Annotated in this window: 62 protein-coding genes, 3 pseudogenes and 1 riboswitch (2 of these 66 cut by a window edge); of the genes and pseudogenes, 17 read left to right on the top strand and 48 right to left on the bottom strand. The window is 40.5% G+C overall.

Going from position 1 to position 57,065, the window contains the following annotated elements:
* Nucleotides 1–721: the 5' portion of an azaleucine resistance protein AzlC gene (azlC, locus tag J7J00_RS01600; RefSeq protein ID WP_214786886.1), read on the bottom strand. Its footprint begins 35 nt before the window's first position; only the first 721 of its 756 coding nucleotides appear in the window; its start codon is at nt 719–721; its stop codon lies off the left edge, out of view.
* 177 nt (nt 722–898) lie between these two features.
* Between azlC and J7J00_RS01595 the strand changes: the two genes are divergently transcribed.
* Both J7J00_RS01595 and J7J00_RS01590 read left to right on the top strand, forming a co-directional pair.
* The gene (locus tag J7J00_RS01595) at nt 899–2,287 is read left to right on the top strand and encodes an aminotransferase-like domain-containing protein (protein ID WP_214786884.1); all 1,389 of its coding nucleotides are present in this window, start codon (nt 899–901) and stop codon (nt 2,285–2,287) included.
* A 31-nt stretch (nt 2,288–2,318) separates the two neighbouring features.
* Complete coding sequence (locus J7J00_RS01590; RefSeq protein WP_214786933.1) at nt 2,319–2,492, top strand: hypothetical protein; 174 nt, start codon at nt 2,319–2,321, stop codon at nt 2,490–2,492.
* On the opposite strand, the gene J7J00_RS01585 is transcribed toward J7J00_RS01590, so the two are convergent.
* The 4 genes and pseudogenes from J7J00_RS01585 to J7J00_RS01570 form a co-directional block, all read right to left on the bottom strand.
* Nucleotides 2,468–3,154 (bottom strand): MBL fold metallo-hydrolase, encoded by a 687-nt coding sequence (locus J7J00_RS01585; RefSeq protein ID WP_214786882.1) that lies wholly within the window; start codon nt 3,152–3,154, stop codon nt 2,468–2,470. The two genes, J7J00_RS01590 and J7J00_RS01585, sit on opposite strands and share 25 nt — an antisense overlap.
* Before the next feature lie 111 nt (nt 3,155–3,265).
* On the bottom strand, nt 3,266–3,496 hold the full coding sequence (locus J7J00_RS01580) for a DUF3953 domain-containing protein (RefSeq protein ID WP_286201128.1): 231 nt from the start codon (nt 3,494–3,496) through the stop codon (nt 3,266–3,268).
* Between the two features lie 172 nt (nt 3,497–3,668).
* Complete coding sequence (locus J7J00_RS01575) at nt 3,669–4,166, bottom strand: hypothetical protein (RefSeq protein ID WP_214786880.1); 498 nt, start codon at nt 4,164–4,166, stop codon at nt 3,669–3,671.
* Nucleotides 4,167–4,417: 251 nt separating this feature from the next.
* Nucleotides 4,418–4,996 (bottom strand): annotated as a pseudogene (locus tag J7J00_RS01570) (TetR/AcrR family transcriptional regulator).
* A gap of 193 nt (nt 4,997–5,189) precedes the next feature.
* Here J7J00_RS01570 and J7J00_RS01565 point away from each other — a divergent pair.
* Nucleotides 5,190–6,359: an MFS transporter gene (locus tag J7J00_RS01565; protein WP_214786878.1), complete on the top strand. Its 1,170-nt coding sequence runs from the start codon at nt 5,190–5,192 to the stop codon at nt 6,357–6,359.
* A gap of 214 nt (nt 6,360–6,573) precedes the next feature.
* Nucleotides 6,574–7,977: an NCS1 family transporter gene (locus J7J00_RS01560; protein ID WP_286201127.1), complete on the top strand. Its 1,404-nt coding sequence runs from the start codon at nt 6,574–6,576 to the stop codon at nt 7,975–7,977.
* Nucleotides 7,978–8,030: 53 nt separating this feature from the next.
* On the opposite strand, the gene J7J00_RS01555 is transcribed toward J7J00_RS01560, so the two are convergent.
* Nucleotides 8,031–8,480: an NUDIX hydrolase gene (locus J7J00_RS01555; protein ID WP_214786874.1), complete on the bottom strand. Its 450-nt coding sequence runs from the start codon at nt 8,478–8,480 to the stop codon at nt 8,031–8,033.
* A 153-nt stretch (nt 8,481–8,633) separates the two neighbouring features.
* Here J7J00_RS01555 and J7J00_RS01550 point away from each other — a divergent pair, with 153 nt between their 5' ends.
* A complete protein-coding gene (locus J7J00_RS01550; RefSeq protein WP_214786872.1) occupies nt 8,634–8,870 on the top strand; it encodes a hypothetical protein in 237 nt (78 codons plus the stop codon).
* A gap of 142 nt (nt 8,871–9,012) precedes the next feature.
* Here the strand turns inward: J7J00_RS01550 and J7J00_RS01545 are convergent, their stop codons facing one another.
* From J7J00_RS01545 to J7J00_RS01535, 3 genes are all read right to left on the bottom strand, one after another.
* The gene (locus J7J00_RS01545; protein WP_214786870.1) at nt 9,013–12,180 is read right to left on the bottom strand and encodes a bifunctional cytochrome P450/NADPH--P450 reductase; all 3,168 of its coding nucleotides are present in this window, start codon (nt 12,178–12,180) and stop codon (nt 9,013–9,015) included.
* Nucleotides 12,181–12,252: 72 nt separating this feature from the next.
* Nucleotides 12,253–12,828: a TetR/AcrR family transcriptional regulator gene (locus J7J00_RS01540; protein WP_214786868.1), complete on the bottom strand. Its 576-nt coding sequence runs from the start codon at nt 12,826–12,828 to the stop codon at nt 12,253–12,255.
* A 275-nt stretch (nt 12,829–13,103) separates the two neighbouring features.
* Nucleotides 13,104–13,424 carry a MazG nucleotide pyrophosphohydrolase domain-containing protein gene (locus J7J00_RS01535; RefSeq protein WP_214786866.1) on the bottom strand — a complete coding sequence of 107 codons (321 nt, stop codon included), beginning with the start codon at nt 13,422–13,424 and terminating at the stop codon, nt 13,104–13,106.
* A gap of 104 nt (nt 13,425–13,528) precedes the next feature.
* On the opposite strand from J7J00_RS01535, the gene J7J00_RS01530 reads away from it, so the two are divergent.
* The gene (locus J7J00_RS01530; protein WP_214786864.1) at nt 13,529–14,110 is read left to right on the top strand and encodes an LOG family protein; all 582 of its coding nucleotides are present in this window, start codon (nt 13,529–13,531) and stop codon (nt 14,108–14,110) included.
* A 71-nt stretch (nt 14,111–14,181) separates the two neighbouring features.
* Here J7J00_RS01530 and J7J00_RS01525 read toward each other — a convergent pair whose 3' ends face one another.
* The 3 genes from J7J00_RS01525 to J7J00_RS01515 form a co-directional block, all read right to left on the bottom strand.
* The gene (locus J7J00_RS01525) at nt 14,182–14,598 is read right to left on the bottom strand and encodes an NUDIX hydrolase (RefSeq protein ID WP_286201126.1); all 417 of its coding nucleotides are present in this window, start codon (nt 14,596–14,598) and stop codon (nt 14,182–14,184) included.
* Between the two features lie 33 nt (nt 14,599–14,631).
* Nucleotides 14,632–15,057 (bottom strand): 3-hydroxyacyl-ACP dehydratase FabZ, encoded by a 426-nt coding sequence (gene fabZ, locus J7J00_RS01520; protein ID WP_214786924.1) that lies wholly within the window; start codon nt 15,055–15,057, stop codon nt 14,632–14,634.
* 139 nt (nt 15,058–15,196) lie between these two features.
* Nucleotides 15,197–15,811 (bottom strand): undecaprenyl-diphosphatase, encoded by a 615-nt coding sequence (locus J7J00_RS01515; RefSeq protein ID WP_214786862.1) that lies wholly within the window; start codon nt 15,809–15,811, stop codon nt 15,197–15,199.
* A gap of 202 nt (nt 15,812–16,013) precedes the next feature.
* On the opposite strand from J7J00_RS01515, the gene J7J00_RS01510 reads away from it, so the two are divergent.
* Complete coding sequence (locus J7J00_RS01510; protein ID WP_309487119.1) at nt 16,014–16,637, top strand: dienelactone hydrolase family protein; 624 nt, start codon at nt 16,014–16,016, stop codon at nt 16,635–16,637.
* Nucleotides 16,638–16,651: 14 nt separating this feature from the next.
* Here the strand turns inward: J7J00_RS01510 and J7J00_RS01505 are convergent, their stop codons facing one another.
* The 11 genes and pseudogenes from J7J00_RS01505 to J7J00_RS01460 all read right to left on the bottom strand — a co-directional run bounded on the left by J7J00_RS01505 (nt 16,652) and on the right by J7J00_RS01460 (nt 25,520).
* Nucleotides 16,652–16,846, bottom strand: a complete 195-nt coding sequence (locus J7J00_RS01505) for a Fur-regulated basic protein FbpA (RefSeq protein ID WP_098372067.1) — start codon at nt 16,844–16,846, stop codon at nt 16,652–16,654.
* Between the two features lie 25 nt (nt 16,847–16,871).
* Nucleotides 16,872–17,081, bottom strand: coding sequence for a Fur-regulated basic protein FbpA (locus J7J00_RS01500; protein ID WP_214786860.1), 210 nt, complete (start codon nt 17,079–17,081; stop codon nt 16,872–16,874).
* A gap of 208 nt (nt 17,082–17,289) precedes the next feature.
* Nucleotides 17,290–18,486, bottom strand: a complete 1,197-nt coding sequence (locus J7J00_RS01495; protein WP_214786858.1) for a M20 family metallopeptidase — start codon at nt 18,484–18,486, stop codon at nt 17,290–17,292.
* An 81-nt stretch (nt 18,487–18,567) separates the two neighbouring features.
* Nucleotides 18,568–19,440, bottom strand: coding sequence for a MetQ/NlpA family ABC transporter substrate-binding protein (locus J7J00_RS01490; protein ID WP_214786856.1), 873 nt, complete (start codon nt 19,438–19,440; stop codon nt 18,568–18,570).
* 21 nt (nt 19,441–19,461) lie between these two features.
* Nucleotides 19,462–20,112 (bottom strand): methionine ABC transporter permease, encoded by a 651-nt coding sequence (locus J7J00_RS01485; protein WP_053537357.1) that lies wholly within the window; start codon nt 20,110–20,112, stop codon nt 19,462–19,464.
* A gap of 13 nt (nt 20,113–20,125) precedes the next feature.
* Nucleotides 20,126–20,509, bottom strand: coding sequence for an NIL domain-containing protein (locus tag J7J00_RS28795; RefSeq protein WP_396020466.1), 384 nt, complete (start codon nt 20,507–20,509; stop codon nt 20,126–20,128).
* A 116-nt stretch (nt 20,510–20,625) separates the two neighbouring features.
* Nucleotides 20,626–21,148 (bottom strand): annotated as a pseudogene (locus tag J7J00_RS28790) (methionine ABC transporter ATP-binding protein); the annotation flags it as partial.
* 278 nt (nt 21,149–21,426) lie between these two features.
* A riboswitch (SAM riboswitch) is annotated at nt 21,427–21,538 on the bottom strand.
* Nucleotides 21,539–21,774: 236 nt separating this feature from the next.
* Nucleotides 21,775–22,146 (bottom strand): GNAT family N-acetyltransferase, encoded by a 372-nt coding sequence (locus J7J00_RS01475; protein WP_214786852.1) that lies wholly within the window; start codon nt 22,144–22,146, stop codon nt 21,775–21,777.
* Between the two features lie 100 nt (nt 22,147–22,246).
* The gene (locus tag J7J00_RS01470) at nt 22,247–22,615 is read right to left on the bottom strand and encodes a nuclear transport factor 2 family protein (RefSeq protein WP_214786850.1); all 369 of its coding nucleotides are present in this window, start codon (nt 22,613–22,615) and stop codon (nt 22,247–22,249) included.
* 411 nt (nt 22,616–23,026) lie between these two features.
* Entirely contained in the window at nt 23,027–24,337 is a 1,311-nt protein-coding gene (locus J7J00_RS01465; protein WP_214786848.1) for an amidohydrolase family protein, read from the bottom strand.
* Between the two features lie 205 nt (nt 24,338–24,542).
* A complete protein-coding gene (locus J7J00_RS01460) occupies nt 24,543–25,520 on the bottom strand; it encodes a zinc-dependent alcohol dehydrogenase family protein (protein ID WP_214786846.1) in 978 nt (325 codons plus the stop codon).
* 214 nt (nt 25,521–25,734) lie between these two features.
* On the opposite strand from J7J00_RS01460, the gene J7J00_RS01455 reads away from it, so the two are divergent.
* Nucleotides 25,735–26,073 (top strand): YmaF family protein, encoded by a 339-nt coding sequence (locus J7J00_RS01455; RefSeq protein ID WP_214786844.1) that lies wholly within the window; start codon nt 25,735–25,737, stop codon nt 26,071–26,073.
* Nucleotides 26,074–26,153: 80 nt separating this feature from the next.
* Here J7J00_RS01455 and J7J00_RS01450 read toward each other — a convergent pair whose 3' ends face one another.
* The 4 genes from J7J00_RS01450 to J7J00_RS01435 form a co-directional block, all read right to left on the bottom strand.
* Nucleotides 26,154–26,945, bottom strand: a complete 792-nt coding sequence (locus J7J00_RS01450) for an ABC transporter ATP-binding protein (protein ID WP_214786842.1) — start codon at nt 26,943–26,945, stop codon at nt 26,154–26,156.
* A gap of 15 nt (nt 26,946–26,960) precedes the next feature.
* A complete protein-coding gene (locus J7J00_RS01445; protein ID WP_214786840.1) occupies nt 26,961–27,974 on the bottom strand; it encodes a FecCD family ABC transporter permease in 1,014 nt (337 codons plus the stop codon).
* Nucleotides 27,971–28,975: a FecCD family ABC transporter permease gene (locus J7J00_RS01440; RefSeq protein ID WP_214786838.1), complete on the bottom strand. Its 1,005-nt coding sequence runs from the start codon at nt 28,973–28,975 to the stop codon at nt 27,971–27,973. The genes J7J00_RS01445 and J7J00_RS01440 overlap by 4 nt, the downstream gene beginning before the upstream one ends.
* Before the next feature lie 84 nt (nt 28,976–29,059).
* Nucleotides 29,060–30,028 carry an ABC transporter substrate-binding protein gene (locus tag J7J00_RS01435; RefSeq protein WP_214786837.1) on the bottom strand — a complete coding sequence of 323 codons (969 nt, stop codon included), beginning with the start codon at nt 30,026–30,028 and terminating at the stop codon, nt 29,060–29,062.
* A gap of 583 nt (nt 30,029–30,611) precedes the next feature.
* On the opposite strand from J7J00_RS01435, the gene J7J00_RS01430 reads away from it, so the two are divergent.
* Nucleotides 30,612–30,821 carry a hypothetical protein gene (locus tag J7J00_RS01430; RefSeq protein WP_214786835.1) on the top strand — a complete coding sequence of 70 codons (210 nt, stop codon included), beginning with the start codon at nt 30,612–30,614 and terminating at the stop codon, nt 30,819–30,821.
* A 198-nt stretch (nt 30,822–31,019) separates the two neighbouring features.
* Here the strand turns inward: J7J00_RS01430 and J7J00_RS01425 are convergent, their stop codons facing one another.
* The 7 genes and pseudogenes from J7J00_RS01425 to J7J00_RS01395 form a co-directional block, all read right to left on the bottom strand.
* Entirely contained in the window at nt 31,020–31,865 is an 846-nt protein-coding gene (locus J7J00_RS01425) for an HAD family hydrolase (RefSeq protein ID WP_214786833.1), read from the bottom strand.
* A gap of 124 nt (nt 31,866–31,989) precedes the next feature.
* A complete protein-coding gene (locus J7J00_RS01420; RefSeq protein ID WP_214786831.1) occupies nt 31,990–33,258 on the bottom strand; it encodes a PTS ascorbate transporter subunit IIC in 1,269 nt (422 codons plus the stop codon).
* Between the two features lie 31 nt (nt 33,259–33,289).
* On the bottom strand, nt 33,290–33,556 hold the full coding sequence (locus J7J00_RS01415) for a PTS sugar transporter subunit IIB (RefSeq protein WP_076372257.1): 267 nt from the start codon (nt 33,554–33,556) through the stop codon (nt 33,290–33,292).
* A 17-nt stretch (nt 33,557–33,573) separates the two neighbouring features.
* Complete coding sequence (locus J7J00_RS01410; protein WP_063594735.1) at nt 33,574–33,840, bottom strand: PTS sugar transporter subunit IIB; 267 nt, start codon at nt 33,838–33,840, stop codon at nt 33,574–33,576.
* Entirely contained in the window at nt 33,837–35,903 is a 2,067-nt protein-coding gene (locus J7J00_RS01405; RefSeq protein ID WP_214786829.1) for a BglG family transcription antiterminator, read from the bottom strand. The genes J7J00_RS01410 and J7J00_RS01405 overlap by 4 nt, the downstream gene beginning before the upstream one ends.
* 771 nt (nt 35,904–36,674) lie before the next feature.
* Nucleotides 36,675–37,312 (bottom strand): annotated as a pseudogene (gene ycaC, locus J7J00_RS01400) (isochorismate family cysteine hydrolase YcaC).
* 177 nt (nt 37,313–37,489) lie between these two features.
* Nucleotides 37,490–38,050, bottom strand: a complete 561-nt coding sequence (locus tag J7J00_RS01395; protein ID WP_214786827.1) for an NADPH-dependent FMN reductase — start codon at nt 38,048–38,050, stop codon at nt 37,490–37,492.
* Nucleotides 38,051–38,278: 228 nt separating this feature from the next.
* Between J7J00_RS01395 and J7J00_RS01390 the strand changes: the two genes are divergently transcribed.
* Nucleotides 38,279–39,370 (top strand): low temperature requirement protein A, encoded by a 1,092-nt coding sequence (locus tag J7J00_RS01390; protein ID WP_214786825.1) that lies wholly within the window; start codon nt 38,279–38,281, stop codon nt 39,368–39,370.
* Between the two features lie 133 nt (nt 39,371–39,503).
* A complete protein-coding gene (locus tag J7J00_RS01385) occupies nt 39,504–39,947 on the top strand; it encodes a MarR family winged helix-turn-helix transcriptional regulator (RefSeq protein WP_214786823.1) in 444 nt (147 codons plus the stop codon).
* A 44-nt stretch (nt 39,948–39,991) separates the two neighbouring features.
* On the opposite strand, the gene J7J00_RS01380 is transcribed toward J7J00_RS01385, so the two are convergent.
* Nucleotides 39,992–41,347 carry a DHA2 family efflux MFS transporter permease subunit gene (locus tag J7J00_RS01380; RefSeq protein WP_214786920.1) on the bottom strand — a complete coding sequence of 452 codons (1,356 nt, stop codon included), beginning with the start codon at nt 41,345–41,347 and terminating at the stop codon, nt 39,992–39,994.
* Nucleotides 41,348–41,383: 36 nt separating this feature from the next.
* Complete coding sequence (locus J7J00_RS01375) at nt 41,384–41,944, bottom strand: TetR/AcrR family transcriptional regulator (RefSeq protein ID WP_214786821.1); 561 nt, start codon at nt 41,942–41,944, stop codon at nt 41,384–41,386.
* Between the two features lie 202 nt (nt 41,945–42,146).
* On the opposite strand from J7J00_RS01375, the gene J7J00_RS01370 reads away from it, so the two are divergent.
* Both J7J00_RS01370 and J7J00_RS01365 read left to right on the top strand, forming a co-directional pair.
* Nucleotides 42,147–42,482, top strand: coding sequence for a hypothetical protein (locus J7J00_RS01370; protein WP_214786819.1), 336 nt, complete (start codon nt 42,147–42,149; stop codon nt 42,480–42,482).
* The gene (locus J7J00_RS01365) at nt 42,469–43,119 is read left to right on the top strand and encodes an O-methyltransferase (RefSeq protein ID WP_214786817.1); all 651 of its coding nucleotides are present in this window, start codon (nt 42,469–42,471) and stop codon (nt 43,117–43,119) included. Before J7J00_RS01370 ends, J7J00_RS01365 begins: the two co-directional genes overlap by 14 nt.
* 352 nt (nt 43,120–43,471) lie before the next feature.
* On the opposite strand, the gene J7J00_RS01360 is transcribed toward J7J00_RS01365, so the two are convergent.
* The 4 genes from J7J00_RS01360 to J7J00_RS01345 form a co-directional block, all read right to left on the bottom strand.
* Complete coding sequence (locus J7J00_RS01360; protein WP_192206472.1) at nt 43,472–43,627, bottom strand: DUF1540 domain-containing protein; 156 nt, start codon at nt 43,625–43,627, stop codon at nt 43,472–43,474.
* 161 nt (nt 43,628–43,788) lie between these two features.
* Complete coding sequence (cstA, locus tag J7J00_RS01355; RefSeq protein WP_214786814.1) at nt 43,789–45,582, bottom strand: carbon starvation protein CstA; 1,794 nt, start codon at nt 45,580–45,582, stop codon at nt 43,789–43,791.
* 141 nt (nt 45,583–45,723) lie between these two features.
* Complete coding sequence (locus tag J7J00_RS01350; RefSeq protein WP_141994110.1) at nt 45,724–46,470, bottom strand: LytTR family transcriptional regulator DNA-binding domain-containing protein; 747 nt, start codon at nt 46,468–46,470, stop codon at nt 45,724–45,726.
* The gene (locus J7J00_RS01345; RefSeq protein ID WP_214786812.1) at nt 46,442–48,226 is read right to left on the bottom strand and encodes a sensor histidine kinase; all 1,785 of its coding nucleotides are present in this window, start codon (nt 48,224–48,226) and stop codon (nt 46,442–46,444) included. The genes J7J00_RS01350 and J7J00_RS01345 overlap by 29 nt, the downstream gene beginning before the upstream one ends.
* Before the next feature lie 797 nt (nt 48,227–49,023).
* Here J7J00_RS01345 and J7J00_RS01340 point away from each other — a divergent pair.
* Nucleotides 49,024–49,344, top strand: a complete 321-nt coding sequence (locus tag J7J00_RS01340) for a YbjQ family protein (protein WP_098373447.1) — start codon at nt 49,024–49,026, stop codon at nt 49,342–49,344.
* On the top strand, nt 49,344–49,571 hold the full coding sequence (locus tag J7J00_RS01335) for a hypothetical protein (protein WP_214786810.1): 228 nt from the start codon (nt 49,344–49,346) through the stop codon (nt 49,569–49,571). The genes J7J00_RS01340 and J7J00_RS01335 overlap by 1 nt, the downstream gene beginning before the upstream one ends.
* 216 nt (nt 49,572–49,787) lie before the next feature.
* On the opposite strand, the gene J7J00_RS01330 is transcribed toward J7J00_RS01335, so the two are convergent.
* From J7J00_RS01330 to J7J00_RS01310, 5 genes are all read right to left on the bottom strand, one after another.
* Nucleotides 49,788–50,249, bottom strand: coding sequence for a carboxymuconolactone decarboxylase family protein (locus tag J7J00_RS01330; RefSeq protein WP_214786808.1), 462 nt, complete (start codon nt 50,247–50,249; stop codon nt 49,788–49,790).
* 108 nt (nt 50,250–50,357) lie between these two features.
* Nucleotides 50,358–51,224 (bottom strand): RNA polymerase sigma-70 factor, encoded by an 867-nt coding sequence (locus tag J7J00_RS01325; RefSeq protein ID WP_214786806.1) that lies wholly within the window; start codon nt 51,222–51,224, stop codon nt 50,358–50,360.
* Nucleotides 51,225–51,398: 174 nt separating this feature from the next.
* Nucleotides 51,399–52,109: a hypothetical protein gene (locus J7J00_RS01320; protein ID WP_214786804.1), complete on the bottom strand. Its 711-nt coding sequence runs from the start codon at nt 52,107–52,109 to the stop codon at nt 51,399–51,401.
* 466 nt (nt 52,110–52,575) lie between these two features.
* On the bottom strand, nt 52,576–52,752 hold the full coding sequence (locus J7J00_RS01315; RefSeq protein WP_214786801.1) for a hypothetical protein: 177 nt from the start codon (nt 52,750–52,752) through the stop codon (nt 52,576–52,578).
* 527 nt (nt 52,753–53,279) lie between these two features.
* A complete protein-coding gene (locus J7J00_RS01310; protein WP_214786799.1) occupies nt 53,280–54,176 on the bottom strand; it encodes a LysR family transcriptional regulator in 897 nt (298 codons plus the stop codon).
* A gap of 134 nt (nt 54,177–54,310) precedes the next feature.
* On the opposite strand from J7J00_RS01310, the gene J7J00_RS01305 reads away from it, so the two are divergent.
* Nucleotides 54,311–55,276, top strand: a complete 966-nt coding sequence (locus tag J7J00_RS01305; protein ID WP_214786797.1) for a DMT family transporter — start codon at nt 54,311–54,313, stop codon at nt 55,274–55,276.
* Between the two features lie 33 nt (nt 55,277–55,309).
* The gene (locus tag J7J00_RS01300; protein ID WP_214786795.1) at nt 55,310–55,453 is read left to right on the top strand and encodes a YrzO family protein; all 144 of its coding nucleotides are present in this window, start codon (nt 55,310–55,312) and stop codon (nt 55,451–55,453) included.
* Here the strand turns inward: J7J00_RS01300 and J7J00_RS01295 are convergent.
* From J7J00_RS01295 to J7J00_RS01285, 3 genes are all read right to left on the bottom strand, one after another.
* Nucleotides 55,446–55,643: a hypothetical protein gene (locus J7J00_RS01295; RefSeq protein ID WP_214786793.1), complete on the bottom strand. Its 198-nt coding sequence runs from the start codon at nt 55,641–55,643 to the stop codon at nt 55,446–55,448. The two genes, J7J00_RS01300 and J7J00_RS01295, sit on opposite strands and share 8 nt — an antisense overlap.
* Nucleotides 55,644–55,718: 75 nt before the next feature.
* On the bottom strand, nt 55,719–56,351 hold the full coding sequence (locus tag J7J00_RS01290; protein ID WP_214786791.1) for a class I SAM-dependent methyltransferase: 633 nt from the start codon (nt 56,349–56,351) through the stop codon (nt 55,719–55,721).
* Between the two features lie 293 nt (nt 56,352–56,644).
* Nucleotides 56,645–57,065 carry the 3' end of an NAD(P)/FAD-dependent oxidoreductase gene (locus J7J00_RS01285; RefSeq protein WP_214786789.1) on the bottom strand. Its footprint extends 485 nt past the window's final position, so the window shows 421 of its 906 coding nt (coding positions 486–906); its start codon lies off the right edge, out of view — the gene reads right to left on this strand; its stop codon occupies nt 56,645–56,647.

Below are 57,065 nucleotides of genomic sequence, written 5' to 3'. Positions count from 1 at the left end.
TTCTAAGTAAGGTGAGTACCCCCAAAATTGAAAACATGGCAGGGATGATGAAATGGCTTCCGCCAAAAATAATAAGACAGACCGCTGACAGCCCAAGCCCCGCGAGAGCACTATGATGGTTTTTCTCTTTCATCCACTGTTCAATGAAAATGACTACAAAGAGAGCCGTCATAACAAAATCGAGTCCTTCTGTGTTGAATTTGACAAGGGAGCCAAAAATGCCGCCAATCGCGGATCCTATCACCCAATAGGAATGATTGAGCAGTGTCACGAAGAACATGAACCAGCCCTTGTCTACATTCTTCGGAACATCAACGGTACAATTGATGGAAAAAGACTCATCGCAAAGCCCAAAAATCAGATACAGCTTTTTCTTCCCGGTCCCCCTGTACTTATCCAGCATGGAAATGCCATAAAACAAATGCCGTGCATTCACCATTAAAGTTAGAAAAAGGGCGTTAATCGGATTGAATGCGACAAGCAATAAATTGGCTGCAATAAACTCCATTGATCCTGCAAATATTGTTAGACTCATCAATATCGGGTAAATCGCATTGAAACCTAATGAATTCATAAAGATTCCATAAGCGATGCCTAAAAATAAAAAGCCTGCAAAAATGGGCATTGTATACGGAAAGGCTGCACGAAATGCAGTTAGCATTTGAGTTCTTTTTTTCATATATTTCACATCCTGATGGCTAAATTTATTTAAACTTAACATACAAAATCCGTACAAAAAACAAGTTAATTGTATGGATTACAATTAAAATAAAATACCCCCATTTCATCAAAATGGGGGTTCTGATAGATAATTCTTTTATAAATCATCCCGTATCATTATTAGAATTCCATACAAAAAATGATATGATTGTATGGAATAAGATCGTAGAGGTGAAGTATGCCAGTAAATTCATTTGATAATTATCCAATGTCCTGGAAACCTGATAAGAAAGCATTAAAGCGTCCTTTTTATAAATCTCTTGCATCATTACTTGAACAAGATATAACAAATGGTTTTTTAGCACCTGGAACAAAGTTGCCTCCGCAACGAGAATTGGCAGATTTTCTTGATTTAAACTTCACCACCATTACCCGTTCCTACAAAATATGCGAGGTAAAGGGATTAATATATGCGGTTACGGGAAGCGGAACCTTTGTGGCTCCCAACGCCACTCGTTCTATAACCATTTCCGCGGATAAAACGGCAAACAGCATTGATCTTGGTTTTGTGGCATCTTTTGAGCAAACCAATGATATTGTATCAGAAACTATTCAAAAAACTGTGAACAAAAGTTATTTGGAGCAGCTGCTGAATTACAACGATCCGACTGGCATTCCACATCAAAAAACAGCAGCCCTAAACTGGATGGAATCTTTCGGCATTCACGCGGATCAAGAGCATATGGCAATCGTTTCCGGTGCCCAAAATGCATTGGCAGTTGCCTTGGCTGCATTGTTTGAGCCTGGTAATAGAATTGCGACCGACTTATACACCTATTCAAACTTCATCGAGTTGGCAAAGATGTTCCATATTAAGTTAGTGCCCATTCCCGGAGACCAGTTCGGAATGCTGCCAGACGAACTTGAAAAGCAGTGTTGTCAAATAAATATTAACGGCATTTTTCTGATGCCCTCTTGCAACAATCCAACCACAATCATGATGTCAGATATTCGAAAGCAAGAAATAGCGGCGGTCATCCGTAAGCATCGTTTAATTTTGATTGAGGATGATATTCATGCATTTCTGACGGCAGGCATTATCTCCGATTACCGGCAGCCTATGTACCACTTGCTTCCAGAACAGTGCGTGTATATTTGCGGCACCTCTAAGTCTATATGTTCTGGGTTAAGGGTTGCCTATATGGTCTATGGGGATGCTTTGCGCGATAAAATTTCCCAGGCCATTTTCAACATAAATGTAAAGACCTCTTCATTTGATGCAGAGGTTATCACAGAGCTTATCCTATCAGGAAAGGCTCATGAAATTGTTTCTCAAAAGAAACAGCTTGCCCAGAATGCAAATGATATTTATTCGGAATATTTTCCTTTAAGAACGGATGTTGGACATCCTCTCAGTCTTTATCGTTGGCTTCCCATTCGAGGACATAACGACGCGTTACAGCTGGAAACGGATCTGAAAAGGCGCGGCATTCGAGTTTTTCATTCCAATCGTTTCCAAAGCGGGCAGACCACCCCTTATATACATTTACGTATTGCACTATCGTCTACCAACTCATTTGATGAGTTAAGAATAGGATTAGACATATTAAAACAGTATCTCAACTGAAAAAAATCGGAAAATCGAATCTTTTAAAAAAATGTTCCAGTTGATTGGAACGGAAGGTACGAGACTCCTGCTTAGAAAAGTGCGTCCAAGGGAGACCCACAGGCGCAAAGAGCGCCGAGGAGTCTCCCGGACCGCCCGCGGAAAGCGAGTGCCTGAAGTGGAAATCAAATTTTATAACCGTCATGAAGTGAATGTTCCACCATGATAACAATAGTAATTTTCAGCTTTAAGATCTTTAATCTCTCTTAAAGACTGTTCTGCTTCCTCGACATTTAAACAAAATGTCGGATTAGCAATGCCCAATTCATGATTCTCTTTAACAGCTGCATCACCTGTTATTACACTTTTTAAACTTGGAAAATATAATGAAATATGCCCTGAGGTATGACCTGGTGTTGCTACTACTCTACATTCGTTATCTAAAATCAAATCACCATCATGTACCTTTTCATCAATTGAAACATGCTTCAATTTCTTTAATTGTTGTATAAACCATTTACCGAATTCGATTTCTTGATTTGGCATATTTTCTAGCATTCCTTCGGCTTGAACCAATCTCTCTGACTTCATTTCGCCACTAATAAATTTCGATTCTACTTCACTAGCTATTATGTTAATCAAAGGATACTTTTCCTTGAAATCAAATAAGGAACCTATATGATCAATATCATAATGAGTAATGATTATATTCTTTAAATTCTTCAATTCATAACCATTCTTTAAAATTTCATATTCAATTAAAGGTAAAAAGTTAGGATACCCTGTATCGACCAAAGTCAGTTCATTCTTCCATATAATCAAGCTAGGATTAATGTAATTTTTTTGCCCATTAAATTCAAATTCAATTGGCAGTTCTATTATCTTCATTTCCTCATCCAACCTCCCGTTTGTTATTAACAAAATCTACCTTTACCTGTCCCTTTAATTGCGTAACAAAAAGGGTGATGCAACGACTTAGTTATTGAAGTAAAGAACCTGTTAGTTCAAAAAGAAACCCTGTATGGAAACAAAGAAAAGAAATAATGAGACAACAACGCACCCAAAAAATCCTCCTTTTCTATCTTTTTGAAGTTCGACCAATCCTGTTACTAACATAAGTGCACCCAAGAACAACATAGAATACGGCATCAAATCAAAATTTCCTGTAATTAGTTGATAGACTGATACCGCAAGAACAATCATTGCTAAGATGAGTTTAACTATTTTCAAGAATATTTCCCCTTAAGTACTATTTTTTATTTAATCATACCATTTGACACCTTTTCATTTGTGTGGAAAATGGAAATTCCTTGATTGACCAACCCACTTTTCTGCAATAAAAAGCCGATTGGCTTTTTAATAAAACCAATCGGCTGTAAGGGCTTTTAATTTAATTGAATGTTTACGCATTTACTGCTTTACTGGCCTGGCTTTCATGTAATTTTTTCATTGCAAATCTTGCTATCGGCTGTGCGATCAAAGCTTCAACCCAAAATGCGATGAAAAAGTTACGCGGCCAATCATAAAAGAACGTTTGAATCGGTTCCAAACTAATTTCTCCCATGCCAATCCAAGATCCGATAACCGTCAGTAAAATGGACAGGATGGTTACGCTGAATAATATCGTGAATAACACTCTAGCATTAAAACCGTCCGTAGGTTCAATAAACTTTTGTACGAGTTTATTAACAAGTGGATTTACAACAAGTGTTACCAATAAAACGACACAAATCCACACAAATGGAATTACTTGTAACGTTTCAAAATACACTTCTTTACTGAATCCGAATTTAAATCCCATAATAAGCGGTGCGATAATGTTGACTGAAAGTATTGATATAATCGCCAAGAATAATACAAAGTCTTTTCCATTTCGCGGTAATCTTGTTTCTTCGTGCATATGATCATCTCCACCAAAAATATTTCAGATGGCAGACGTATCGTGAGACATATATTTTTGGCCAATAAAAACCGACCAATATCTCTACACACTGATATAACAATTTTAGCACCTTTTTTTAATGAAATTCAAGGCTTAATTTTACCCATCCTGCCCCGCATTTTTCCCGAAAGAAACTGCCGCAGCAACCTTTCATATTGAACCTTTTAATGTAAGAATCCTTCAGGTTTGTTAAAGCATCTCCCTATGTTTTATTCTGTCTCTTCTTCACTAAATTGAGGTAGTTTTTCAATTGAATCTAGCAGTATCCCCACTTGTTCTTCCATGATATGAGGTGGATAAGGCATTTCATTCTTGAACCACCACTCCACTGCCCCAACGTATGCTGTTCCAAAGAATTGAAGAATAACATCTTCGCTTAAACCGCGTTATTTCCCTTCTGCTATATTCCATCCATTTTTGATATCTTCGATGACAAACTCAAGTAACCGGCTCCGGAAGAAAGGGACTCCTTTACTGGCTATCAAAGCCGAAAAAAATGAATAATTACTTTCAAAGTATTCGAACCAGCTCGCACCTCCATCCAAAGAATCCGTTTCAGGTGTCGATTCGCAGATTTCCCTCAGTTCGTTAATATGTTCTTCAATGAGCTTATCAAGCAGATCGAATTTATCCAAGTAATGAAGATAGATCGTTCTTCGATTAACATTTGCCCTGTCAGCAATATCCTGTATCGTAATGCTATCAAATTTTTTTTCAGACATCAGTTCAGTAAAAGCTTTTTTTATTGCTTCTTGAGATTTGAGTATTCTTCTGTCAACCGTAGACATTGTGGAATCAACCATCCTTTAAAAAAATTAAATACACAATTTCAATTGATTTGTGCACTAATACACGAATCATGTTGATTTAGTGATTGTTGAAAAACTATTTCTGTTTATAATTTTACACAGATGTGGCTTAATACATCAATGCGAATTGTTAATGGCCATCTAAAACTTAAAAGGAAGATAGGTGTAAAAAATGTCTAAACAAAATAATTTGTTTATTTTCATATTGACCATAGGTGTTTTCGGCATCTTAACAACAGAAATGGGGGTTGTTGGGATATTACCTTTAATTGCTGATCACTTTCATGTCAGCATATCCAAAGCAGGGTTGCTAGTGAGTCTCTTTGCACTTGCTGTTGCAATATCCGGTCCAACTATGCCGTTATTGTTTTCGGGTATAAACCGCAAGAAGGTAATGTTACTTGCACTAGGTATTTTCGTTCTGGGTAACATTGTCTCCATATTTGCATCAAACTTTACCATTTTACTAATTGCTCGTGTAGTTCCAGCCTTTTTCCATCCAATTTATTGTTCATTGGCTTTGACGGTGGCAGCTAGCTCAGTTACCAAGGAAGAAGCGCCAAAGGCTGTTTCTAAAATAATGTTGGGGGTGAATGCTGGTATGATACTTGGTGTACCAATCACCAATTATATTGCTAGTGAATCTTCTTTAGAAATTGCGATGTTATCCTTCGCTATCATTAATGCTATGGCATTCCTGGCTACATTGCTATTTGTACCCTCGATACCTGTTAAGGAAAGACTTCCTTATGGAGCTCAATTAAGCGTATTAAAAAAGCCAATTACTTGGTTAGCTATTGCCACTGTCGTATTTATAGGTTCAGCAACATCTGGTGTTAATAGTTACATTGCAGAGTATCTTGAAACCATTACGAATATATCAGGGAAAACGTTAAGTTTGGTGTTATTATTATTTGGCTTGGCAAGTCTGATTGGTAATCTTGCAGGAGGAAAGTTACTTACTAAAAATGCCACGAAAACTGTCAAATCTTTTCCAAGCGTACTAGGGATCGTTTATTTATTGTCATTCCTAACGGGGAAGTCGACTGGATCTATGATGGTAACTATTGTGTTATGGGGAGTATTATTTGCTGTAGGAGGTATCATTAGTCAATATTGGATTACATCTGCAGCTCCAGAAGCACCTGATTTCGCTAATGGCTTGTTTCTATCAGGAGGTAACTTAGGGATAACAATCGGGACTGCGGTAGGTGGATTATTTATATCGGGAATGGGCACACAATACATCTTACTAGGGGGATTACTATTCTTGATATTAAGTTTAGCATCTATTTTACTGAGTAACTACATGTATAGTTCAAAAAAACAACTTTCTAGTTAGGAATTAATAATCCTACAATAAATAACGCGGAGAGAGATAAATATATCCCTCTCCTTTTTGTTATTCCTTTAGTTAAAAAGCACAAAATAATATCTGAAATTTCACACTTCTTCTAATGATTCTTAAATATGAAACCTGTATACTTTTCTCATGTTAGTTTTTATTACATCACTAGGCATATCATCTAACACTACGAATGGGAGTTGAGTGTAAATTGTCTACATATCTAGAAAGTCAAGCTTTAGAAGAGTCGGAGCTCCACAATAATGCAGATTTGGATGAGTCTCTGAAGCCGAGGTCAAAAGAAGATAGGACGGTTGGCCCGATATCCTATACATTCATGTGGATTGGAGACGGCGTCAATTTAGGGAATATGACACTGGGGGCCAGCTTGGTCGTAGCGGGAACCGCAACGTTGAACATCGTTCAGACATTTGCTGCAGCTGCCATTGCCATCGCCATCATTTCCGTGATTTTTGCTTTAAATGATAGGATTGGATACAGGACGGGCATTCCCTATGTGGTTCAGCTCAGAATGTCCTTCGGGATGAAAGGCTCCATCATATCATCACTTTTGCGCGGAATTCCGGCCATCATTTGGTACGGTTTTCAAAGTTGGATCGGCGGTACCGCTTTAAATGAAATCGTGAAGGTCATTACGGGTGGTGCTGTTGATAATGCCGTCATTTGCTTTGTCGCGATTCAATTGGTGCAAATTGTACTTTCGCTGTATGGCTTCCATGCCATCAAATGGGTGGAAATGCTTGCATCCATCGTTATCATGCTAGCGCTAGTCTATGTATTTGGCATTCTGCTTACATCACATAGCGAGGTCATCGCGGAAAAATGGGTGCACGCTGAAGGCTCATGGGGCTTGCCGTTCTTTGCTTTCATCATGATGTTTTTAGGAAATTATGCGGCTATCTTTTTAAGCGCAGGGGACTATTCAAGAGAGCTTAAGTCTGGCATAAGTGATGCAAAACGAGGTTTTTTGTACTTTTCGCCCATTTCACTGGCATACGGCTTTGTACTGACAATCGGTGTAATGCTCGCGTCCGCTACCGGCATTTCCAATCCCGTTAAGGCGTTTGCCATTGTGGTGGATAATCCTTATATCACAGTAGGCGTTTCGGCATTTATCGTAATAGGTGCAATTGCGGTAAATATGGTTGCCAATATTATTCCGCCAACATATGTCATTACTTTGCTTACAAAGTTGAAATATAAGGTTGCCGTTATCATAACCGGAATTCTTGCTTTTTGCTCATTCCCTTGGGTGCTTGTACAGGATTCTTCGGCGAAGGGCCTTGGATTGTTCATCCTGATTTATTCCGCATTTTTAGGTCCGATCGTTTCGATTTTATTAGTCGAATATTATATATTAAGAAAGCAAAAAATGAATGTCGCCGATTTGTACAGAGAAGACGGGCCATTTGCAGGATATAATCCATGCGCGCTGCTCGCCATGCTTATCGGCGCCGGCGCTGCCTTTATAAAAGTCGAGCTGGCCTGGATCATCGGTGTTGTCGTGGCAGGCATTGCCTACATTATCCTGATGAAGTTTGCCTTCAAGGGTTCAAGATTCAAAAAGGGGACGATCTTCGAGAATGAGCTTTAACCTATTGAGAGGGATACTGGGTAGGCAGTATCCCTTTTTAAGTAAGGCTGGTTTCATGAAATATATGTCTGGCCATTTTTGTAAGTGAATGCATGGTTTCCTTCTTTTTTCAATAATACCGGCAAATACTGCGCGACCATCTCAGCAATTCCGAGATTAAGCGGATGAAGTATCCAATCAATGGATTTCCAATCAAGAATGCCTTCCCGCGTCTTTTTCGGTGTTTCATATATTAAATCCTCATCCGCCATATACAAATATACATATATTCCATCCAGTTCACCTTCTGGAGTTTCCCAGGTTACCGTTCCTTTAGAAAAAAAGGTCCCTACCTCTATGCCCGTTTCCTCAAATACCTCACGCTGTGCACCTATATCAGGTGTTTCACCCTTCTCGATTTTGCCCCCCACCCCGTTCCAAACACCCATAATAGGAGCTTTCTCCCGGTTAAGCATGAGAAGTTCATTATTCTTTTTTACAAAACAAACCGTATACTTAAACATTATTCAAAGTGACCCCTTTATCATCAATTAACCACATGGCCGTGTACTGTTTCCCCGTGAGTTTCCCACTATATTTCGGTCTAGGAAAGATCTTAACCAAACATTCTAATACAATTTGTCCATAAAAAAACATTAGCTTTTTCAATATTAACAATGAATAAAGAATCCGTAAACGCTCTCCGCCAATGTATGAATGCACTCCCCATTAGTTCCAATTCTTCTATTTTTCGCGCATTTACTCTTGAATTCGAGCGATATATACCTGTGTTTGCGCTGTTTACTCGTGAATTTACGCTGTTTACTCGTGAGCTTTGCTGTTTTACTCGTGAGTTTTGCTGTTTTACTCGTGAATTTGCGCTGTTTACTCGTGAATTCGCACTTTACTCGTGAATTTCCGCTATTTACTCGTGAGTTTTGCTGTTTTACTCGTGAATTTACGCTTTTTACTCGTGAGTTTTGCTGTTTTACTCGTTTTTTATCATTGCCGCATAAAGAAAGCAGCGATTCCCTTAAGAATCGCTGCACCTCCTATTTATGCTCCTGCCCAAACATCTTTCGCATATCTACCATTTTCCTCTAATTGTTGCAGCCATATTGTAGCTTCCTCTTTGGATGTTTGATAGAAATGCATGTAGCTTTCGATCAGTGTTCGTTCAACATCGGGAGCCATTTTGCTTCCGTCTCCGCAGATGTATAGGTGTCCTCCTTCTTTTAATAAAGGAAGGATGTCATGGGCGTTTTCCGCTAATCTGTTCTGGACATATGTTTTTTCTTGACCGGGACATCTTGAGTAAGCGGTGTGCAGTGTTACAAGGCCTTCTTGTTCGGCTTGCACGAGTTCTTCTTGATAGAGGAAATCGTGTTCTGGATTACGGCATCCAAAGTAAAGGTGAGAAGCCCCTAAAGTTTCACCTTTTTCTTTCAAAACGCGACGTGCCTGGATGAATCCCCTGAATGGTGCAATTCCTGTTCCAGGGCCAATCATGATGATTGGTTTTTCTGTTTTCTCTGGAAGTTGGAAATTGGATTGCGGCGTATTGATAAAGCAGGCTATTTTGTCTCCTTGGAAGCGTTCTGCCAAATAATTCGATGCAATTCCTTTGTATTCCCAGTTTCCGCTCAAAGCTTCTCCACGGACGACGCTGACGGTGATGCTTGCTTCTCCTTCGTTGTGGAGTGGTGAGCTTGAGATAGAATAGTATCTTGCTTTTAAAGGTGGCAGTAAAGCCAGGAAACGTTCAAATGGGATTTCACATGCAAGATACTTTTCAATAAGGTCAAGCATGGTTATGCGCTTGTTCAGGATTTCTTGTTTATAGGTACTGTCCAAAAGAAGATCTTCAAGTTCTTTTACATGCGGAGGACATACCGTATGAGTGGCAAGCTCCCGAATTTGAGACCGAGTGGCGGGTTCTTGGAACTCCACATAGTTTGATAGTAACTCTTCTAGTTTTACCGGTTTTCCTGTAGGAAGATGGGCAGCTTTTCCGAAATCCCCAGTCAAATTTACGTAATCTTGACCGTTTAGGTTAAATCGACTGAGCACTCGCTCGACAAGTTCCGATGGATTTTGCGGAAGTACCCCGAGATGATCGCCTTCCTGATAGTGTATTCCCTCTGGCAGAGTTAATTCTATATGCCGTGTACTTCTTCCGCTATCTACATGTTGTAATTCAAAATTCCTTTTTACAATGGAAGTAAAAGCATGATGGGTGCGGGCAAGTGGTGTGCCGCTCACATCACTTACGAAGTTCATCGTAATCGAGCTGACTACCCGATCATTCCCATTCACTTCAATGTTCAGGGTTTCGGCAAGATTCGGCCAAAGGGCTTCTGTCCATTTCTCGTAATCCCCTTCAAAGTCATCGCTTGCATCTCCATAGCCTGTTTCTGACAGCCGAACTGCTCCTTTTTGTTCCAGCCGCTCATCAATGAAGATTGGAATGCGTTGGTACGTATTGGCCCAATTGCGGTCCCCGCAGCCGAAGATCGCATAGTGAACACCATCCAATGTGTTACCCTTACTTTCCTTCAGCCATGAAACGAAGTCACCTGCATTATCCGGGGGATTTCCATTATAAGATGCCGAGACTATAAGAACAGATCCTTCTTTAGGAAGCCGATCGGTGTAATCATTTAAAGGGGCAACCTCGGCATTGAAGCCTTGTCGCTTCCCTGTTTCGGCAAGGTCACGAGCAACCCCTTCCGCTGTTCCCATATTTGATCCAAACAGGATGAGTAATGGTGTCCCATGTGCTGATTCGATTGGAGATACCGTGACTCCTTTGTCCGCTGACTTTGATTCTGGAGAAGCAGCGGTAAATGACATCGTCGGCTTCCTCGGTGAAACGCGCATGGTCAATCCGTCCGGTTTGAGAGTCAAAGTTTCTTTAACATCCAATTGATATTCTTCATGATCAATCAAGTCAAAGTGCTGTAAAACCATGCCGAGCACCAGTGTCGCTTCATGAAGGGCAAACTGTTGTCCGATACAGGCGCGCTGCCCGTTTCCAAACGGTTTATAAGCATGATAAGGGATGGAATCCAAATCCTCGAACCGCTCAGGAATGAACGATTCACCGTCATCACCCCAAACAGATGGATCACGGTGAAGCTCGGGAATAATCAGCGAGAACACATCACCTTTCTTCACATTATATTTTCCACCCAGCATGGTATCTTTTTTCGCATAAACGGAAAACGCCGGAGCTGTCGGCCACAGACGAAGCGTTTCATTCAGCACCATCCGGACATATTTCAGCTTTTTCACTTGTTTGTAATCAGGAACATCATCACCCAGCACTTCATCGACTTCCTGCTGCGCTTTTTTTAACTTGTCTCTGTTATTCATGAGAAAATAGATGGCGAACGATAGGAGACCGCTCGTCGTTTCATGCCCAGCGATTAAAAAAGTAATGATTTGAAAACGAATATTTTCATCATCCAGTGATACGCCCGTTTCAGGATCGACTCCTTTCAACATATGGGAAAGAAGATCATCTTCTCCCTGATCTCCATTTTGTTTTCGGTCAGCAATCAATTCATCCACTAGAGAGAACATATATTGAATGTCTTCCTTGAATTGTTTTTTAGATTTGATCATCAGTTTATCTTGGATGCCAAGCCGCTGCGTTTGGCTCATCGCTTCATCCAACGCACGCACCATACTGGTGACAAAAGGATGGGTGGTCTCCCGATAAAAACTGTTAAAACGGTAATTGAACCCGCAGAGTCCGATCGTATCCAACGTCAATCGTGTCATATCTTCAGGAACATCTATCTCATCAGCCGGATTCAGGCGGGCCCATTTTTGAATAAGTTGGGTAGCAAGATCCACCATTTTGGCATGATATCCCTTCATTGCTTGCTGGCTAAAGCTGGGCAGCAGGATGTTATGGGCCTTTTTCCAATTCGGCTCCGTCGTTTCACTTGTGAAAAGGCCATCTCCTCCGAATGCTCTCACTTTTTGTAGGGCTGGACCGACTTTCTTATCAAACCTTGTTTCATCACAAATTTCTTTTGCGAGGGCAGCACTTGATACGAATGTAGTGATTCGACCCGGAAATTGAAACTGAAAAATCGGCCCAAGTTCTCGTGCCAGCTTCATGTAAGACTGAAGCGGCTTATCCTTATCAATGATAGGCAGGCTGCCTAGGGGGCCATATGTCTTTGGCTGTGGAAACTGAGTTGTGTTTTCCATTTTATTAGCACCTCTTTACAATAGTTTAGAATGCGGAATGAACGTTCATTCCGTTTGATTGTTAAAAATTTTTCAATCGTGCAATCGGACTGCATCCCAAAAGCTTTCTTCCACATCTGCCAAAAGTTTTGGTTCAGGTTCTAACTCCCCGATGCGAACAAGTCGCTCAAGCTCAAGAAAGGCTCCATAAATGATGGCAATCAAAGCTGAAGAAGGAAGCTCCTTTATTTCTTTTTTCTCTTTTCCTGACTCAAAGAAATTTTTGAATATATCCAATAGCCTTTGAAAGCTAGCATGACTATCTTCATTTAAAAAATGGGCCCCACTATGTAATTTAATAAAATAAAGTGCTTGGTCCTGCTCGGTTGTAAAGTGAACCATTGATTTAAAAATATGGTGAAACTGATTGCGAATTGAATCATCATGAGGAAATCCACTCTTGACCGTTTCAGTGAAAATATCCAAGTACTCTTGAAAAATCTTGTTGCCCAGCACTTCCTTATTCTCGAAATAACGATAAATGGTACCCGCTCCAACTCCTGCCGATGTAGCAATCATCGGGATCGTTGTCGCATCATATCCCCGTTCTGCGAATAGCACTAAAGCGCTAGATACTATACTGTCTCGTTTATTTACTGCAGTGATCATAATGATTCACCCCTTTTTTCACAAGATGCGGAATGAATGTTCATTCCATTTAGTGTAAGTGTATACCCAATAAAATCTCATCTCAATCGCGCATACTACCCATATTTTGTGAATTATTTGTTAACGGAGGGGGATAAAAGTCTGTAATTATTTCTTTTTGAGGAATTAAATGGGTACTACAAACTATCATTTGCCCATAAAAAAAAGCTGATAGTCACAGCTCTTCAAGTTAAAAACAGGATGATTTTCATGTTAATCAATTAAATCAAAGGAATTTATGCATGATAATAACGTTCAGATAGTTTCTTTTTATGGGCATTGAACACTTCTTCTAATGGGATATTGTACTTGTTCGCAATCACAATCAAGTTTCCTAGCACATCTCCCAATTCTTCGGTTAACTCCTGTTTGTTTTCTTCATACGAACCAATAACCTCATCAGGTCTATCCCTGCCAATTTCAAGGGAGCGAATGGCTCGTGCCACCTCGCCAGTTTCTTCTGCCAAAAAGCCGATGCGAATGAAAATGTCCAATTCTGACCATCCTCGTGCTTCATAATAATCTTTTACCCATTGTTGAAATTCAGTGACGTTCATATTCATCCACCTTTCAGTTAGATAATTCAAGTTTAACAAATCTTCCTGAATTTTGTATGATAAGAAGGGAAGATTACTAAATACTAAATGGGAGATGTGATATTTTGAAAAGTCTAGCTGTATTTTGTGGATCAAGCAAAGGTGCATCTGCTGTCTATGTAGATGAGGCTAAAAAACTGGGTGCGGAACTGGCAAAACGTAATATTACCCTTGTCTATGGGGGCTCAAGTGTAGGAATCATGGGTGCAGTTGCAGATTCCGTTCTGGAAGCAGGCGGAAATGTAATAGGAGTTTTGCCAGATTTTCTAGAAAAAAAAGAAATAGCACATAAGAACTTAACCGAACTGATCGTCGTGGAATCCATGCATGAAAGAAAAGCAAAAATGGCTGAGCTTGCAGATGGGTTCATTGCCTTGCCAGGCGGGCCAGGAACATTGGAAGAATTCTTTGAGATTTTCACTTGGGCTCAGCTAGGTCTTCATCAAAAACCTTGCGGACTCTTAAATATCAATCACTATTATGATCCTTTGGTCGCTTTATTCAATCATATGTCCGACGAACAGTTCCTGCATGAAAAATTCCGTTCCATGGCTCTGGTAGATGTTAAACCAAATGGACTCCTTGATCAATTTAATACATATGAACCGCCAACCGTAAAAACATTCATTACCGAAAAACAAACCTAATCATTTAAAAAAACCGGCCAAGATCAATAATGACCTTGGCCGGTTGTGATAAACCGCTGCGCACTGAAGGGTTAATTGAATATCTGGTTTAAATAATCTCCATGCCCTTTAATAAGTTGCACTTCATGCTGGGATGTAATCCAGAAGAAATGAAATGTCAGCCCCTCTTCAACTCCTCCACCCGTTGGCTGATGATCCCATTCATCAGAAACATTGTATACACGTATTTGATAAAAATATCTATTATGTATGGCACCATCAACGTTCTCCCAAAAATCTTCCGCAATCAAATTCTCCACATGAAAATTTTCCAGACCTGTTTCTTCTTTCATTTCTCTAATAACTGCTTGGTAAGGATCTTCCTGAGGCATCACGGTTCCCTTTGGTATCTGTATCCCCGCTTCCCTAATGGGATGTTGAAAAACCAATACCTGTGTTTCTCCATTTTTGATCCTTGTCACATACCCGTAGGCTTTTTTTATCGGCATCACCATCATTCCCCCGTTATTGCACATGATAGATTAATCACCAAAAGCAAATATGAGCTCTGTCTCGCATACAGTTTCTCCATCGACAGTAGCCCTTCCTTTTCCTTTACCGATAGGACCTTTCAAGCGAGTAATCTCTACTTCTAAACGTAACTGGTCCCCTGGCCTTACCTGCTTTTTAAAGCGACATCCATCGATTCCAGCCAAAAGCCCGATCCGCCCTTTATTTTCTTCTTTTGTAAGCATAACAACAGCACTTACCTGTGCTAATGCCTCCACGATCAAAACACCTGGCATTACTGGGTAATTTGGAAAATGACCAGTAAAAAACTCTTCATTTGCTGTGACATTTTTAATGGCTATCGCTCTCTTTCCTTCTTCCAATTCCAAAACTCTATCAACTAAAAGAAACGGATAGCGATGCCTGATAATGTCTTTGATTTCTTGGATATCAATCAATATTAAGTCCCTCATTTCAATGGATTGCTTTCACTTTATTTTACCATCAGCATCATCACATGGATATTTTTGTATTTTTCAAACTGCACTTCGTTCAACAAAAAAAGGCTGCCTGAGCAACCCTGTTTTTTGATTCCGCTTACAAATCCTTTGCTTTTTTTTCCTTCGATTTAGTTAACGGGGATAGAATCATTTGTTCATACCTCTCATAACCCCCTAATAATTTATGAATCAAGTTTATTTTAGGAACAACAAGGTAAACCACCAATCCTGAAATGGTGCTCAGGATAGCTCCTGCCAGCACATCCGCCGGAAAATGGACACCTACCCAAATACGGGAAATGCCAACAAGGAAAGCCAGCATGATCCATAACAACCACCATCCTCTTTTGAAAAGCCAAAATGATACACAAAACGAGAAAAACAAAATGGTATGATCGCTTGGAAATGAATTATCCACTGCCTTTTCAATTAACTTATTAACATTGGTCAATTCAGCAAATGGCTGATTGTTTGAATGCAATTTACCTGCCATTTTCCCCATCATTTCAGCTATTACAAATGTAACCATCCCACAAACAACCATCATTCTACTCTGTTCATTTCGAGTAAACCATATTACGATGACAGCTAAAGCTAAGAAAAAAACCATGTACTCCGCAATGAAAATGGCAGAGGGGTTTAAATAAGCGTATTGTTTCCCTAAGTCATTGATCATTCTAAATACATCGATATTCAGCTCAAAAAAATCCATGTCATACCAACCTTCCTCTTTTTCTTACATATTAAAGAGAAAGGAAGTAAATCTCCATCGTTCTTCCTAACAGTTTAATCCATTATCTTACATTTTCGTCACACGCATGTTAGTTCCTATGCAGTTTTGATAGCATATTAAATCTTCTTGTACATTTCCTGAACATTCTATATAATCCATTAAAAACAAGGAGGTTAGTTCAGTGAATAATGATATTAACTCCGTTCTGATTCATAAAAACCAAGAAAAAAATTCCGATACTGTCATCATTGTCATTCACGAAATATATGGACTGAACCAACATATTCATGGTTTTTGTGAGTCAATATCAAAACAGGGTTTTGATGTAATCTTTCCGGATTTGCTAGAACGTGAGACGCCTTTTGATTATTCCCAAGAGGAAGCTGCTTATCGGCATTTTATGGAGAACGTAGGTTTCACAGGCGCCTTACATAAAATAAAGGAAATATTATCGGATATAAAAGATGAATACCAAAAGATTTTCATCCTTGGATTCAGTGCAGGGGCAACTGTAGCTTGGCTGTGCAGTGAGGAAGAATATGTCGATGGAATAGTTGGATACTACGGTTCGCGTATTAGGAATTATGCAGAATTAGCGCCACAATGCCCTGCATTGCTATTTTTCCCATTAGAAGAGCCATCATTTAATGTGGACGAGTTAATTTCAGCTTTGGAAATAAAGAATGTCGAAGTTCATAAATTCAGCGGAAAACACGGATTCAGCGACCCTTACAACTCAAACTATCATGCAGAATCAGCACAGAAAGCCGTTAGCAAAATGATGAAATTTTTTAGGTTGAATTGAGGTTCACATTCAGCCTAATGCCGTTTTGCATTGATCCATTGTATCGAACCCGCATCACTATGGGGATGACAGTCATTTTGAACCTTTTTATATTCTATTTCCAATTCTTTTAAGGTTAACTTCATCAGCTGTTCCACACTCTTATTTACAGTATGGATCATAAGTTTATAGATCAATTCCTTCCGCCTTTCTTCCACGCCCTTCTTCATTTCACCCTCTCCTTTTATTCTGATATTATATGAAATGATGTATCCTCAGACAGGGGGAATGATCGTCGGATTCCTTCTCTTCGATTTTACTTATTTTAATATATTCATTCTCTAAATCGGTTAAGGTTAATTCAAAAAGATGGATGTCATTCTTTTTATAAACTCCCTTGTTAATCAACTTGTTGATTAGGAAGTTTCTTTTTCTCTCAATCGCTTTACGTAATAATATCCCCATGATAAATCCCCCTTTATAGGATGTATTGAAAGAGAATCTTTCGACTTGCCCATTCACAAAAAAAACCGGAGACACCTCTTTACATGAAAGAAAAGTCTCCGGTTTTCCGGTCAATTAACCTATAATTCCTATTTAATTACTCGGTATTGTTATTTCTATAATACTAACTCCGTGATCCGCAGTCAACAATTTTTTTCCTGCATCTTATTTATTTTTGCTTCGCTTCATGAAATGCTGCTTTCACTTTATCCAACAGGTCTTTATCCGAAATCAATTTATACCCTGTAAGTGCAAGGGCTTTTGCTCCGGTCAGGATGGCTTTGTCTCCAGCAGGAGATTTGGCACAGTCGCGGAATTCATTCGTATGGGCAATCAGCTCATCATGGCCAATTTTTATATAAGGATGTGCTGTCGGCACTACATGGCTTACATTACCTGCATCCGTCGAGCCAAAGCCACTCTCTTTTCGAGGACCCACTGCTTCCCCTAATTGAGCCAGTTCTTCTTTTAACAGTTCATCCAGAACTGGATTAATGACAAAATCGAGTACTTCATTTTGGAAACGTTCAACTTTAACCGTACTTCCTGTGGCAAGTGCTGCCCCTTCGGCAACAGCACGTATTTTATTGGATACTTCTTGGCAAAGTTTCCATGTTGTTGCTCTAATGTAAAACCTGGCCGAAGCATATTCAGGAATGATGTTAGGCGCTTCCCCGCCATTGGTGATGATTCCGTGAATCTTGACCTCGGCTGGGAGCTGCTGACGCAAAGCATTAATGCCATTGAACAGCTGAATCACCGCGTCAAGTGCATTCACGCCTTCTTCAGGTGCAGCTGCTGCATGTGCTGACTTCCCGTAAAAATGAAAATCAAGGGGGTCGACTGCCAAAAATGGACTTGTGACACGCGTTTGCCCTCCAGGATGGATAAGGATTGCCGCATCCACCCCATCAAATAGACCGTGCTTCACAAAGCTGCCTTTTGCACTTCCATTCGGCCCGCCCTCTTCTGCCGGTGTTCCGAAAACAATCACCTCTCCGCCCGTATCCTCCAGCACTTGAGCCAAGGAAATGCCTGCTGCAACACTCGTTGTGCCGATGATATTATGGCCGCAAGCATGACCTAAACCGGGCAATGCATCATACTCGGCTAAAAAGGCAATTGTGGGCCCTTTCTTTGAAGAGGTTTTTTTGGCGATGAATCCTGTTTCATGTCCGGCTATATTGCGGGTCACTTCAAATCCTTCATTTCGAAGTATTCCGGTTAATGTATCCGAAGCGAAGAATTCTTGATTCCCAATTTCGGGTTTGGCATGAATGGCTTGACTCGTTTCGATATATAATTTGGAATGAAGGTCGATGTGATCTTCAATGATCTGCTGATGCTGCACTAATTCTCTCGCCATATTCTTATCTCCCCTTTTTGGTGTAAGGAACCGGATAGGCATCGTGAATCCATCCGGCATTCCTTCACTTGTTCTAAATCATTATTTTTCATTAGCTGGTTTTGTCCAAGCATCCTGGTAATTCAATAATTCATCTACAGAAACATATGCAGGAATGGTGTTTCCTTTAAACGTTTTTTCAATGAACGCTTCCACTTTTTTCGATTGATAAAGCTCCACTAATTTTTGCAGCTCAGGACGATCGGCATTACCCTTTTTAACTGCAATGATATTAATATATGGTTTCGCCGTTTTACTTTCATGGAATAAAGAATCTTTTAAAGTAAGGCCTGCTTCGACGGCAAAGTTATTATTGATGGCTGACGCATCGGCATCATCCAATAGACGCGGTGTATTGCCAGCAGCAACAGGTTGGATTTTCAAGTTTTTCGGATTTTCCTTAATGATTTCCAATGATCCCGATCCGTTGAATTCCTCTTTCAATGTAATCAATCCAGCTTCCTGAAGAAGAAGCAGTGCACGGCCAAAGTTTGTTGCTTCATTCGGAACGGCAATCGTAGCGCCATCCGGAAGATCCTTGAGATCTTTATGTTTTTTCGAATAAAGGCCCATAGGCGCAATGACAGTCGACCCGATTGCCTCTAATTTCAGATTTTGGTCTTGAACGAATTCATCGAAGTAAGCGACCGTTTGGAATGAATTGGCATCAATTTCACCTTCACTTAAAGCAAGGTTCGGTTGGATATAATCATTGAAAGTGACCAATTCGATATTAAGCCCTTCCTCTTTCGCTATGTCGACAATGTATTCCCATGTTCTTGTATCCCCGCTGCTGACACCGACTTTTACTGTTTTCACATCATCCGAACCGCCTGATGCACCTTCTTCTTTCCCGCATGCTGCAGACACGATGGCCAATGCCAATACTATGATCGTTAATAAGATTTTCTTCATTTCTCCTACCTCCTGTTATTTTTATCTTCTTCTGATTTTTCTTGAAACAAAATTCCCAGTGGATTGCAATAATTGAACGATGATCACGAGCGCCGCCACTGTGACGATCATCGTCATCGTATCAAACCTTTGATAACCGTAAGCCAAAGCTAAATCTCCGACCCCGCCTGCACCGACGGCACCTGCCATGGCCGTAGATCCAACAAGCCCGATTGTCGCTGTTGTAAATGTAAGAATCAACGAACTGAGTCCCTCGGGAATCAAAAAGCGATAAATGATTTGCCATGTCGTCGCCCCCATCGCCTGAGCTGCCTCGATGATCCCTTTGTCCACTTCCAAAAGGGAGTTCTCCACAAGCCTGGCGATATAAGGAGCCGCATAAAAGATTAACGGAACAATGGCCGCATTCGTTCCGATCGCACTGCCTACAATCATTCTCGTAAACGGAATAAGTGCTACAAGCAAGATGATGAAAGGAACCGACCGCAATATATTGATGATCGGGTTCAATACATTAAAGACCCATTTATTCTCCAGGATGTGACCCTTTCTTGTAATGACAAGCAGGATACCGAGCGGAAGCCCAATCAATCCGGAAAATACCAATGAGATGGCTACCATATAAAGTGTGTCACCGAAAGCTGTTGACAGCTGATCTGCCGTTATTTCCATTCCCCAAAGCGTATTACCCATTTATCTGCACCTCCTGGACGAGAATCCCCTCATCTTTAATATACTGATAAGCCTTGTCCACCTCATTTTTGTTCCCGGTCACTTCGATGATCAAATTCCCGAAAGGCGTTTCCTGAATTTCAGAAATATTGGCTGATAAAACACTTAAATGAACATCATATTTCTTCGAGATCGTTGAAAGTAAAGGAGTTCCCGAAGTAGTCCCAATAAAATTAATTTTCCAAATAACCGGGATATGGGACCCTATGCTTTTTAGGAAACTTTGTGGAATTTCGTCATGTATGACCGTTCTCACGAAGTTTTTTGCAATATCCGTTTGCGGCTTCGCAAACACTTCGAAAACCGAACCTTGTTCAACGACGCATCCGCCCTCCATGACCGCTACCTTATTGCAAATTTCCCTAATGACAGACATCTCATGAGTGATTAGCAGAATCGTAATATTGTATTCTTTATTGATTTTCTTTAAGAGCTGCAGAACTGCACTCGTTGTTTGTGGATCCAATGCCGACGTAGCTTCATCACACAATAAGATCGATGGATTGGTAGCCAATGCTCTCGCAATGCCAATCCGCTGCTTTTGACCGCCGGATAATTGTTCCGGATAACTCTTTGCTTTGCTTGATAAGCCAACGAACTCCAACAGCTCGCCTACCCGCTTTTTGATTTCTTTACCAGGGGTTCCCGATAAAATCAGCGGCATGGCGATATTATCAAAAACAGTCTTTGAGTTTAGCAAATTGAAATGCTGAAAGATCATCCCGATTTTTTTCTTTTCTGCCCGCAATTCCCTCGGGTTCAATTTGGTTAAATCCTTGCCCCCAACAATCACCGAACCATCTGATGGATGCTCAAGCAAATTGACCAACCTGATCAACGTACTTTTCCCGGCCCCGCTATAACCGACTACACCGAATATATCCCCCTTTTCAACTGTCAAATTAATGCCCTTCAAAGCCTCGACAGTCTGTTTCTTTGTTTGATAAACCTTTTTAACATTTTGAAACTCAATCATCCAATCTCCCCCCATGCTGTTTATTTGTACGAATTCATTATCCAGAGAAGAGCTTTGCAAAGTTTCATAATGATAGGGTTAAATTTTTGGAATTTACGAGTAAATCTGCGAAATTCACGAGTAAATGCTCGAAACTCACGAGTAAATACACCAATACTCCAAATAACCATATACATTTTGAATAAACAAAAGAGGCCTCTTCCGTCATCAGACAGAAGAGGCCTCTTTTAGACATAAAAAAGAGTAAACTCTTAAATTAATTATCTAAGGAAAGCTCCTTCTTATCTTTCAAACTTTCGTCCGTTGGAATTAGCACAGTATTTTTACAAAAGTAAAAACCCGCTGCCGAGGTATCATAGGGCCAAGTCCCTCCACATCTCTTGATAAGAATTAACGTTATATTTAATTATGTCCTTCACTATATATTCTAATTTCTCTAAAGTCAACCATATTTTTTTCGTTCTAAATATTTTCATAGTATAGTGAATTGATGCTTTTTAAGTTATATTAATATAATTTTATTTCATTTTTATAATGATTTACTCATTCTCCATACAAGGTATTTTTCATTTTCTTCCCTTATCTTCATCATGCCTGAATTCGTATATAAACGAATCGCCCTTCCATTATCCGGAGAGAACCCTTAAATGATATTCAGAGACATTAAATTGCCTGAAAAAGTTTTCTGCGTAGTGAACCAATTCCTTGCCAAGGCCTTTACTGCGGTAATCGGGAATAAGATAAAAAAGATTCACATAGCCAATCTCTGTTCCTTCATACTCACGAATTTGAAGTTCCATTTGTCCAATCGGTTCTTGTTCCTTTTCAATGATCACCTGTCCATCCGGGAATTTGCGGACCCGCTCTTTCATTCGTTGCAGATATGTATTTTCATCTCCAAAACCATCTTCAGATCCAAAACTTACAACATAGGAATCTTTCCTGAATTTAATGATAATATCTTTATCCTTGTCCGTATCAATGGTACGAAAGATCAACTTCATTCACCCCTATCAATTTAGTGAAATAGTTTTCAACTCAACAAAAATCATTTTACTTACGCTCATTTATGATATTTTCTTTTTCATAAAAATAGGCTTAACGGGGCCCTTTCGTTTTTGTGCCTTGATGAAAAAACATTTGCCACCTTCCATTCGTACATGTCCAGATTGAACTCCTTAAGGTATGTTCCACTTTATCTTCATCAAAAATCCGGTATGTCGTTAACACGGTGTCCTCAGACAATGGATGCATATCAAATTGACTTAGTGTCATTTTCACCGCTCCGGCTCCCTCTTGCCCCACAAAATCGGTTTTAGACCAGATGTTACCCGAACTGCCGAACTCAAAGAAATCATCTTTCAATAATAATGAAAGCTCTTCTGGTGATGTACGGACTTCAGATTTTAACAATTTCTCCTCCAGCAGATACAAATGCTCTTTTAACAACGAAGATTCACTTTCCATTCATCTGGTCCTCCTTTTTCAGCTATTGGTGAAATTCATGATCCATGCTGGCAAAGATTTTTTATCCAGTTGCTTGCTGATTACCAGTTGGTTAATATTTGCGGTCAGCAGCATTTTTTTCTTTTTCGTTTTTAACCGTTTTTACCTAACCTATTTTCTTATTAAGAAACTGGACTCACGACGGATTTCTAAGTGTTAAGAACAATTTATTCCACAATACTAGCGGTAATTCCTTTTTGACTGCCATTCGATGCGAACTATTCCTTACTAAAACCGAATAATAGGGTCCTCAAAAAAGATCATTCCGTCCTACATCACTCCCACACCCAGCTTCATCATTGATTCCATAAAAAGAAGGAGCTGCAAATGGCAGCTCCTTTTTCTGTGCATACGTTTGTTTTCCCATCAGTGTTATCGTGATAGGGTACCTTGCAGACGGTTCGTTTCGGCGATTACTTTTTCTTCATCGATTGTTAAGCAGCGGCCATCTTTCACGACCATTTTGCCATCGATGTATACATCACATACATCATTTCCGCGTGCTGCATAAAGCAGGTGCGAATAGGCTTCACTCAGCGGCTGCAGGTGTTCTTTGTTATATGGGTAAATGGTGATGAAATCTGCTTTTTTACCAGCTTCCAGTGATCCTGTATGGCCCATGCCTATCGCTTCGGCTCCCATTCTTGTGGCCATGGCGAGTGCTGTTTGGGCAGGAAATTTGGTGGCATCCTTATAGATTCCTTTTTGCAGTAATGCAGCTGTCCTCATTTCTTCGAACATATCGAAGTTGTTATTGGAGGCGACGCCATCTGTTGCTACTCCCACTTTAATGCCTGCATCAAGAAGACTGACGACATCGGCAATTCCAGATCCAAGCTTCAGGTTACTGATTGGGTTATGGGCAACGCGGACATCATGCTGTTTTAGTATCGCCCGCTCTTCGTCATTGAGAACCACACCATGTGCCATCACGGTAGGCTGGTCGAACAGACCTAGACGGCGAAGGTGCTCGACAGGACGGGAGCCGTAACGCTTTTCGATGTCGAGGATTTCAAAGTCCGTTTCCGATACGTGGATGTGCACCATCAAATCATTCTCTTTTGCAATCCGTGCACTTTCCATGATTGCTTCAGGTGTGCAGGCATATGGGCTATGTGGTGCGACCATGGTAGTCAGGCGGCCACCGGCAAACGTTTTATAGTTTTTTGAAAACATTTCTGCCCCCATGAGGTTCGCTTTTTGGTCTTTTTCGGTACCCAAGCTGAAGATCGTGTAGGAAAAGGCTCCGCGCATTCCCGTTTCACCTATCGTCTCCATGACAGCACCTGCATCTATTCCATTAGGATTAAACATATCCGAAAATGTCGTGGTTCCTGATTTCATCATTTCCATAATGCCAAGCTGAGTGCTTACAGAGGCGATTTCCGTTGTAAACTGGCTTTCAAGCGGCCATATTTTCGTTTCAAGCCATGGCTTCAACAGCATATCGTCCCCGATACCGCGTAAAAGGGTCATTACAATATGCGAATGGGCATTCACAAGGCCTGGCATGATCCATTTCCCGCCAAGGTTGACCACTTGATCTGCATCTGCCAATTGTTGTTCATCATGCTTGCCGATGTAGGATATGGTATCATCTTGTACAATCATCATGCCGTTTTCAAAGATTTGATTTTCCTTGTCCATAGTAAAAAATGTAGCATTCACATATATTGTTTTCATAAGTAGTTCCTCCAAAGTCGTATCATGTAGCAACATGTTCTATTCCGCATTCTAAACTAGTACCTTACAGGTAATCAAGTAATTCCATATTATCAGGGGCCATTTCCATTTACCTTAGGAACCTATTGGAAGAGCTCCAAGATGAATGACCCCTTCAATATATCCGTTCAATCAGCCAACCGCCTTTGCAATTGAGCATGCGAAATCAGTTGCTTAAGAAAATCTTCCCTCCATTGCTCGGGACCATAATGGCTTCTTGCATATCTTGAAGGCTGTAGTAGGAAGCCGGCATCATGAACTTCAATCTTTTATCATTAATGAAACCCATCAAAAGGTTAAACGTTTCATGCCAAGTTTGAATGGAAGCCTGCTGATTCCAATGCCGAAGATGAAACATTTGAACATTCACTTTTGTCCTTTGTGAAATTTTTGCCCAATTTACAGACTGTCCTGATAAAAGACCGATCGTTAATAAGATGCCATTAGGCCGAACACAAAAAGCTAGCTCTGAACCATCGATGCCGCCCACTGAATCTATGGCCGCTTTCGCTCCGCGCCCATTCGTCCATTCCATCACGGTATCATTCAATGATGATTGGGACGTATCGATTACATATGAAGCACCAAGCTTAAGCAGTTCTTCCGTATACTTACTGTTTCTCGTTACAGCAATCAGCTTAAATCCAAGTATCTTGGATAACTGAGCAAAGATACGGCCAATGGAAGATCCGCAAGCATTTACAAGTAATACATCGTCCGGTTTCAATGCCAATACTTCTGTACAGATTAGCCATGCGGTTATCGGATTTATATATAATTGCGCTGCAATATAATCCTCGATCGAATCGGGAATGACGATGGCCAAATCCGCAGATGTTTTAACATATTCCTGCCAGGTCCCTTCACCGCGCAAAGGCAGAACACGCTTGCCTATCAGCTCTTTCGAAACCGATGGACCCACCTCTTCTACAATGCCGACCCCTTCATAACCAGGTATGGAAGGCAAGGGAATTCGGTGGGAATATGCACCGCGAATGGGCAGCAAGTCAGACGGGTTAATGGGACGTGTAGTCATCCGAACGAGGGCCTCCCCTTCGGAAGGACTTTGAATAAATTTATTTTCAACCTTTAAAACCTTTTGCGGATTCCCGAACTCATAGAATTTAACACATTTGGCTTCCAAGATAATAGGTCTCCTTTAATATATTAGTCTTTCTATTTTATCATTTAAACTGAACCCACCTGGCACTTACAGAGCTTTTAACTCTGGGTTTATGCTCATGTATTGTGGTTTTTCACGTTTTAATCCTCTTTCCATAAATTTGTCGTTATGAATCTTCTTATTTTTCCAAGCATATGGTTTATAAAACATTTGTTTTATACAAGGGGTGAAGAGATTGAATAAAGTAGGAAAAAATGATTTTGTATCTGGGTTCGTACCACATCATAATCATGGATCTGTTGATTATACTTCCATAGCGGACGGCCATGTCCATCAATGTTTAGATGTAACTTCCCCGCCAATTCCATCACAAGAGGGAGAACATATTCATTATACTGAAGGATATGTGTTATTTGAGGATGGACATACCCATTATTATAAGGCTTATTCGGGACCACCCATTCCGGTTGGAAATGGTATGCACGTTCACTATTACGATTTTTACACAACGGAAGATGATGGGCATAAACATAGAATTAAAGGGGTCGACCAACCTGCTCCAGGGAATAAATAAGATACATGATAAACAAAAAAACATCAGGGGGATGTGAAATCCCCCTGATGTTTTTTTGCCTCCGATAGTCTGACTCTAAATCACTGATCTTGAGATAAACCAATTGGAATGCATAGGGGCGTTTGATCAACAGGATTTTCAATAATGCAGCATTCCAGTCCGAAGACGTCCTTGATCATCTCTTTTGTAAAGACCGTTTCAGGAGGTCCTTCTTTATAGATTTTCCCCTTCTTGATGCTGATCAGATGATCGGCATACTGTGCCGCTTGATTCAAATCATGCAGTACCATGACGATCGTGCGCCCATGAGTGAAGTTTAAATCGCGCAGTAATTCCAATATTTCAATTTGGTGCGCTAAATCCAGATAGGTTGTCGGTTCATCCAACAGTAATAGGTCGGTTTCTTGTACCAAAGCCATCGAAATCCATGCCCTTTGCCTTTGTCCTCCAGATAATGCATCCAATGTCCGATCAGCGAATTCCGTCATTTTTGTTGCGGATAATGCACGGTCGACTATGGCATGATCTTCCGGGGTTTGTCTGGAAAATAAGCCTTTGTGCGGATGCCTGCCATAATAGCATAGTTCTTTAACGGTTATATCTTCAGGAGCTTCCGGAGCTTGGGGTAAGATAGCCAATTTCTTTGCCACATCCTTGGAAGATTGAAGATGAATGGCTTTTCCATCTAAATAGATCGTGCCTTGCTGAGGTGTTAATAATCTGGCTAGAGACCGTAGGATGGTAGATTTGCCACACCCATTGGAACCTATGATTATACTGATCTTACCTTCAGGAATTTCTAAATCGATATTATCGATGATTTGAGTTGATCCATAAGAGAGGGAAAGATGCTCTGCTGATAATGTTGTCATGATATTCCGCCTTCCTTATGTTATTTTTCGTTCTCGGCGTAATAGATATAAAAAATATGGCACTCCAATCACCGCAGTGATGATTCCCGCGGGTATTTCTATTGGAGGGAATAATCCTCTTCCCAGGCTATCGGCAACGAGTAGAAAGATGGAACCGAAAAGAGCTGAAGCAGGAAGCAAAACCTTGAATTTTGACCCTACCACCCTCCGTGCGATATGGGGGGCAATTAAACCAATGAATCCGATGGAACCAACCGCCGCTACACAGACTCCGATTAATATGACAGAAACACTTAACAATATATAACGCAGTAATTTTGATCTTTCACCGAGACCTGTAGCTATATCGTCGCCAAGGCTAAGTACATCCATTTTAGAAGTTAAGGCAATCAATACCGGGACAAGGACAAGAAATGGAAGCAAAATGAATACTTGATCCCATCCTCTTCCCCATAGACTGCCAGTCAACCACAGCAGTGTCGTGTTTACATCATCCGGGAACTTGACCATGAAATACTCTATCCCCGCTTGACATATGGCCCCTAAAGCAATTCCTACCAAAGCTATTGTATTTGGCTGAGCACCTTTTTTATAAACAAATATCATCAAAATTGCCGCCATGACCGCCGCTCCGATAAAAGCTGAAAGAGGCAGAATGATAATGGGCGATTGCGGAAATAAAACGATGACTATAACCGCTGCCAAACCGGCCCCTTTTGTTACCCCAATCACATCTGGAGAAGCCAACGGATTTCGAAGGACCCCTTGCAGAATGGCTCCAGCCGTTGCCAATCCGGCCCCCACTATCACGGCAATTAAAATACGTGGTATGCGATAGTTGTGCAGAATGAACGCCTGGCTTTGCATGCCATTTCCAAGGAAATTTTGGAGAATTTCTAAAGGTGAGATATAAATGGCCCCTAAGCCCAGGCTCACCAATGCTAAAATCAGCATAATAACCGTCAGCATCAGGAGAATTGAATAAGGGTGTAAAGTTGATTTCAACCCAAATGTCCGTTTTAGTTTCATTGCTTAATATTCCTCCCTCTCTTCGCTAAGTAAAGGAAGAATGGCGCACCGATTATAGCTGTTACGATGCCTACCGGCGACTCAAAAGGATAAGCGATAAACCGGGCGAGAATATCTGCGTAAACCAAGAGTAATGCGCCGAACAATGCAGAAAAAGGAATGATTCTCCGATAATCCCCTCCCACCAGCCTCCTGACGATATGAGGAATGATCAAACCTACAAAGCCTACCGGTCCTGCGACGGCAACCGAAGATCCTGCCAAAATGATCACCAATATTCCTGCCAAAATACGGATTCGGTTCACGCGCTGCCCAAGTCCCTGCGCCATATTTTCTCCTAAGACAAGGATAGAAACAGATCGAGAGAACAAGGCAGCGACAAGTAGCCCGAAGAAAGACCAAGGAAGAATCATGTTAACGTGTGCCCATGTTTTCCCATTAATAGACCCGACTAACCAATAGAGCACATCTTTCGCTTGTTCATTAAAGATGATCATTCCTTGCGTTAAAGAAGATAAAAAAAAGTGAACAGCCATTCCGGCCAATGCCAGCTTTACTTGGGTCATCCCTCCTCCCGAAGCAAAAGAATAGACTGCCATCCCTCCCACTGCTGCACCAATGAATGCAACGCAAACTAGAGATATGGAAGAAAGGTTAGGAAAGAAAACGAACGCGGACACAATAAAAAATGAGGCACCGGCATTAACTCCAAACACTTGTGGAGAAGCTAATGAATTCCGGGTAATAGCCTGCATGAGAGCCCCCGCCACCGCTAAATTGGCACCGACCAATGCTCCAACTAAAGCCCGGGGCAATCGAAGGGTCCTTATAATAGTTTGTTCCTTGGACGAGTCGGCATCAAAAAAGGACTTCAAAACCATTGATGCATCTATATCGGCCGCTCCCACAGAAATACTCGTCAGGATTCCTAAAATCAGCAAAACGATTCCAGCGATAGCGGTACAATACACTTTCAGTTTACTTCTAGCTACAGTTTCCATCGCTATACAACACACTTCCTAACTAAATTTAAACCTAATGGAAAGCGAAGTAAGAATGGGATCTCTTACTTCGCTTTTGTTCCTTTATTTTTCACCAAGCATGTTTAAAGTGTCTTTAGCAATGGCCTCCGCTGATACAACACCACGGTATCTCGTCCATAAATCTCGATCAACACTATACACTTGTCCGCTTTTTACAGCCTTCAGGTCTTTCCAAAGAGGATTGTCTTTCCACTCATCAGTAAGTAACTTACCCTCATTATTCGCTAGAAGCAACACATCCGGATCAATCTCGACAAGCTGCTCCAGGTTCATCTCGGCATGTGGCTGTTTCTGCTGAATGGCATTTTTCAATCCCATGCGTTCAAGTAATTCCCCATCATAAGAAGAAGAAGTATGAGCTTGGAATGAAGTATCTCGTACAACTGCAGGTAAAACCGTCATATTTGAATCAACAGTAAGTTTTGCTTTAAGTTCCTTAATCGTTTTTTCATGCTCGCTCAATCTTTTTTCTGCAGCATCTTCCTTATTCACTGCCTTTGCAATCGTTTTAAAAGAATCCAAGTTTTCTTGATATGTAGATTCCCGGCTTTTTAAGACAATGGTAGGAGCAATCTTCTGTAAATCTTTATAAATCCCTTTATGCCGCTCAGCATCTGCAATGATTAAATCCGGCTGTAAAGAACTGATCACCTCTAAATTAGGCTGCTCACGTGTTCCTACAGAAGTATAATCCATTTCTTGACCTACAAGTTTTGTAATCATATCTTTTTTGTTGTCATCTGAAATCCCGATAGGTTTTATCCCTAGAGCATTTAAAGAATCAACGAAAGATAACTCAAGCGTGACGATTTTTTTAGGAGTATTTTTAATTTCCGTTTCTCCCATTTCATGCTTAATCGTCCTTGTTTCTTGATTACTTGTTTCGGCAGATGTCTTCTCTGCTTCTGTTGTTTTTTGAGAATTATTACATCCTGATAACATCATCATAATCGTGAATAACAGGATTAATGCTCCTCCCCCAAACGTTCTTACTTTTCTAGATTCTCTCATTTTTCGCACCCTTTCCGTCATCTATACCTATTTAACTTCTTACCCAACGAATACTTCATAATTGAAAATGATTATCATTATCCTGCTGTTATGATAAAGTCATAGACTGATACCGTCAATATTAATAAAATTTTGTGAATAAAAATCATTTTGGCCATTAAGGCAACCTGCATGCATTTTATTGTTTACAGCAACTTCTGATTCGTGAAGTAAAAAGACACCTATGATAGCCTTAGATTATCAATATTCACCAGTTAATAAATATGACAAGTTTTATTTAAAGGAAGCGGAAAGCGAGTGCCTGAAGAGGAAATCAACGTTCAAATTATAAAACCTAAATTTTTTGTTCGTAAAGATTGTTGTTTGCTTAAATTACATTAACAAAAAAAGCAAATTCATTTTTTCCGTTTTATGTAAAATATAGATAAATTACAACTAATTGATCAATATTGGAGGATAGCATGGAGTGGGTTATATGATTAGAAGTAAATATTTGAAAGTTATAATACCGTTAGCTCTCATAGCAATCTGCGTTTATTGGTATTACTCAAGTATAGTAATATAAGGAACTTCAGAAAATGGAATGTGGAAGGTAACTTATTCGAAAAATATAGATTCCAGTGAACCTATCGATAGTTTTGAAGAAGGAAGGGCGGAAGATGGTAAAATTACTGTTCTGCATCCTTTTTCAGATGATTTTCACTTAGGACCTAAGCCATCAAAAGGCACAGTTGTGTCCGTAGTTTGGGAACATGATGATGAATCTCATACCAATATTGTTAAAATTAGGTAGATATTAAATAGACAGCAGAAATGCTGTCTACTTTAATGGATATATTCTCCCTTGGTATCCAACAAAGCGCGTCCAAGGGAGAGGCCACAAACGCAAAGTGTGCCGAGGGCGGACCCGCGGAAAGCGAGTGCCCTACGTACCAATCCACGTTCAAATATCATAAGCAAGATTGGATCTTCTTTTGCCTTCCAGATTATTTTAGTGAAACATCCCCTTTAAAAAGCGATACAGTCCATCTTCTCTATATGAATGCTCCGTCACTTCATCGGCTTGTTCTTTGACCAGGTCCGTGGCGTTTTTCATGGCAACGCAATGCCCGGCGAGTTTAAATAGCGGGAGGTCATTTTCGCCATCGCCTACTGCCAGGATATTTTCCGGTACTAGCTGGAAATGCTTCAGCAGCAGTTGGACGCCTGTTGCTTTTGTGATGCCTTCCACGGTCACTTCTACATTATGATGGGTGGAGGAAGCTGTGGTAAAGGCATTGTACTGCTTGATTTTCCCCAATTCCGCTTTCCATTTTCGAATCGTATTCATTTCATTGCTGAAGAAGTAGATTTTGGCTACGCTGCTTATATCCAGTTGTTCTGACCATCTTATTTTGTCTTCCACTGCATCCTGTCTTGATAGCCATTCATTTTCATCGACTGTCTCAGGCTTTGGCATCAAACCTTGTTTAACCATATAGTCTTTATCTTTAAGTAATGCCATCCGTGTTCCATCGTTCGGATGAACTTCGTAAAAAATCTCTTCCGCTCCTGCTTTGGCGACTAATTCCTCCACAAGTTCCGTCGACAGGGCGTGTTCGACAATCTGTTTCTTTCCGATAAATACGGACATTCCATTGGCGGTCACCATTCCATCGGCTTCCATGCCGGACGGCAAAACGTCCCTCATTTCTTCCAGCGTCCTTCCTGTTGCAATGAAAATCAGCTTCCCTCTTTCCCTGAGTTCGCCTATGTATTGTTCCAGCGTTTCATTCACAGTATTTCTTTCGTTCAATGTCGTGCCATCCAAATCGAGCACAATTGCTTTGTTGGTCATGCAAATCACCTCAAAAATCCAAATGATGATGAAAATGCCAACAGCCCATTATCTATAAAGATTTTAGGCTGTTGGTTTCATTCATTTATTTATTTTTGTTTCTTTACCTTATCAGTATAACAGTTTAGGATAATCCTAAAAGTTTCATGACGCTTAGGATCAAGAGACCGACCACACCGAAGTCCGAATCACCAAATGTGGTACCTTCAAACCCTACATCCCCCAAGAAGACCAGGAGTATTGCCGGCAGGAAACTAATGATGAGCCCGTTGGCAAAGGATCCAAGCATCGCTCCGCGTCTGCCTCCTGTGGCATTTCCGAATACCCCTGCTGCAGCTCCGGTGAAGAAATGCGGTACGAGCCCCGGAACGATTACTTTCAATCCAAGTACCGGAAGGAGGAACATGGATAATAGTCCAGCCAAGAAACTGAATAGGAACCCGATGATTACTGCATTTGGAGCGAATGGAAAGATGGTCGGACAGTCCAATGCAGGTTTTGTATTCGGCGCGACTTTATCGGCAATCCCTTTGAATGCAGGGACGATTTCAGCAATTAACATCCGTACCCCTGCAAGGATGATGTAGACTCCTGCAGCAAATGTTATCGCCTGGATGAAAGAGAATACGATGAAGTTCGAACCGCCGGATAATTCCGTTTCAATATAGTTCTGTCCGGCAAACAAAGCGACGATCACGAAGAACATCGTCATCGTAAGCGATACAGCAACTGATGTGTCCCTCAGGAATCCTAAAGATTTAGGAACCTTGATTTGCTCTGTCGTTTTTTCCTTATTTCCAAACCATTTTCCAACTGTCGCGGATACAAAATATCCGATTGTCCCGAAATGGCCGATGGCAAAATCATCGGTTCCGGTAATCTTCCGTACGTATGGCTGAAGGAGGGCTGGGAACATCACCATGCATATTCCCAATAGAATGGAACCGACCAAGATAAGCGGAAATCCGTTGAGCCCGCCGACCGATAGCGTGACTGCAAGTAAACAAGCCATGAATAAGGTATGGTGTCCCGTTAAGAATATATATTTAAATGGCGTGAAACGAGCCAGCAAAACATTGACAACCATACCAAAAACCATGATAAGTGCAGTCGAAGTCCCAAAATCACTTTGGGCGGCTGCGACAATGGCTTCGTTATTCGGTATGACGCCTTGTACATTGAATGCATGATCAAACATTTTACTGAATATATCAAGGGCGCCAATGAGCACTGCCGCTCCCGCTCCAATGATAATGAAGCCCATGACGGTTTTTAGCGTTCCAGATACAACATCCGCACTGGATTTCCGCTGTAACAGCAGTCCAATGAGGGCAAACAGCCCCACAAGTATGGAAGGTGTACCCAAGATGTCATTCATGATAAGTTCCAGCATTGCCTCTCCCCCTCTTCTTTATGTTTTCTCCTTATAGATGTGAAGCCAATTTCGATGTGATTTCAGGAATGCTCATCATGTTTTCCAGTGTGACGATTGTCCGGGTCCCATCATCCAGCTGACCGACAATATCCGCCGCTCCCAGGTAAATATCTGCCTGAACCGTTTTTGCGGATGCCAGATCCGTATGATCCACCTCGGCTGTCTTACCCATTTCCGTCAACGCTTTCTTCACATTCATCTCCATGATGAAGCTGCTGCCCAATCCGTTTCCGCATACTACCATGATTTTCTTCATATCAATCTCTCCTTTTTTTATCCTACATGCATGTCCAATTTAGATTTGATTTCAGGGATGCTCATCATATTCTCCAATGTGACGATCGTCCGGGTTCCATCATCCAGCTGACCGACAATATCCGCCGCTCCCAGGAAAATATCCGCCTGAACCGTTTTTGCGGATGCCAGATCCGTATGATCCACCTCGGCCGTCTTCCCCATTTCCGTCAACGCTTTTTTCACATTCATCTCCATAATGAAGCTGCTTCCCAATCCGTTCCCGCATACTACCATGATTTTCATTCCGCTTCCTCCTTCGAATATTTATGAACGTACTCCATAAGGACCGATTTATCTGAAGTGCTTAAAATTTCTTCTATATTGGCTGGTTCATTCAATAATTGAGTGAGCTGGATCAATGCCCGCAGATGCGAATCGTTATCCACTGCCGCCAAAATGATAATCAGGCGTACCGGTTTACCCGGCGCAAAGTCCACGGCTTCATCCAATTTCAGCAAACTCATGGATAAAGACCGGACCCCCTGCTCCGGACGTGCATGGGGAATCGCCACTCCAGGCGTTATCACTACATATGGTCCATTCATTTCTATCGCCTCGATCATGGCATCCACATATCGTTCCTCTACGGTTCCTAAGTCCACGAGAGGCTTGGCCGCGACTTGAATGCCTTCTTTCCAATCGGAAACATGCGGCTGTAATTGAATCGTTTGCATATTGAGGAGTTCTTCTAACACAGGCTTCTCTGCCTCCTTTAAAGAAAATTGGGTTATTTTTGGTGTATGGGTATACACATTCGACTTCAAAGCCTTTTCAAGCTGATCCTGTTCATGGATGGTTGCATACTTGGAAATGATCTTTAATAAAGCTGCAACATCCACACTTTCCGTCGTATATCCATACAATTCCTGCATGACCTGCTGGCGCAATGTATGTTTGTCCTGCATTTCCAAAATGGGCGGTACAACGAATAATGCCGCTTTTGTTCTCATATGCACCGTTGAAAAAACAAGATCGTACGACAGTGGGTATTCAGCCGCCTTTCTAACGGACAGAACGTCCAGGAACAATATATCCGGAAATAATTCCCTCAATGTATAAATGAGGATATTGCTGATGCCAATGCCATTCGGGCATACGACAATTGCCCGTTTTCGATCATCCAATGTCGTCCCTTGCCTGCGCAGCCATCCGCCAAAATAGACCGTGAAGTATGCGACTTCCTCTTCTGATACCGGACAGCCAATTTCTTTCTCCAACACCCACAGGGATTTTTTTGTCAAATGATGCAATTCAGGATAGACCTTCTGCACCCGTCCCGTCATCGGGTTCATTTGCGGGAGACCATACCGCAGGCGATGATATGCCGGTTTAAAATGAACGTATAATTGTTGGCATAGCTGTTCTTTGTCTTTCAGGTGAACAAATGCCAGCCTCTCGAACTCTGCCACGATTTCCTGCAAAAGGTGCTGAATGGCTTCATCATCCTTAAGAGGCGAAATATCCTTCGTTCGATTCATGCTCAGTAAATGTAAGGTGGCGTATAAGTTTTCCGTTTCGCTCCATACTGATTGAAAGGCATTCGTTCTGGTCATTTCCTCAACCATTTTGTATTCTTCCGTCGCAACAAACGGCGCCCAGCTCTGGTCTGCCTGTAACTCTTCCCCTTTTCCTATGAGCTGATCAGTACATAGAAATAAATAGCTCAGTTCATGAAGCCGTTCATCCGTAAAGGTGATGCCTAATTTACGTTCGATCCTTTCAAGCTGTAACCGGATCGAGCTGATTTGCTTTTCATGATTTCCCCATATGCACTCCATGATCAATTCACTATTGGGACTGTTCAGTACATCATGCACGAGACGTTCAATGATATATCTCTTTACTCGGGGTTCCCCAATCACCACATAGCCATCTTGTTTGGAATACTGGATCTTGAGCGATATGTCCCTGTTTTTCTCTTTAAGTCTTTTTAAATCCTTCAACACCGTATTACGTGAAAGCCCGGTGATCGTCTGGAAATGATAGACGGACAATTCTTCTGGGCTTAACAGGATCATCAGGTAAAAAACTTTTTCCCTATCTGCCTCTGAAAATATATAATTGCGTTTTGTCAGTTTTACATTCAATTCTTCATCCCTGATCGTTTCAGAAAAGGAGTAGCCCATTTCACGATTATATTGAATCGGTTGATATCCATGAAATTGGAGCCAGTCATTCGCTTTGCTCAGACCATATTGGATTTGCCTTCTCGTCAGACCTGTTTGGGCTTCAAGTTCTTTCATTTTTGAAATGGGCGAATGCTGTAATAGTTTTAGTAAATTGGCGCTTCTTTCATCTAAAAACATTCTCAATCCCTCTCCCTGCTTCTACGATATCTCACTTCTTATTAAAAATGTAGCGTTTCTAAGTCCGAATGTTGTCATAGGTACTGCACAATAATATACTCTTTAAACATTTGTGCACAATACCGCATCTTTTCTTAAGACATTATTTGTTTCGTAAGCGATTTACAATATAGAAAAGTTATTATGTACAAATTTGAGGCATATTGGAATGCATGATATAGAAGTCTGGGGGCGGGGTGAAGCTGAGGGTTTGGAATGATGGCCGTTTTAAAGGAGATAAACTTTGGCGATAGAATTCGGAATACGCATTCTTCACCAAATCAAATGAAAGGGAAAAACAACGTTCATATTTTACAAACCCTTTAGAAAAGTTCTAGCTTGATTTCAGAAATCCGCTCCCTTTCCGCCGACTGTCTGCCAAGCCTCATCAAAGCAAGCGTCTGTGGGGTTTCGGTTAGCCAGTTATTCGGCAGGAGTGTCGCAAATTTCTTCAATCAATAAGGGTTCATAAAACAGTAAAAAACCATTAAGGATTCTTGTCCTAAAATCATAGTTCAGTTCCATCTGAATTTAAAAACAAGGTTGATTGGAGCGGGTGTTCGAGACTCCTGCTTAGAAAGGCTCCCGGATCGCCCGCGGAAAGCGAGTGCCTGGAGAGGACAAATTCTACTAATCATAAAAAAACTGTAGGCAAACTCGATTTTCATCAAGTTTGCCTACAGTCCGAAAGGGGACAAATGTCCCCTCCTTCATTCAATCAGTGCGTTATCTTTATATCTTGCTGAAATCGCGCTGAGCTCCCCTATAGCTTCCGATTATATTTTGATAACCAGGAAGCTGGCTGGAAAGTAAAGCACCAAACCCTTCGACATCGTTGCGCCAATCACGTTGTAATTCGCACGCTACGCTAAACCAGTTCATAAGCTGTACACCGCCATGGGCCATACGTGCTAAAGCCGCATCAGCTACCTGTTTGCTGACTGTTCCAGAAGCATCCGTGACAGCGAATACTTCATAACCAGCGTTCAAAGCGGAAAGTGCCGGGAAAGCAACGCAGACATCCGTAACCACGCCCGCGATGATTAATTGTTTTTTTCCAGTTTCTTCGATTGCTTTAACAAAATCTTCATTATCCCATGCGTTAATTTGTCCAGGCCGAGCTATTTTTGGTGCGTGAGGAAAGAGTTCTTCCAATTCTTGCATAAGCGGTCCGTTTGGTCCGTTTTCAAAGCTTGTTGTTAAAATGACTGGCAAATCAAAAAACTTTGCGGTGTTGGCAAGAGCCATAACATTGTTCTTGAATTCATCAACACCATAATCACGCACTAGCCCTGAAATAAGACCGGTTTGATGATCCACTAGTAGAACGGCAGCATCATCTTGGAAATACGAGAATAGAGATCAGACATTTTTAAAGTCCTCCTTTTATTAAAGCTATCGAAGAAAGTTCATATGTAGGGAAATTCCCCCAACCCCTTCGTTGGTTGCAATCAGTTTATAACTTAACTGACTGTTATTTATAAGTTTATCTATAAACTTATAACCTGTCAATCATATATATAATAAGATTCATTGATTATGGCTCATTAATCTAGAACTGGAGTGTGATCGATCCAATGAATGAATTGTTGTAAATAACGCTCAAGATAACGTTTTGTTTGATCGTCAGTAAGAACTTTCCGATCAGAATCAATCTTTTTATGTACTTGCGATATCAGCATTTTTTGAAATGGAAGAACATGAACTTGCATGGCCTCCAGTATTTGCCTGATTTGCATTTGAGCAAATGCAGTGCCCATTCCCCCAGGAGTAGCACCGATCAGGCCAACTGGTTTTTTTGTAAGAACAGCGGACTCCCGAGGTCTTGATGCCCAGTCCAATGCATTTTTTAATACGCCTGGTATTCCAGAATTGTACTCTGGGCTTACGATAATAATCCCGTCAACGTCCTGAATGGCGGATTTAAATGACGTCACTGTTTCTGGAACGCCACTTATTTCCAAGTCTTCGTTAAACAACGGAAGATCATTAATTTCAATCCAACGAAATTGATAAGAATCAACCATATCTGTCAATGATTGAGCAATGATTCGATTATAAGAATTTTCCCGTAAACTGCCGCAAATAAGGCCGATGGTTCTGGTCATCTACTTCCCTCCCTGTTTGAAATCATCTCCTATAGTACCATATTATACCAACTATGAAAAAGTGACGTTATTCCTAATCACTAAATATGGAAAAACATAATAGCTGGGTAAAAAGAACTTCCTAAAAATGATCATGAATTCTAATTTGCATGCACCAAAGTCCCCCTTCCATTTTCTGAATATTTACAACATACTATAAACTATAAGGCGATTGGGAGGAGTGCGGAAATGGATGAAAAGAAAGTTACATGGCTAGAGCTCTTTTATGATTTGTTATTTGTGGCGGCCGTTGCGGGCGCCACTCATGTTTTACTGCATGTTGAAGATGGATATATCCATCCAGTGTATTTATTTAAGTTCGTGTTGATTTTTATTCCTATCTGGTGGGCTTGGGTAGGGCAAACCATATTTATTAACCGTTTTGGAAAGGATGTATTTCATCAACGGCTATTTTTGATACTGCAAATGTTTTTTGTCCTCATTATGACATCAAGCTTATCTGTTGATTTTGATCCTTATTATCTTTCTTTTTTAATTGGTTATATTGGCTTAAGAGCCGTGACCGCCATCCAATATCTTGTTGTACAGCGGATAGAAGAGGGAGTTCGAAAAAAGGCAGCACTCTTTTTGGGAAGGTATTTTTGGATTGGAATCGCCATTTCATTATTCTCTGTCCTTTTTGATTCCTGGCTTCGATATGCTGTGCTGTATTTGGGCATCCTGATCGATATCATTGTCCCAATCCTTGGAAGAAAGTGCTTAGAAAAGGTTCCTACAAATACGGCCCACTTGTTGGAGCGCTTTGGTCTATTTACCATCATTCTCTTTGGGGAAGCTCTTGTGAGCACTCTTGCGGTCATTCAACCTAAACAAGGAAATTGGGATTCGATTGCCTTTTCTATCATTTCATTTGCCCTGATAATAGCTATGTGGTGGCAATATTTCGATAACATGGAGAAAAAAGTCGACAAGTCTGTACAATCTTCCGGTCAAATCATCATTTACGGTCATCTGTTTATTTTAATGTCTATAAGCATGATTGCAGCAGCCATCAGGTTATTGTTTTTACATGAGGTACATTATTCATTTATCCTATATTTTGTTTTCGGTTCCGTATTGCTCTATTTCTTGTCGACCACTTTTGTTTTCCACCAATATAGACATAAGCACCAGCGGTTGCAAATATATCATTTAGGATTATTTTTAGGGATTTTAGCAGTCTTTCTTATTTTTAATTTGTTTGTCGGGGTACCGAATATTGTGATAATAGGCGAATTAACACTGTTTTTTATCATCTTTGCTAAACTAACGACCACATAATAAAGGAATTAAAGAAACCAGTATCAATCGATCACACTGGTTTCTTTAATTCGAAGATGGAAGTTTTTGCATTTGACACCATATTGGCTAATTCATAAACTGATTGTGACGAAGAAAGAATGAGGTGACATTCATGAAAGAAAACACAGCGAATCCCTCCGCATCTAATAATGAGGAACGACTAGGTTTAATGTTATGGTTCCGAATAACACGAATATATAACCAGAGTATCCGGGAATCCAATCAACATTTAAAGAAATGGAATCTATCGGCAGCCCAATTCGATATCTTGGTCCAAGTGGGTTCCCATGAACGATTGTCTCAGCAAGAACTGGCAAACAAGCTTTTTGTGACAAAAGGCAATATCACTCAACTATTAAGGAAGATGGAAGAGTTGGGATTGATTAAACGGGAACAGGAATGGAAAACAAAATACCTGTCATTGACTGAGGAAGGAAAAGAATTTTTTCATGAAGTTGTTCCAAAACAGGAGCTTTTTCAGGCATCACAATTTGCCAACTTGAATGAGACGGAAAAACAACAGCTTTTAGATCTACTTAGTAAAGTTCAAAAATAAAAACAGATCACCTGCTTGAATGGTGATCTGTTTTTTTATCTTTGTTACTTCGGTTTTTTCATGAACAGTGAAAGCACCACATTCACGATGGCAAAAATCAAACTAATTTTAAATACAAGTGATGAACCTGAGGCAGCTGCTGCCGGCAATTCATTTGCCACATCAGTCAAGTAGCCATTTTGCTTCGCAGAGAATAGCGAAACCATGACCGCTATCCCAATTGCCCCTGATACTTGCTGTGATGTTTGCGTAATCGCGATGCCATCCGGATAGAATTGTTTTGGCAATGCATTCAATGTATTCGTTTGTACTGAAGCGAGTACCATGCCTATACCAAGCATCATCACGATATGCGTAACAACCATGATCCAGAGTGCTGTGTTTGTTCCATACATTGCATATAGCCCGTAGCCAATGACAACAAGAATCGTTCCTGGTGTAATTACGGCACGAGGTCCATATTTATCGAACAGCTTGCCGATGATTGGGGCAAAAACGCAGTTCAATAGACTGCCTGGAAGCATGATCAGCCCAGTGGCGAACGCAGAAACCAATAACGCCATTTGCATATACATTGGTAACACAACCAGCATCGATAACATGTTAAGGAATGTAATCACGTTCATCGCAAGACCTAGCACAAACAGTGGGTATTTGAATGCTTTTAAATTCAACATCGGGTTTTCCATCTTCGTTTGACGGATTGCAAAAAGGATTAAGGCGATCAATCCAACGATGATCGTGCCAATTACCGTCATGCTCGTCCAACCATGATCCCCGCCTACACTTACACCGTATACAACTCCACCAAAGCCAATCGTCGATAACACAACTGACAAGATATCGATTGATACTTGTCGAGTTTCATTGACATTCGGAATATAGATATAGCCGAAGATAAGCGAGAATAACAAGAATGGAATCGTAAACCAGAATATCCAAGGCCATGATAACGTATCTAAAATCATTCCTGCTAATGTAGGACCGAATGCTGGACCTGCCAAGATGACTAAGCCCATCACACCCATTGCCCCGCCGCGTTTATTCGGCGGGAAAATCGTGAAAATGACATTTTGCGTCAATGGCAAAATGATTGCCAGTCCAGCTGCCTGAATGACACGGGCCGTCAATAACACGCTAAAAACCGGTGCTGCTGCAGCGATGAGCGTTCCGATGATCGAAAAAAATAAAGACGCCATGAACATTTGGCGTGTTGTGAATTTTTGCATTAAAATTCCTGTTACTGGCACTAAAATACCAAGCGTTAAAAAGTAGCCTGTTGCAAGCCACTGTATCGTCGTCGCATCCACGCCAAAAATATGGCTCAATTCACCTAAGGCGATGTTCAATGCGGTTTCACTAAATAGCCCAACAAAGCCTGCTACCAAAAGAGCAGCCATTATCGGTCCTGTTTTAATATTTTTATTTTCCACTTGTTAAAACTCCTTCAATATATTGGGTAACAATTGCGAAATTACTTTTAGCGGCTTTGCCGATGTTTCGGCCAAACAAAGCATCATTGCCCCTTCGATAGAGGCTGTCATCATCAATGCAATATTGGAAGCTAACTCTTTTGAAAATCCATCTTCTATAAGCTTATTAAAATAAATCCCTTGAATTTTCACATATAGTTCGGCGCAAGCACTTCGTACAGGATCACTTAATGTGGCCATTTCACTTACCATGCTGCTAAATGTGTAACCCGTAATCGTCCCTTCCCTTTCTAAATTGACGATTAACTTTTCAATCATGTAATTTGTCGCTTCTAACGTTGTCGGATACCGTTCAAAAATATCCACGATATCCGTCGTAATTACTTCATTCAAAGAATGAAGGCAAGCGATTAATAATTCCTCTTTTCCATTAGGAAAATGGTGATACAGCGAACCTTTCGTAACATTACAAACCTTTAAGATTTCGCTTAGTCCAACACCTTTATATCCTTTTTGCTGGAAAAGAATCGTTGTTTTTTCGATTATCAACGATTTTGTATCCATTTCCGTAGCACACCCCCACCATACCAACCGGTCTATTTGTTACTATAACAAAAAAAATTCTTTGGATGTAAGTACTTTTTTGCCTCTCTAAATAACGATTTCACAATTTAGACAAACTTTTTATAAACGGTATTTTGATTTTTCTATTATATTATCAGTTGATATTTTGTATACATATGTATACACGGAAAGAGGTTTTAACATGAGAAATGAAAAACTCAAAAAAGATGGCCATCACAAAGGAAAAGACCATGGTTCACACCATCGTGGCCCAAAAACATTTCGCCGCGGAAGGGCCATTGCTTTTTTAGAAATGATGAATGTTAAACGGTCAACCATTAAGGAACAGTTAGATAAACCTGAGTTTCAATCCATTAATCAAATTTTAGTCGGTGAATTAAAAGCCATTGATATGTTAATCAACGAATTCATTCAATTATTTGAAATACAAGAAAATGAAGCAGCCGATAAGAAAAGTGAAGAAAAGGAAACTTCCAATAATGGTGAGAAAGGAATGGAAATGAATGAAACAAATTAACAGTTATATCGATTCAGTATTTTATACCAAAGATGCCCTTTTGGAAGAAGTCATTACGTCCATACAAGAAAACGGAATGCCGTCCATATCGGTATCCCCCTCATCTGGGAAACTTCTTACAATGCTTATATCCATTTCAGGAGCTAAAAATGTTTTGGAAATAGGCGCTCTTGGGGGCTATAGCGGGATTTGCCTTGCCAGGGGATTCGGCAGCGAAGGAAAATTAACCTCCCTTGAATTAAAGGAGGAGTACGCAAAGTTAGCTTATGGCAATCTATCCAAAGCGGGATTCGGCAATCAAGTATCATATATGACCGGAGCAGCTCTGCAAAGCCTTGAAAAACTCGTTCGTGATAACAAGAAATTTGATTTTTTCTTTATAGATGCAGACAAGGACAATTATGAAAATTACCTGCAATATTGCATTCAGCTGGCAGAACCGGATGCTCTAATCGTCATGGATAACGTACTTGCGAGGGGCAGTGTCGCAGATCCGGATGCTGAACCTAAACATTACACTGCATTCATGAAGGCATTCAATGAAACTGTGGCCAATCACCCTCAACTGGAATCCATGCTAATTCCAATTGGTGATGGACTCACCATTTCAAAAGTAAGTGCTCAAACTCATGAGTAATGTGCGAATTCACGAGTATAACAGCTTAATTCACGAGTAAATTGACCAACCTCACGAGTAAAACAGCTTAATTCACGAGTAAAGTGCTCGATCTCACGAGTAAAGCGCCAATTCTCGAGGATTTTGCCCTATCTCACGTGGATATCGATCAAACTTTCAAATTTATCGCCCAAACTTTCAATTTTATCGATCAGACTCTTGAATTTATCGTCCAAACTCTTGAATTTATCGCCAAAATATCCTTTTCAGGAAGAAAAATAAAATGAATTTCTAGAATCTTGAATGAAAATGATTTTTATTATCAATAATAAAAAGAAAGAGGGGTAACCAGTTGATGGTTACCCCCGATGATTTAAATTTCTGGATCAAATGTTTTGCAATCCGTTTCTTTGCTATTTGTTGCTTGATTCCCTTTATGGCTGACAACATAAATAGCATCTGCACTGCATTTGTTTCCAGAATCCCAATATTTACAATTATTTACTTCACATAGAACATCTTTTGCCATCTTATCACACCTCCTCATTTGCTATCATTAACAAAGTTGGGGTTATTGATACTTTCCTTTTTCAGGTTTTTGTGTCTGATTTTAAGGAAAACGGAATTAATGGCATTTTCTAACATTCGCAGCGAACAAAAATCCGGGCAATCTGCCCGGATTTTTTATGCTCATGCTGATCTTTTCAGTAGTTCTGCTTGAGGGATTTTCCAAAGCTCCCGCCATTTTTTCAAGGCGGCAACCAGGATGATCAAGCCCAGGATCAACATGGTGATCGATAATATTCCGTTCAAGATGCTGAATCCTGCTGAGTCCGGGTTCAGGTATACGTTTCTGACCATCCAGTACCCTGCTACATTTACCGTTACATATAAGTAGGCAAGGGGTACGAGGCATGTCCACATATACCAGCGTTTGTCTGCAATTTTCAATACGACGGTCGCACCGATGATGAGTCCAATCGAGGCCATGAGCTGGTTGGATACGCCAAAGAGTGCCCAGATCGAACTAATGTCCCCAGAGTATAGCAGGTATCCCCATATAAAGCAGGCTAACGCGCTGGCAAAGATGTTACCTGGCAGCCAGTCTACCCTTTTTAATGGTTTATAGAACTCCCCGAAGAAGTCCTGGATTAAGTAACGGGCAACACGTGTCCCTGAATCGATTGCGGTTAATATGAACACGGCCTCGAACATGATGACGAATTGGAAGAAAAACGAAGCCAGTTTGCTAAAGAAGGGTATTTCGGTAAAAATATAGGTCATGCCGACAGCAAGTGTAACTGCCCCGCCTGTCCGACCTTCCAAATTAATGCCGATTTCTTCACTGAGTTCGTTAAGGTGCAGGGTTTCCATACCCAATGTTTGAAATACTTCAGGTGAGGAGTTAATCGCAAAATAATCCCCTGGCTGCAGCGAAACCGCAGCAATCAATGCCATGATGGCAACGACACATTCCACAAGCATCGCTCCGAAACCGACGGATTTGATATCACTCCAACGGTTTAACATTTTTGGAGTTGTGCCCGATCCGACAAATGCATGGAATCCTGAAATCGCCCCACAGGCGATCGTAATTGAAATGAATGGCCAAACGGGTCCGGCTACAATCGGGCCCCCGCCATTAATGAATTCGGTAAACGCAGGAAACTGGATTTCTGGATTCACCACGAAAACGCCGATAATCAATGCGGCAAAAACACCGATTTTCATAAATGTACTCAAGTAATCACGAGGTGCCAGCAGCAGCCAAACAGGCAATGCGGCAGCGAAGAAAGCATAGATCGGCAAGATGATGGCAAGTGTGCTCGCCTCAAGTGTCAATAAGTCACCAAGTGCTGTTCCTTGAATGTTCGGACCAAGTAAAATCGCGGCCATGATAAGCGCAAACCCGACGATGGTCGCACCTTTCAGATTGCCGGTCTTTTTATGGTAAAGCCCAACACCCATGGCGATGGGAATGGTGATCCCTACTGCAAACGTCCCCCATGGATTATTTTCCAAAGCATGCAGAACGACCATTGAAAGTCCTGCCATCGTGATCGTAATGATAAAAAGCATCGCGAGTCCTGTACAGAAGCCTGCTACAGGTCCAAGTTCTTCTTTCGCAACTTCCGAAAGGGATTTGCCGTCTTTCCGCATCGACGCGAAAAGCACGACAGCATCATGGACGGCTCCCCCGATTACAGCCCCGATTAAAAGCCATAATAAACTTGGCAAATAGCCGAATTGTGCAGCAAGGATCGGACCCACCAAAGGACCTGCCGCTGCAATGGCTGCAAAATGGTGGCCGAATGCCACCCATTTATTTGTTGGAACATAATCTTTTCCATCTTCTAATTTATGGGCCGGAGTCGGCTTGGAATCATCGAGTTTTAATACTTTGAGTGCTATGAATGTCCCGTATAAACGGTAGGCAATCATTAATATACAAATGGAGCCTATGACAATTGTAACCGCATTCATATTTGAACCCCCTCTATTTCTTACATCGTAAAATGATGATATCACAGTGAAAGCGGCTTCAATGGGTTTTCAAGTTATAATGCAGATATCGGGGGATGGACTGCAATATGAAGAAGGTAAAATGCAGAATTATGAAAATTTTTAAAAACCGATAAGCTGCCTTAGCTCCTTCACATATGTGCGGCTTACCGGAATATTTGATCCGTCACTCATAATGAGATTATAAGTCGAGTTGAACCAAGGCTGTATTTCAGATATATGGATGACATTCACGATAAAACCCCTATGCACCCGTAAAAATGAGCGATTATCGAGCTTCCTTTCAAGCACGATGAGGGGCTCACCGATTTTATATTCATTTTCTTCGGTTTTAATGATCGTCTTTCCTTCCACGAGTCCTATGAACAAAATATTATCCCGGTCAATCAAAACGATCCGATCATCTATCGATACAGCCAATTTACCTGTCTGTTCCACCGCCGTACGGCTGGCCGGAGGTGCTGTCCTGGATTCGTCTTTCCCGATTTGCCGCTGCTTCATGAGCTTATCCAACGTTTGACGAATCCTTTTTTCATTAAATGGCTTTAATAGATAATCAAATGCATATAACTCGAAAGCTTGGAGGGCAAACTCATCATAAGCGGTCGCAAAAATGAGCGAAGGTGCAGGGTCAAGTTCCGCCAATTGCTTAGCCAAATGCAAGCCATTGCCTTCTGCAAGCTCAATGTCCAAAAAGACAAGTTCAGGTTTAAGTCGGGAGATATCCCTCATGGCATCTTCTATCCCCTCGGCCTCACCCACGACTTCGACTTGCCTGCTTCTCTTCAATAAATATTTTAATTCATCTCTTGCCAGTGGTTCATCCTCTACGATAAATGCTTTCATCATCGTTGACATATGCTCCTTTTTCGTTGAGTGGTATTGATATTTTCACTTGTGTTCCGTGCCCCGGTTCACTTGCGATCGAGAGGCTGGCCTGTCCTTTATAGATCCCTTCCAGCCGTTCACTGATATTATGAAGGGCCGTTCCTGTACCCTTAGTCGATTCTACAGCATGCTTACCCAATTCATCTATTCTCCCGCTTGAAATCCCTTTTCCGTTATCTTCCACAACAATGCGCATCGTATCGTCTTTAAAATATGCGTGAATGATGATTTCACCTTTGCCTTTCACAGGTGGAAATGCATGGTGTACCGCATTCTCAACAAGTGGCTGTAACGTGAATGGAGGGATGAGAACTTCCTTAAGCCTTGGCTCAATGCGATAGTCGATATGATATTTATCTGGAAAACGCGCCTGCTCCAGCGATAAATAAGCGTTAACATGCTCTAATTCCTTTTCCAGCGGCACCAGAATTTGTCGGGCACCTTGTAAGTTAGAACGAAAGAAGGCACTGAGCTCCTGCAATAAATTTCTTGCCTTCTCGACATCCGTCCGGCATAGAACGGATATCGTATTGATTGCATTGAATAAAAAATGAGGATGGACCTGTGCCTGCAAGGCCTTAATTTCAGCATCCTTCAATAATTTCGTTTGCATTTCCGCTTTAGCGAGTTCCAATTGAGTGGAAAATAGTTTGGCCAACCCTTCAGCTAACTCTTGTTCCACTTGGCTTAATTTATCCGGATGCTTGAAATACATCTTCAAAGTCCCGACCGTTTTCTGTTGGACCTGCAACGGCAGGACCACTGCCGCCTGCAATGGGCATTGATCATGAAAACAATAAATGTCCTTTTTTGTTTTGGCCACGATGATTTTCCCTTGTTCAAGGGCTTTTTTCGTTAAGCCTGTCGCTATTCCAACCTTAGGGACATGGTGATCGGACGCAGCACCCACATGGGCAAGTACGCTATGTTCATTGGTAATGGCCACGGCGTCGGCTTCAGTCAGCCCCAAGATGATTTGGGCTATTCTCTTGCATGAAGTTTGATTCAGACCTTGCCGGAAAAAGGGCAAAGTCTGATCCGCAATCAGGAACGCAAGATTGGTTTGTACGGCCCGCGTCCGTGCTTCGTCCCTCGTAATCGACTGAATGATGAGCATGAATAGTAAAGTCCCGAACCCGTTGATGATGATCATGGGCAGTCCGATTACTTGTACGAGCTCCCACGCCCTTTCAAATGGTTTGGCCGTCACCAGGATGATGCCCATTTGGATCGCTTCCAATGCCATGCAAATGGGGAGGGCAAACCAAGGGGTGATCGTCCCATGCTTTCGCCGCCTTTTCCCCAAATAACCCGATAAAACCCCAGCCAAAATTGCAGCGATCGCACAAGCCCCCGCCGTAAAACCTCCGAGAAAATAACGGTGAAGCCCCGCTATCAAACCTACTCCCAACCCAACAAATGGTCCTCCCAGCAAACCGCCGATAGCCACGCCCATAATCCTTGTGTTGGCAATCGCGTTATCGGGAGCAATCTCAGCATGCCAATTCCCCTCTGGCATGGCATGATTTCCGATTTCAATCCCTGTATAGTTACTTATTATGCCGAACGTTCCAAAAAGTGCGATAAACATGATTTTCTTTGACATGTCATGTTCATGTCCTATCATTTGCCGAAACGGTTTCATATAGGAAAGCAGGAATGCGGCAATTACGATGATTCCCACTTTTTCAAACAGCGACGGTAATAAATTAACCAAAGCATTCACCCCATTTCTGGCTTTTTCATTCATCTTACACCAGCCATGAAATCCTTGTCGAATTTTGTTTTTACGATTAACACGAATAATCCAAGATCATGGAAACAAACAGAGGGACCTCCATTTAATCATGTCACATATGGGACATACGCCTTCAAAAAGCATAGGGAACATGAGATGGCAGTGGTTGGTTCAATTCCAGTATGATCATTCAAAAAAAACCCTATAAATACCAAGGCTTTTTCAATAGAAGGAAATCACTGATTCGTTTATATAGAAACGTGTCACCATCCTCAGGTAGACATGTAACAAGGTTTTCGTCATAGAAGTTTCTGACAGATGAAAGCTATGCGGTAATTGAATTTTTTTAACATCCTTTGGTCGCCTTTGAAATAGAACGCTTTTTTTTCAATCTTCCTATCACTAACAATAACACCGGGAGCAGAAAACAAATGGTTAAGGAAAATGGCGTCCATGCTTTTAAAGTAAAGTTTCGACTATGTACTGTTAATAAATTAAATCAAAATTATATCCCATTGCTTTTTTACGAAATGGGATTTTTTATGTTTACTCGAAATATGCTAGGTGTTAAAAAGAATAAAACTTATATTATGTTAAAATTTAAAGGAATGGTATTATTTTTGTGCTTGATAAAAAGGTAATCATTATTCAATGGAGGTAGAACAATGGCTGATGATATGCCTTCTGTTTATGGAGAATAGGGCTGCACAGCACATAGATATAAATGATATTGTGGACTGACTTTCAATAAAGTAAATAAGATGGAGGCGATTAATGTGTTAGTAGTTACCACAGAAAAAATTGAAGGTTACAAAATTGTAGAAGTGAAAGGACCCGCCTTTGGTCTAATTGTAAGAAGCAGAGGGATTGGCGGCGATATCATGGCAGGGTTAAAATCCTTAGTAGGTGGAGAAATCAAGCAATATACAGCTATGCTTGAAGATTCAAGAAAAGAAGCTATGGACCGTATGATTAAAAATGCCAATCAAATGGGAGCAAACGCAATTGTAATGATGAGATATGATTCTGGGGAAATCGGTAAAAATATGAGTGAAATTGTTGCATATGGAACTGCCGTTATTGTGGAGGCAATATAATGAAATTCATCATAGGGTACTATATATTACAAATTGTTATAGTTATCTTATGCATTTTACTTGGATACTTTATCTATGATAAACGGTTTAAACGTAATCACGGTGTAAAAGTTCCTGATGGATTTCAATCGACAGATGAAATAAATATAGACCCTGTGACTGGAGAAAAAACAAGGGTGTATTATAATCCTGATACGGGTGAACGCTTTTATAAAAAAGAAAAATGATTATAAAAAGCCACGATTTATACAAAAGCGTGGCTTTTTATTTTTTTTATTTACTGAATCAAATGATACTTCATCATGTCCATTAGTTGTTTTGCAGAAGTTTGCTAAAAATTAATCAGCATTCATGGATAAAAACTGGGACCAAATCGCTTCGCGAATGGATCATCTAATTTATAGGCTAATTTGTGTTGCATTCAAGAGATTTTAATAACAAAGTTATTTTTGCATTACAGGCTTATAGTGCCCGGGGATGCTTTTAGCTGAAATGGCCAATCTGTTCCAGCCGTTGATCGTGATGATGATGGTAACGAGATCGATATATTGTTTTTCATCAAAATGAAGGCGGACCCGCTCATACAGTTCATCAGGTACACCATTTGCAGAAATGGCCGTGACCGCTTCCGTCAATTCCAGCACTGCCCTTTCCGGTTCAGAATAGAATGGTGATTCACGCCAAGCACTCAAGCAGTAGATTCTTTGTTCCGTTTCACCCATTGCCCGGGCATCCTTTGTATGCATATCCAAGCAGTACGCACAGCCATTTATTTGAGACGCGCGAATTTTAATCAATTCAATTAATTTGCTATCGATTCCCGTTGTTTTCTTGTATTCCTCCAATTCCACCATTAATTTGACCACTTCCCGATTTGTCTTCATGTAGTTAATGCGTTGTTCCATGTCTATCTCCTCCATTAAATCTTTTTGGTTCCACTTATAAGACAAAATAGGGGTTTGATTTGTGACATACAAAAAAGAGAGCCCGTTATGAGCCCTCAGTCTACCCTATTAAGGAACAGGAATATGATTTAATTTATCGGGATTGGTAACAATAAAGATTTTTCGGATATTTTTTTGTTTTGAATCCAATTCAAAGCAGATGACTTTGACGGGCTTTCCTTCATTCATTTGCAAGATTCCTTCCTGACCATTGACCATAACCGGAAGAAGTTCTCCTATGAAACCTCCTTTAGCAGAAACTCCTTTAAGAAAGGAGAATACGCGCTGTTTGTTTACAATCGGATTTAATGCAGAAAGCACTTTTCCTCCGCCGTCAGTAACAAGGACAACATCTTCTGTAAGGATATCCAAAAACTCCTCAAAGTTTCCTGTCGTAGATGCTTTTATGAATTTTTTTGCCAAAAGATCGACATGTTTCGTATCCTCAGGATGGACTGGCAGATCGTTCTGTAATTTCCGCTTAGCCCGGCTGTAGATCTTTCTGCAGTTCACTTCATTCTTTTCCAGCATTTCGGCAATATCTTCATAGCTGTAAGCGAATGCTTCTCTAAGCACGAAAACCGCTCTTTCAACAGGTGAAAGCTGTTCCAGCAAAACGAGGAAGGCATATGCAACCGTTTCATCCGTTACAACCTTATCTATTGGCTGCTCTGTTTCGTTTACCCGAGGTTCAGGCAGCCAAGGTCCTGTGTAAACCTCTCTTCTCTTACGGGCTGAATTTAAAAAGTTCAGACAGCGATTTGTCGTCATTTTCGCAAGATATGCTTTCATGTCCTTAATTTGTTCGGTATCAAGCTTAAGCTGCAGGAATAAATCATGAACGATATCTTCTGCGTCGGTAACCGATCCAAGCATCCGGTATGCGATGGAAAAAAGAAAAGGTTGGTATGTCTTATATAATGTATCCAGCTCCACTTGCTTCACCTATTTTCTATCAAATTCGTTTTTTTGAGATGTATGACACCTTTCCATAACTATTCCCTAAACCAATCATTTATCCTTCTTCATCATCTACAACTTAAAAAGAACAGCAAAAGAGCTGCTCCCAGACTGTAGACAAACTCGATAATTATTCCCAATTTCGGATACTCATTTATCAAGGTGCTCATACCATACGATATCATCAAACATTCTTACAACCCGCGGTATGAAGCCTTCTTCATAATCTTCCGGGTATTGAACTATCGCATAGTAAACGCGGTCGCCATGTTGAAAAACCGATACTGTACCCAATATTGAATAATTACTGCCCTTCTGACTAATGTCAAATTCGACCTCAGACCAATCAAATCGGTTAGGCGCATTATTAGATCGCTGTTTAATCTCAAAGTCGTTGCTTATCACAACTTCCCTCGCAAACTCCGCCTGTTCTTCTATTGTCGCATTCGTACCCTCCCTTTTGGAAAATATCTGAACTTTGGCATCCTCATTTCTCTTGCCTGCAAAATTCGCAAAAATAATCATTGCATCTCCTTCACCAGAACTAGCCTCTTCAACGACCATGTCATCCACGATGTAGGTTGAGAATCCCAATGCCTGACTATGATGAAGCGTGAATTGGAATGATTCTTCCATACCTTCTAATATGATCATATCCGTTTTCGTATTTGGCCGATCTTTTGTCGGATCATCGACCGATTCACCTGGAGGATCTTCATCTTGCCCGTCGGTTTGCTTAGGATTATCATTTGGCTTTTCTGAAATTGGTGGAGATTCCTTATTTCCCTCCTCGACTCCTTTACAAGCACTAAGTCCTGTTAGCAAAAAAACGGTTGCCAAAATCAACAATATCTTTTTCATCGGAACCCTCTTTTCATGTGTTTTAACAAATTAATATACGGCTCCATATGAAAAAAAGTTACACTATGCTTCTTTGCAAATATCAGACTTTATAGACTTAAAAGTGATCGATACTTCACTCTTTCCGAAAAGAAAATATGAAATTGATTCATTTACTAATTTCAAGGAAAAATCACCCTTAAGTTAATAAGCATCATTTCACAATAAGGCATTATTTAATATCTCTTTTTTCTATAACAAAGACGCTTTCCAGTTCAGGAAAAGCGCCCGATAAAGAAACAATCAAAATATGCAAAGTTAGTTATTTCATTAGATAGTTTGAATAAGGAGTACTTTTTAAAACCAATTTGAATGTATGATAATGTAAAGAATCGCACGTTCAAAAGGCCGCCAGTTGGCGGCCTTCATAACTTCCCTTGCCTTATATATACTAATTGAAAAATAAATGTTTATGTATCGTTTATGGTTAAGATCCAATGCTATGTTCTACTGCAGTATCCCAATTAGGAAAATAATACAATGCATTTTTCATTAACTCCGGATCTGATTTCTTTACCTCTTTCTTTCGAGGTGGCTTCCCTTCTTTTTCTACTAATTCAGAAATTTGATTCACGACTTCTTCAACACTCATATTTACTTCCATCTCTTTTCCCTCCTTCTTGCTATTATTTATATATTTTCCTAATTGATGAAAAGTAATACAATTTTTCTATAACTAAACTACCAGTTTAGTTATAGAAGGTTATTTTTTTCTCTAATTTGAATGTAGGGATAATTGAAATGATCGTACAGACAAAAAGCCAACGAAATCGTTGGCTTTTTGTCTAAATAATTCACAAATGCTTTTCCAAGTTATCGTTAGATTCACCTATGGTCAATGCTAAATACTTTCTAGAGGTAACAAGATTAATAAACGACAAGCATAAGGAAACCGAAGCAATAATAAATACCACTACTATGCTTTACCGCTGGCCCAGTATCCATATTTTTTTATTTTATTATAGGGATACCGGTTATTTTCTTTAGTGCGCTCTTTATTTTTAAGTAAAAAATTCATACAAATCAACGACACAAGAAATAGACTCCTTTAAGCCCCTAATAGTTTCGCAGCCTAATAATCGGTTTCAGCGATCCTCCATCATTCTATGTAAAGAATATGCTGCTCTTCCTTCAAATTAGCTCAGGAGTGTATCCAAGATTTTGCTTAAATCGGTTGTCATGATGAGCTTCGATGGTTTGTAAGAAGCTTCGCATGGAGTTTGTCATATAGGCATCTTTACGGTGAATGAAGACAGTCGATATATTGCCGTATTCTTCCGGAATTGCATGCACGTGCACTTTTTCATTGGCTGTAAGGTGATTTACCGCTGATTGTGGTACGAGGGTAATGCCAAGGCCGAGTGTCACGCTGGTTAAGATCGTTTCCAATACATTGAACTCCATGATCCTTTTGGGCATCACTTCTTCTTCTTTCAGCCATTGTTCCAGTTTAGAGCGATAGCCACAACCCTGACTGAATACTAAAAATGGTTCTGTTATAATTTCTTCAAGGTTAAATGTTTCATTTCTTGTAACTAAAACAAGTTGTTCTGTACACACATCGTATGGCTGAATGAGCGGATGTTTAATCGGTCCTGTAACAAAAGCGCCATCCAGCCTATGTTCGATGACATCTTTAATTAAATCCTCGGTTATCCCCGCCTTTATGGATAAATCGACATTTGGATACTGTTTATAATAAGAGGCTAGAATCTTGGGAAGATCGCTGACCGTTTCAACTGTACCGATGTTCAATATCCCTGTAGGTGTTTCACTATCCAGGAATACTTGCTTGAGTTCTTCCACATCAAGCAAAATTTTGTTTACATACTCAAGCATTTTTCTAGCCTCTGCAGTTAAAGACATGCCACGTTTATGGCGATTGAATAAAGGCGTCCGTAACTCCTGCTCTAAATGCTTAATCCTAGCCGTTACATTGGATTGGACGTAATTCAATTCAACAGCCGCCTTACTTACGCTGCCATATTTAGCGACACACTGGAATATTTGCAAATCCCGCATTTCCATAAAAGTGCCCCCCTTTCTCAACTATCATTAATAATGATGATTATATTCATTTTAAGTCATTTTACATGATAATGACTTTATCATAAGGTGTGTATAGGAATTTAATCAATCATTATTTTTGAGGGGAAGCTTTTATGAAAAAAAATCAAGTTTTAATCGGTGCACTTTTATGTTTGACAGCCAGTATTTCTTGGGGAGCGATGTTTCCAGTTGCAGAAAGGGCCTTAATGTATATCGATCCTTTTTATTTCTCTTTTTTGCGATATTTAGCTGTTAGCGTAATTTTAGGGATATTGCTTTTAATTAAAGAGGGGAAGAAGTCTTTTAGCCTGGAAGGGAAAGGGAAGAAATTATTGTTTTTTGGAACGATGGCGTTCACTGTATACAACTTTCTCATATTCGCAGGTCAAGACTTACTGGGACATAACGGGGTCATTGTCGCTTCCATCATGGAATCATTAATGCCCATGATTTCAATTTTAATTCTGTGGGTTTTCAAAAATGCCAGGCCCATGAAATATACCATTGCCAGCATGTTCATTGCCTTGATAGGGGCCATTCTTGTCATTACCAATGGCAATATATCATTCGTATTTTTATTGAAAGATAGCCTCATCCCTATCCTTTTCATTCTCATCGGGGTTATAGGATGGGTTATATATACGATGGGCGGCGACCAATTTAATGGATGGTCAACACTTCGCTATTCAACTTTAACGTGCATCTTAGGAACTGCAGTATCAGCAATCATAACATTCCTCGCAACTGCGATGGGCCTGTCTGTCCCTACAGCAGAGGTTATGCAATCCATTTATGGCGAAATGATTTTCATGATTATTTTCCCCGGTGCCATTGCCCTTTTAAGCTGGAATTTAGGCATTAAACTTTTAACGCCGATCAATGGAATCCTATTCATCAATTTAGTTCCAATAACCACGTTGGTCATCGTTTTTATCCAAGGAAAATCACTATCATCATTCGAATTACTGGGAACTTTTTTAGTGATATATGCATTGTTCCAAAACAATTATTATCAAAGAAAAAACTTGCCTTCCAAAGTTGAGAAATTGAATCCAAGGAAATTGAAAAGAGTCATTTAATTAAAGGTACAAAACATCAATAGGAGGGCAACAATGGATGTATTAACGCTTTTGCTAATCTTTGGATTAGCTGTACTGTGGGAATTGGCCACGATTAATAAGAATGTGAAAAAGATGAATGAGCAAAATGCAGAATTAATTAATCTATATCATGATAGAAGTAAAAGAATTAAGTAAAATAGACTTTTGGCGATACAACGCAAAAAAGCCTGTCATTTAGATAGGCTTTTTTTCTACTAACCAGTACGACGTCATCATCGATGAATCCTTTTCTTATAAACGATTGCATATCCACAGTGCTTATCTTCGCTTTGTTGGCGGCCGCGAGCAAATAGAAAAGAGCATGCGTTGAAAAATGATTGGTCAAAACATGCCCTTTTTATGGATAATGCGTAAGCACTTCATAAGCCATATCAATTAACAATTCACTATTTTTGATTGTTTATGATCGTTCTTTTTGACATTTTACCATTATAAATTTAAATGGAGGTTTATGTTCCATATTCTTATGCGGCTCGACAATTTCCGAAGATTCTATCAATCCATATTTTCCAAATTCTTGTTTTATCGAATCGGAATCATAAAAAAACATTTTTACCCCTTCCATTATCTCGAAATAGTCTTTATCCAGTTGTTTGCCCTTTCCAAACATTGGGGCTTCTTTTGAAATAGTAGTAAAAATCATATAACCGTTTGGCTTTAACTGATTATAGCAATCTTTAATAAACTTTTCTCTCTCACGATTATTCAATAAGTGAATAAGTGCATAACAAAATATACCATCATAAAGTTGGTTATCAAAAGGCATATCGGTTACTGAACCATGAAAAATACTAATATTAAGACCATTTTGCCTTGCCAAATCAATTGCTGTTTTTGAAATCTCAATACCTGTTATATTTATTCCATTATCAATAAAAACCTTTGCGTTTCTGCCATATCCAATACCAGGAATCAAAATATCCTTAACTTTATTCTTAAGGAAAAAGTCCTTTGTCAAGATTGCGGAGTCTGAAGGTTCAAATCCCCACATCATTTGATTTTCTATAAAACTTGATTGCCAGAATTCTGTCATGCCTCAATCTCCTTTACAAATATTAGCTCTTTTTCTTTGGCTGTTTTCGCATACTTTGTTGCTATTCACCAAGTAATGCGGTGTAATTGATTTCCCCTCCATTGCTCGCTTTCCGCGGGGCGGGCGGTGAGCCTCCTCGGCGTGAACGCCTGTGGGGTCTCACCTGTCCCGCTGCTCCCGCAGGAGTCTCGCACTTCCGCTCCAATCAACCTTAAATAGTTTCGTTTTAAAAACAACAATCTTTACGAAAAGATCTTTTTCTTTTGAAAAATACTCTTATGCATTCAAGGACTTTATGCCTCCAAAAGAAATGCAGCTTCAACTAAATCCATGATGACTCCAGCTGCCGCTTTATTGCCCTCCGCCGCCGCAATCACCAGCTGAGAAGGCGTGCTGAGTGATGTATCTCCGCATGCAAATACTCCTTCAACCGTTGTTCGTCCAAATGAATCCACTTTAATCCCGCCGTTTGGAGTGATCTCGCAGCCGAGCTGTTCCGCAAAAGGAGCAGACTGCACCAAGTCTGTGACCACAATCCCTGCCTCCCTTTTGATTTCCTGTCCGTTTTGCAGCCGGATCGATGTCAGCTTCCCTCCTATCGATTTAAGACTTTCAATCTTTTCTTCCACGACTGTTACGTGCTGCCTAGCAAAGATATCCTTCTCTTCATCAAGCACCTGATAGCCATTTGTAAACACGATTACATCACCGCTC

Source organism: Bacillus sp. ISL-4 (assembly GCF_018613275.1).
In the GTDB taxonomy this organism is placed as follows: Bacteria; Bacillota; Bacilli; order Bacillales; family DSM-1321; genus Peribacillus; species Peribacillus simplex_E.
The sequence above is the reverse complement of the archived record's forward strand: the minus strand, read 5'-3'. Positions and strand labels throughout refer to the sequence as shown.

Bases quoted from the DNA above. Each gene is read 5' to 3' on its own strand.
- cstA (WP_214786814.1), bottom strand. From the start codon at position 45,582: ATGAATGCGGTTACAATTGTCATAGGCTCCATTTGTATATTAATGATT.
- J7J00_RS01445 (WP_214786840.1), bottom strand. From the start codon at position 27,974: ATGAAACTAAAACGGACATTTGGGTTGAAATCAACTTTACACCCTTAT.
- J7J00_RS01305 (WP_214786797.1), top strand. From the start codon at position 54,311: ATGAAAAAAAATCAAGTTTTAATCGGTGCACTTTTATGTTTGACAGCC.
- J7J00_RS01590 (WP_214786933.1), top strand. From the start codon at position 2,319: ATGTTCCAGTTGATTGGAACGGAAGGTACGAGACTCCTGCTTAGAAAA.
- J7J00_RS01430 (WP_214786835.1), top strand. From the start codon at position 30,612: ATGTGGAAGGTAACTTATTCGAAAAATATAGATTCCAGTGAACCTATC.
- J7J00_RS01350 (WP_141994110.1), bottom strand. From the start codon at position 46,470: ATGATGAAAGCATTTATCGTAGAGGATGAACCACTGGCAAGAGATGAA.
- J7J00_RS01585 (WP_214786882.1), bottom strand. From the start codon at position 3,154: ATGAAGATAATAGAACTGCCAATTGAATTTGAATTTAATGGGCAAAAA.
- J7J00_RS01485 (WP_053537357.1), bottom strand. From the start codon at position 20,112: ATGGAAATAACGGCAGATCAGCTGTCAACAGCTTTCGGTGACACACTT.
- J7J00_RS01395 (WP_214786827.1), bottom strand. From the start codon at position 38,050: ATGACCAGAACCATCGGCCTTATTTGCGGCAGTTTACGGGAAAATTCT.
- J7J00_RS01440 (WP_214786838.1), bottom strand. From the start codon at position 28,975: ATGGAAACTGTAGCTAGAAGTAAACTGAAAGTGTATTGTACCGCTATC.
- J7J00_RS01515 (WP_214786862.1), bottom strand. From the start codon at position 15,811: ATGGATTTTTTTGAGCTGAATATCGATGTATTTAGAATGATCAATGAC.
- J7J00_RS01575 (WP_214786880.1), bottom strand. From the start codon at position 4,166: ATGCACGAAGAAACAAGATTACCGCGAAATGGAAAAGACTTTGTATTA.
- J7J00_RS01550 (WP_214786872.1), top strand. From the start codon at position 8,634: ATGAATAAAGAATCCGTAAACGCTCTCCGCCAATGTATGAATGCACTC.
- J7J00_RS01495 (WP_214786858.1), bottom strand. From the start codon at position 18,486: ATGGCGAGAGAATTAGTGCAGCATCAGCAGATCATTGAAGATCACATC.
- J7J00_RS01540 (WP_214786868.1), bottom strand. From the start codon at position 12,828: ATGATCACTGCAGTAAATAAACGAGACAGTATAGTATCTAGCGCTTTA.
- J7J00_RS01385 (WP_214786823.1), top strand. From the start codon at position 39,504: ATGAAAGAAAACACAGCGAATCCCTCCGCATCTAATAATGAGGAACGA.
- J7J00_RS01545 (WP_214786870.1), bottom strand. From the start codon at position 12,180: ATGGAAAACACAACTCAGTTTCCACAGCCAAAGACATATGGCCCCCTA.
- J7J00_RS01490 (WP_214786856.1), bottom strand. From the start codon at position 19,440: ATGAAGAAAATCTTATTAACGATCATAGTATTGGCATTGGCCATCGTG.
- J7J00_RS01390 (WP_214786825.1), top strand. From the start codon at position 38,279: ATGGATGAAAAGAAAGTTACATGGCTAGAGCTCTTTTATGATTTGTTA.
- J7J00_RS01420 (WP_214786831.1), bottom strand. From the start codon at position 33,258: ATGCTGGAACTTATCATGAATGACATCTTGGGTACACCTTCCATACTT.
- J7J00_RS01290 (WP_214786791.1), bottom strand. From the start codon at position 56,351: ATGACAGAATTCTGGCAATCAAGTTTTATAGAAAATCAAATGATGTGG.
- J7J00_RS01435 (WP_214786837.1), bottom strand. From the start codon at position 30,028: ATGAGAGAATCTAGAAAAGTAAGAACGTTTGGGGGAGGAGCATTAATC.
- J7J00_RS01300 (WP_214786795.1), top strand. From the start codon at position 55,310: ATGGATGTATTAACGCTTTTGCTAATCTTTGGATTAGCTGTACTGTGG.
- J7J00_RS01380 (WP_214786920.1), bottom strand. From the start codon at position 41,347: ATGGCTGCTCTTTTGGTAGCAGGCTTTGTTGGGCTATTTAGTGAAACC.
- J7J00_RS01415 (WP_076372257.1), bottom strand. From the start codon at position 33,556: ATGAAGAAAATCATGGTAGTATGCGGAAACGGATTGGGCAGCAGCTTC.
- J7J00_RS01370 (WP_214786819.1), top strand. From the start codon at position 42,147: ATGAGAAATGAAAAACTCAAAAAAGATGGCCATCACAAAGGAAAAGAC.
- J7J00_RS01375 (WP_214786821.1), bottom strand. From the start codon at position 41,944: ATGGATACAAAATCGTTGATAATCGAAAAAACAACGATTCTTTTCCAG.
- J7J00_RS01315 (WP_214786801.1), bottom strand. From the start codon at position 52,752: ATGGAAGTAAATATGAGTGTTGAAGAAGTCGTGAATCAAATTTCTGAA.
- J7J00_RS01405 (WP_214786829.1), bottom strand. From the start codon at position 35,903: ATGTTTTTAGATGAAAGAAGCGCCAATTTACTAAAACTATTACAGCAT.
- J7J00_RS01470 (WP_214786850.1), bottom strand. From the start codon at position 22,615: ATGGAAAGTGAATCTTCGTTGTTAAAAGAGCATTTGTATCTGCTGGAG.
- J7J00_RS01410 (WP_063594735.1), bottom strand. From the start codon at position 33,840: ATGAAAATCATGGTAGTATGCGGGAACGGATTGGGAAGCAGCTTCATT.
- J7J00_RS28795 (WP_396020466.1), bottom strand. From the start codon at position 20,509: ATGGAGGGCGGATGCGTCGTTGAACAAGGTTCGGTTTTCGAAGTGTTT.
- J7J00_RS01595 (WP_214786884.1), top strand. From the start codon at position 899: ATGCCAGTAAATTCATTTGATAATTATCCAATGTCCTGGAAACCTGAT.
- J7J00_RS01360 (WP_192206472.1), bottom strand. From the start codon at position 43,627: ATGGCAAAAGATGTTCTATGTGAAGTAAATAATTGTAAATATTGGGAT.
- J7J00_RS01320 (WP_214786804.1), bottom strand. From the start codon at position 52,109: ATGAAAAAGATATTGTTGATTTTGGCAACCGTTTTTTTGCTAACAGGA.
- J7J00_RS01535 (WP_214786866.1), bottom strand. From the start codon at position 13,424: ATGAACGTCACTGAATTTCAACAATGGGTAAAAGATTATTATGAAGCA.
- J7J00_RS01505 (WP_098372067.1), bottom strand. From the start codon at position 16,846: ATGAAGAAGGGCGTGGAAGAAAGGCGGAAGGAATTGATCTATAAACTT.
- J7J00_RS01555 (WP_214786874.1), bottom strand. From the start codon at position 8,480: ATGTTTAAGTATACGGTTTGTTTTGTAAAAAAGAATAATGAACTTCTC.
- J7J00_RS01365 (WP_214786817.1), top strand. From the start codon at position 42,469: ATGAAACAAATTAACAGTTATATCGATTCAGTATTTTATACCAAAGAT.
- J7J00_RS01500 (WP_214786860.1), bottom strand. From the start codon at position 17,081: ATGGGGATATTATTACGTAAAGCGATTGAGAGAAAAAGAAACTTCCTA.
- J7J00_RS01335 (WP_214786810.1), top strand. From the start codon at position 49,344: ATGAAATTCATCATAGGGTACTATATATTACAAATTGTTATAGTTATC.
- J7J00_RS01525 (WP_286201126.1), bottom strand. From the start codon at position 14,598: ATGCCGATAAAAAAAGCCTACGGGTATGTGACAAGGATCAAAAATGGA.
- J7J00_RS01465 (WP_214786848.1), bottom strand. From the start codon at position 24,337: ATGAAAACAATATATGTGAATGCTACATTTTTTACTATGGACAAGGAA.
- J7J00_RS01310 (WP_214786799.1), bottom strand. From the start codon at position 54,176: ATGGAAATGCGGGATTTGCAAATATTCCAGTGTGTCGCTAAATATGGC.
- J7J00_RS01330 (WP_214786808.1), bottom strand. From the start codon at position 50,249: ATGGAACAACGCATTAACTACATGAAGACAAATCGGGAAGTGGTCAAA.
- J7J00_RS01565 (WP_214786878.1), top strand. From the start codon at position 5,190: ATGTCTAAACAAAATAATTTGTTTATTTTCATATTGACCATAGGTGTT.
- J7J00_RS01450 (WP_214786842.1), bottom strand. From the start codon at position 26,945: ATGACAACATTATCAGCAGAGCATCTTTCCCTCTCTTATGGATCAACT.
- J7J00_RS01425 (WP_214786833.1), bottom strand. From the start codon at position 31,865: ATGACCAACAAAGCAATTGTGCTCGATTTGGATGGCACGACATTGAAC.